We start from the raw sequence: 55,599 nt of genomic DNA on the forward strand, positions 1-55,599 counted from the left end.
AAAAATAGGATGATTAAAATCCTGAATTTCATAGGGATAAATCGTTTTTATATTCCGGCAGGATTCTATTGAATTGTACTACCGTATCATTAAGGGAGCAATCACTTTTTCCTCCCGCGGCATTAATATGCCCACCGCCATTAAAATGTTTTCTGGCAAAATCGTTTACTGAGAAATCACCTTTGGACCGGAACGATATTTTTATAATATTCTCTGCCTTATTTTCTATAAAAATTGTAGCAAAAATTATTCCAGCCAGCGAAAGGCCATAGTTTACGAAACCTTCAGTATCTCCTTTTTTAAAGTTATGGCGGTCCAGTTCCTCCTGGGAGAGGGTGATATAAGCAGTTCTATATTGCTGGATTACTCTTAGATTCTGAAGTGCGGTTCCTAAAAGTTGCAGCCCATTTTCAGAATTAGTATCAAAGACCTTATTATGAATAGTAGAATTATCGGCTCCTTTTTCTATGAGATCTGCCACAACCCGGTGAGTTTCACTGGTGGTGGAAGTAAAGCGGAAGGATCCTGTATCTGTCATTATACCGGTGTAAAGACAGGTGGCAATTTCAGGAGTTATTTTTTTTACTGCCCTTAGTTTTTCAATAAAATGATAAACCATCTGGCATGTGGAGCTCATTTCCGCATCGCTATAGGTATAATCGGCATAAGTGGCAGGTTCCTGATGATGGTCAATCATGATGAAAACTGCTTCAGATTTCTCCAAAGGTTCCTCCATTAGGCCCGATCTTGATAGGGTATTAAAATCTAAGGTGAAAATTATTTCAGCCTCATCTATAAGTTCATCGGCAATCTGCTTATTGTTTTCATAAATAAGAACTTCTTCATTTCCCGGAAGCCATTTCAAAAAGTGTGGATAATCATTGGGCGCGATCACTTTTACATTATGTTCTTTTTCTTTCAAAAAATGCCATAGCGCAAGCGTGGAACCCATTGCATCGCCATCGGGGCCTTTATGCGGAACTATTACAATGTTTTTGGCCCGTGAAAGTTCTGCGGTGATTTCTAAAATATTTTTTTCTATCATACTACGGGTAAAGATACAATTTATTAGGTTTTTGCTAATAAACGAGCTTCCATTTTTAGTTTGCCGCAAAGCAACAAAAAATGTAATAGTAATTCTCCTTTTTTCTGACTTTTTCTGTGTTAGGAATGAGGTGTTTAGCGGTAATTTTTAACTTTTTATCTATAATTAAGATTCAAAATCATATAAAATTCCAATCCACTTGTAATTGGGGCGGAATTCTTTATTTTTGCACAAAATTTAAAAAATATATAATGGCAGGAAATAAAACATTCACCATGCTAAAACCAGATGCTGTTGAAAACGGTTACACTGGGGCAATTTTGGAACAAATTACCGCTTCAGGTTTTAGAATAGTGGCGATGAAGCTTACACAGATGACCAAGGCTGATGCCGAAAAGTTTTATGATATCCATAAGGAGCGTCCCTTCTTTGGAGAACTGGTAGAATTTATGACCCGCGGACCTATTGTTGCGGCTATTCTTGAAAAGGAAAATGCTGTTGAAGATTTCAGGACGCTTATAGGAGCTACAAATCCTGAAGAAGCTGCTGAAGGAACCATCAGAAAGAAATATGCAACTTCTATTGGTGAGAATGCTGTGCATGGAAGTGATAGTGATGAAAATGCCGGGATTGAAGGTTCATTTCATTTTGCCGGAAGGGAAATATTTTAATCTCAGTAAGGTTTAATTTTCCAAGGCTCACCTTGAAAGTTTGAAGTCGTTTTTCGATTTATACCTCATGAGCTTCTTCGGGATTTTTGATATAACCGCCGAAAGTTACACGTAGAGGCTGTTTAAGAAGTTCTATTTTGTCAGGCTGAATATTGATCTCAGGATTGGAATTCAGACGAAGCTGAAAAAATTTCGGCTGGACATTATAACATTAACTTTTTAAACAGCTTCTTTTTTATCCCGATTTTAAAAGTTGTCTTTCTTTCAGTTATTTTTGAGCATCACCGGTCATTGGTACAAAATTTACGAGCAAAAGAGTTTTTTCTCTAAAGGTGTTTTTTCCCTCCCGGGTTATTATTACCAGTTCCTGAGACTTTCGGCCTACGGGAGCCAGAAGCCGCCCACCAATTTTTAGCTGTTCTTTTAAGGTCTCCGGTACTTCAGGTGGGGCTGCGGTAAGAACAATGGCATCAAAAGGGGCTTTTTCAGGCCAGCCTGTATAACCATCAGCATTTCGGGTGTGGACATTTTTTATGCCGGTATTATTGAGATTTTCAACGGCATACTCATGCAGCCAGTCAACAATTTCTATACTGTAGACTTCTTTTGCAAGTTGGGAAAGCACAGCGGCATTGTAACCACAGCCTGTGCCAATTTCCAGGACAGTTTCCTCAGGTTGCAGTTGCAGGTGCTGCGCCATGTAACCAACAATGTACGGCTGACTAATAGTTTGTCCTTTCCCAATAGGCAGTGGACTATCATCATATGCCTTATGTTTCATGTCGTCAGGAATATAATGGACCCTGTCTACTTCCTGCATGGCACGGAGGACCCTGTGGTTATTTATTCCTCTTTTCTCCAGTTGAAGGCTAATCATTTCCTCTTTTGATGTATTCATCTCTTTCGGGTTTTAGAAAAGGGAGTACTAAATATAAAAAATATAAACTGCTCAACCTGAATAGTACAGTGAACTTCTGATAAAAAGAAGCAGGCTATCCTAATGATAATATTTTTATTTTTGTCTACAGTCTACCTCAGTACCAACTTTTTTACCAATTCCCGTCCAAGTTCCTCATTTAGCATTTTAATTATTTTATCTTTTCCATAGCTTAATTCCTCGCGAAGAACAGAAGAGCTTAGTTGCACATATAGCGTGGAACCTTCAAGTTTAATAGCAGTAGTATATTTTTGAATAGCGGGACCCATTTGCTCATTCCATACCTCTCTTACCGTAACCTTATCCAGGCCTTTTTGTAATTTATTATGGTCTACAAACTCCTTCAGTACATCTCCTATACTCATATTTTCACTATTCCTCTTTTTCATCTGCTGTTACGTCTATGGGTTCATATTTGTTATAATGGTAAATCACCCCATTGGCATTTATAAGGCTTAGTTTACCGGCTTCTGCAGTTATTACTGTTTCTTTCCAGGAAGAATATGGTGTTTTATAATACAACCTTAAGCTGTCATTTTCTGTTTTAGCTGTAATTTCTTCTGTTTGTCCGGCATTGGTAAAAGAGCCGTCAAAATGTGGTTGCACCTTTTTTCTGAAACCTCTCTTATCCTTCAGGTGAAGGAAATCCACATAAGGGCTCATGCTATAATCTTTAACGGAGTCTTCTGAAAATTCCACCCGGTCAATTTCCCAATATCCATTAAGGTGCTTAAGCTGCGCTCCAGGATTGGGTTTTTCACAGCTTAATAAGATAATAGCCGGAAGAAATATTAAAAGAAAATTTTTCACAATTTAAAGATTTTATAGGACTGATTACTTTCCTTCACCACCTTTTCAGTTCTCTCTGCATGGGTATCACTTATGAAAATTTGCCCCAATTCGTTAGTGGCCACCAGTGCTACAATATGTCCTACACGCTGTTCATCGAGCTTGTCAAAAATATCGTCCAGTAACAAAACAGGGGTGACCTTGCTAATTTCTTTTATAAAATCGAACTGGGCCAGTTTTAGAGCAACTAAAAATGATTTTTGCTGTCCCTGGGAGCCAAATTTTTTGATGGGATGGCCTTCAATTTCAAAGTTGAGGTCATCTTTATGAATGCCCACACCGGTATATTGCAGTGCCATATCTTTTTGCAGGTTTTCTTCCAGCAGGTCCTTCAGGTCATTATCAAATAACTGACTTTTATAGGAAATATTAACCGGCTCCTTATTATTAGTAATATCGCCGTAGCGTTTGTTGAATATCGGAATAAATTCCGCTAGAAATTTTTTGCGTTTTTCAAATAACTCCTGCCCGAGTTCAGCTAATTGCATGTTATAAACTTCCAGCGTATCACGGTCAAAAGAATTATTAGCAGCAAAATATTTCAGTAAAGAATTACGCTGCGAAACAAGCTTACCATATTGCAGAAGGTAATTAAGGTAAACATTATCACTCTGCGAAATTACGCCATCAATAAATTTACGCCGTGTTTCACTTCCTTCCACAATTAAATCACGGTCTGCAGGAGAAATAATAACGGTAGGGATAAAGCCTATATGTTCGCTGAATTTCTCGTAAGGTTTATTATTCCTTTTAATAACTTTTTTCTGGCCGCGTTTGGCACTTACCAGTATATGTTCTTCTTTTTGGTTCTTTTCAAACTCCCCTTCAACAACAAAAAAATCAGAATCGTGATTAATATTCTGGCTGGTAATAGGGTTAAAATAGCTTTTTCCGAAGGATAAATGATATATACTGTCCAGAACGTTAGTCTTCCCAACTCCGTTATGTCCCACAAGGCAATTGATTTTTGAATCAAACTGAAATGTTTCTGATTCCAGGTTTTTATAATTGAGCAAGGAGAGTTGTTTTAAAAACATAAATTACTGATAATCAACATATAAAAAGTTACTAATTTGGTGTATTCTTCTACTGCGAATGACCCCAAATTATCTAAAAAATACAAATAAATTCTCTTTTAATTTTGAATAAAAATCATATTTTTGCCACGCATAAAATGATTATATGGCAACGTACAAGAAAAAAGGCTATAAACCTTCCAATAAAGAAGAAGAACAAAAACATGTAGAGGAAGAATCTACAACTGCAGAAGTTTTTAACTCTCTTGATGAAGGAGCCGGCAAAACTGAAACATGGGTGGCCGAGAACCAAAAGTACATTTATATTATTGTGGGTTTGGCAGTTATAATAGCTCTGGGTTATCTTGCTTACGAAAACTGGATTCAGGAGCCAAAAGAAGCCGAGGCTGCTAATGAAATGGCTCAGGCACAGGATTATTTTGCAGGAGCTCTTAATACCACCGGTACTCAAAGTGATTCCTTGTACACCATGTCCCTTAACGGAGGTGAAGGAAAATATGGTTTTGTTGATATAATTAATAATTACGGTGGAACCGACGCAGCCAATATTGCCAGTTATCATGCTGGTTTTGCAAGTTTGCGTATAGGAAACTACCAGGACGCTATAAATTATCTGGAAGACTACGACGCTGATGATGAAATAACTTCGGTACTTGCCGTTGGTGGAATAGGAGATGCTTTTATGCAACTGGATCAGCCGGAGGAGGCTTTAGGTTATTATGCTGAAGCTGCAAATATGAAGTCTAATTCTTTTACCACTCCTAAATTTTTACTTAAAGCAGCAATTACGGCCTTGGAATTAGGGCAGGCGGGCCAGGCAGAGGAGTATCTTACTAAACTGAAAGAAGAATATCCTGATACTCCTGAAGCTGAAAGAGTTGCAGTTTATATGGGCCAGGCTCAGGCAATGAAATAAAAAATTATGGCTACTGAAGGAAATAACCTGTCAGAATACGATAAAAATACAATCCCAAACGCGAAAGATTTTCGGTTTGGGATTGTTGTTTCAGAATGGAACGAAGAAATTACCGAAGGACTTTTTAATGGTGCTTTTAGCGCGCTGAAGGAAAACGGGGTGCTGGAAGAAAGAATTGTAAGGTGGGATGTGCCGGGTAGTTTTGAGCTTATCTACGGCTGTAAAAAAATGCAGCAAAGTTATGATATGCTTGATGCTGTTATTGCTATTGGAAGTGTAATTGAAGGAGAAACCAAACATTTTGATTTCGTGTGCCAGGGAGTAACCCAGGGTATTAAAGATTTGAATATTCAAAGTGATATTCCTGTGATTTTTTGTGTATTGACAGACCAAAATAAGCAGCAGGCTATAGACCGCTCCGGTGGGAAGCATGGCAATAAAGGAACTGAAGCTGCCATTGCCGCCATTAAAATGGCTCAGCTGCGTAAAGATGCACGGTTCTGAAAAGTGAAAAAAAGTAAGAGCCAGAAGTACAAAGTTGGAAATTCTGAAAAAGTGGAAAGTGGAGTGTTAAAAAAGTGATGGGTTGTGGGTTGTTACGTTTTAACAGACAACAGACAAACCTTAAACTTTAAAACCTGAACCCTTCAGGAAGCGGCATCATTATTGTTATTTATAAATTGCTCATTCAGGCTTCGGAAAATAGAAGCTTTTTGAGTAAATTTGAAGTACCACTAAAAATCTACATTTTGAGAGTCAACTTCCTAAAAAGTAAAAAAAATGCACGTTATAATTACACACCCAGGTATTATAAGGGGAAAGATACGGGCAATATTTACAGTTTTGATTCCAAATTCAATAAATATAAAGAAGCTACCAATGCAATAGATTTTGGATCACATTGGTCTGAAGCGCGTAAATCCAGCAGGACCCGCGGTAACCGGGAAATCAATAAAAGAGTGGTTTATATTATTTTGATACTTCTGTTTATTTTCCTTTGGATTATAGATTTTGATTTATCCATCTTCTCGAATGCTCAATAAATGAGTGATTTTATTCAACTTTTACCAGATCACGTAGCAAACCAGATCGCCGCGGGAGAAGTGGTGCAACGGCCTGCTTCCGTTATTAAAGAATTACTTGAAAATGCTATAGATGCAGGAGCAGAGCAAATCCAGGTGGTGATAAAAGATGCCGGAAAAACACTTATTCAGGTGGTAGATAACGGCAAGGGAATGAGCCTTACCGATGCAAGAATGAGTTTTGAGCGCCATGCCACCTCTAAAATTAAATCTGCTGAAGATCTCTTCAGTTTAAAAACAAAAGGTTTCAGGGGAGAAGCTCTGGCTTCTATTGCAGCCATTGCACACGTAGAGCTTAAAACAAAACCGGAAGATGAAGAAGTGGGAACCTGCATTAAAATTGAGGGTAGTTCCATTAGTTCCCAGGAACCTTGTGTGACTCCCAAAGGTACTTCCTTATGTGTTAAAAATCTTTTTTATAATATTCCTGCAAGACGTAATTTCCTGAAGTCTGACAATGTGGAAACCCGCCATATCATAGATGAATTTCAGCGTGTTGCTTTGGCACATCCGCATATCAATTTTACACTGCATCATAACGGCAGTGAACTTTTTCAGTTGAATTCCACAAATTACCGACAGCGGATCACTAATATTTTTGGTGGAAAAACCAATGAAAAACTGGTGCCGGTAAATGAGGATACCGAAATTTTAAAAATTTCAGGCTTCGTAGGAAAACCTGAATTTGCCAAACGCAGCAGGGGAGAACAGTTCTTTTTTGTGAATGACAGGTTTATTAAAAGTCCGTATTTAAATCATGCGGTAGTGGCGGCTTTTGAAGGTTTATTAAAGGAGAAAACCTACCCCAGCTATTTTCTTTACCTGGAAGTGGATCCAAAAAGTATTGATATTAATATTCATCCTACCAAAACCGAAATAAAATTTGATGATGAACATGCGCTTTACGCCATGTTGCGAAGTGCCATAAAGCATAGTTTGGGGCAATTTAATGTAGCACCGGTACTGGATTTTGAACGTGATTCTGGCTTGGATACACCGTATGCTTATAAAGATAAAGGTGCTGACATCCCGAAGGTGGAAGTGGACCGTGGTTTTAATCCCTTTAAAAATGAAGGTGTTGATGCCGATTACAGGCCGGGAAGTTCTTTAAAAAAAGAAACAACGGCCGGTTGGGAAAGTCTTTATACAGGAACATCTTCTGAAGAAATAGAGTCTGCTGCGGGATCACACATGGAATTTGAAAGTGAGGAGGTAACAGGAAGTTTATTTGAGAATTCTGAAGGAAAATCTGAAAATACCACATTTCAGCTACATAAAAAATTTATTGTAAGTACCCTGAAAAGTGGAATTTTGGTCATTGATCAAAATCGGGCCCACAGCAGGATACTTTATGAAGAATTACTGAAAAATATAACAATTTCAGCAGCGGTGAGTCAGCAATTATTATTTCCTTTGAAACTTCAGTTCAATGCGCACGAGGTGGAAATGCTAAAGCAGATAAGGGAATCGCTGGAACAAACCGGGTTTATTTTTTCAGAAATATCAAAAGATGCCGTAGAAATTACCGGTATTCCCACTCTTATTTCCGAAAGTGAAGTGGAAATGCTACTGGAGCAATTATTATCTGATCTTGAGAATGATGTTCCAGATAATGGGTTTTCGCAAACTGATTTGCTTTCCAGATCCCTGGCAAAAAGCATGTCGGTAAAGTCGGGAACGGTTTTGAACGGCAGTGAACAACAACATATTGTTAACCGGCTTTTTGCCTGTAAAGAACCTGGTCTTACACCATTTAATAAATCTATTTTTATTACGTTAACGGTGGAAGAACTTGAGAAAAAATTTACTTAAATGGGAAGAATTACCGAAACGGTAAAAGTTTTACTGATAGCTAATATTTTGTTTTTTGTTGGCAGTCAGTTTTTGGGAGAATATGCTTATCAGCTATTTGCCCTTTGGTTTCCGGAAAATGAAAATTTTTATTTCTGGCAATTAATTACGCACATGTTTATGCACGGCGGATTTTCACATATTCTCTTTAATATGTTCGCGCTGTACATTTTTGGAAGCCTCCTGGAGCAGTCTATAGGGCAGCAAAGATTTTTGTTCCTTTATTTTTCAGCAGGGCTTGGAGCTGCGGGATTGCAGATTTTATTTAGTTATTTCAGTTTTAATTCGGCTTACCAGGCTTATTTGGATGCAGGATTCAGCCCAAATGAAATTCAGGGATTTTTAAATGAAGTTGTGGCTTCCGGCCGGTATAACTTCTATAATAATGTGCCTCAGGATGCAACAGAAACCTTAATTAACAGCTATGTAACTCCTATGGTAGGAGCTTCAGGGGCTGTATTTGGAGTGATGGCGGCCATAGCACTAATTTATCCAAATTTGCCGCTTTACCTCATGTTTATTCCTATCCCAATTAAAGCTAAATATTTTATTGGAGGGTATTTCCTTCTTAACGTATATTCGGCAATAACAGGGGCAAATATCCTGGGTCCTTCAAATACGGCTTACTGGGCCCATATTGGGGGAGCAATAATTGGTTTTTTAATGATGTGGTACTGGAAAAAGAATCAGTTTAACCAAAACAGGTGGTATTAAATGCGAACATCTGACAGATTAAGATATAAAATTCAAACAGCTACGGTTACAGAAAAGCTTATTGCTATAAATGTACTCGTATTTGTGCTGTTTTTTCTGTTTCGTACCATAGCTTATTTATTTCAACTGCCTTCTGATTTTTTATTGCAGTGGTTTGTCTTTCCGAAGGAACTGAGCGAATTTATAATTAAGCCATGGTCAATTATTACCTATTCCTTTCTGCATGGCGGTATTTGGCATATTCTGGGCAATATGCTTATTCTCTATTATGCCGGAATCTATTTTCTGAATTATTTTTCCCAAAAGCGCCTGTTAAATTATTATTTTCTCGGGGTTATTGTTGGAGCACTGGTATACATGCTTAGTTACAACCTATTTCCCGCTTTTCAGGGAATGGGTAGTTCTTATCTAATTGGTGCTTCAGCTGGCGTCATGGCGGTGTTAATTGGTATCGCCACACATATTCCAGATATGAAGGTGCGTTTGCTTATTCTGGGTAGTATAAAATTCTGGTGGATTGCAGCTTTCCTTGTGGCTGTTGATGTAATCCAGATCCCTATGGGAAATGCCGGCGGCCATCTGGCGCATATAGGGGGCGCAGCACTCGGATATATTTATACCAAACAACTGCAACAGGGCAATGATATTGGAAGCTGGTTTGAAAAAATTATGGACGGCATTGCTACTATTTTTAAACCGAGGGAAAGAAAGGCAAAAATGAAAACTGTGCACCGTGACAGTAAGAAGAAAACTGCACGCCCTTCTTCTAATTCCGGAAATATGCGCGGGAGCATGAATAAAGATGAAAAACAGAAAAAGGTTGATGCTATTCTGGATAAAATAAGCAAAAGCGGATATGATAGTTTGAATAAAGCAGAAAAGGATTTTCTTTTTCAGGCAGGTAAAGATGATTAAATGAAGAATTTAAACTGGTTTGATAAATTCTTTTTTTTTCTGAATTCGCTCTTCGCAGCAGCGCTCCTGTTTTCCTATTTATTACCTTATATCCCGCCGCTTAAGTTTTCCCTGCTTTCAGTTTTAAGCCTCGGGGTTCCACTGCTTATCCTTATTAATATAGCTTTTTTAATTTACTGGCTAATAAGGTTCAAAAAACAATTCTTACTGCCCTTTATTGTATTGCTGCTTGGTTATAATCATGTAACTTCAGTATATGAAATTAATCCTTTAGAAGAAGGGGAACAGCCTTCTGATGATAACCTTAAGGTGCTAAGCTATAATGTTAAACATTTCAGTCAGTACTTGAGCAGCACCGAGGAAAGGGAGAATATTCCCAGGCAGATCACCACTTTTATTGAGGAGCAGAATCCCGATATTGTGTCTATGCAGGAATATTACAACGGAGAAGTGGAGGTGGCCAGCCAGTTTCCTTACAAATATATTAAGCTGAAAACTCAAAGTGCCGAATTTGGCCTGGCCATACTTTCAAAATATCCAATCATAAATACCTATTCCATGGATTTTGATTCCAAAAGTAACAATAACGGCGTCTATGCAGATATTGTAGTGGGAAAGGATACTCTTCGGGTTATAAATATACACCTGCAATCCTTTAGTGAAAAGCCTGATCTGGGCAATATTGAGCGGGAGAGCTCTAAACGGGTCTGGCTGGGCATGGGCCAAACTTTTGCCATACAGCAGGTGCAGGTTGAAAAGGTTTTGGAAGTAATTAAAAATACTCCCTACAAAGTGGTTGTAATGGGCGATTTTAATAATACAGCCTATTCTTATATTTATAGGGAATTAAAGTCTGAAGGCTTTGGCTTAAATGATGCTTATAAGGAAGCCGGTAATGGTTTTGGAAGAACTTTTGACTTCGATTACTTTCCGCTGCGGATAGATTTTATTCTTCCCGATGAAAGTATTGAAGTGGAATCTTTTGGGACTATGGAAGTTTTTTATTCAGATCACTTTCCCATTAAAGCCACCCTGAATCTTTCTCCTGAAAGTAGTGAATAGTGAAGAGTTGAAAAAATTATCTATTATCATTTTCATTACTGCCTTATTAAAATTCAGAATTGATAATTTAAAATAACTGCTAAAACCTCCGGAAAGAACTTACTTACGGTTTAAAACTTACGGCAAAAACTGAGATTTAAGATATTCCAGACTGTTTGGCCCTTCATTAAACAGTAAATCCAGAATAGACAAATTCGGGATGAAACCATGTTTTGGCTCAAACACCTGTGCATATCTCCTGTTGCTGAATTGTTCTTTTGATTTTGCATCAACAAGATGTCGGTAATCTTCTATATCCTTCGGTTTCAGAATATATTCTGAAGTTTTGCTGAAAGGAATATCAATCTGCAGGCAATCCGTTACAAATTGCATGCAGGAGTAATTGAATTCCATTAAATATTTGTACTTCTTATGATAAAGCGGATGGAGTTCATCTTCATAAAATTCAAAGAAAGGCGAGGTCTGGTATGAAGCTTTTAAAGCACGCCAATGCTGTTTTTGCCATTCGAATTCATTCTCTATTAAAACATCCTTATATTTCTGATGGCCATTTGTGGAAATGCCTAAAGCTGAAGCATGTTTTATGGGAATATTAAGCAGTAACTTTCCATTTGCATCATAAATGTACATCCTGTTTCTGTACGTCTGCTTTTGATAATTATCTTCATTTTCAAAAATAATTTTTTCCGCATGAAGCATTTGAACATAATGGGAAACCGGCCCAAAATATAAAGGATGTAAAAGAATTTTACTCATGCAGCGTTAAGAATTTCTTCTTTTTTTGAAATAATTGAAAGCGATAAGCACCACCACGATCATCAATGCATATGGAAGATAAGAAACAGGAGTACCCTGGCCGCGCACAGTGGTAAATAGCCTGTCCCACCGGATCTTGTTCATAATTCCGTTTGCATTGGAATCCCAGCTAAACCAGATAAATACAGGTTTTCCCACCACATGGTTTTCAGGAACAAAGCCCCAGAAGCGGCTGTCTTCACTGTTGTTTCGGTTGTCACCCATCATCCAGTAATAATTCTGCTTAAAGGTATATGAATTAATTTCTTCCCCATTTAACAACACGCGATTTCCGTTGAGTGTAAATACATTATCCACTCCTAATTCACTGCCTTCGTAGGTTTCAATTATTCTCCGGTAAAATGGCAGAGATTGCTGGTCTATAGGTACGGTAACTCCTTCCCTTGGTATATATACCGCTCCAAAATTGTCAGCATTCCAGTTTACTTTATTGTTATTGGGAAAAATATTAGAGAGTTTTACTCCTGCGGAATCAATCCTGCGCTGAATGGATGCTACATTTGGATGATTCTGTAAGCGCTGATAGGCTTCATCTGTAAGTGACTGGATAAAGAATTCGTTTGTATTGGGATTATAGCCGTAGCCATCGGTAATCCCCAATTCCTGTATCATATATTGGGAACTAAAGCCCTGTCCTTTGGTGTATCCGGAATAAGAATGCTGGACTTTAGCGCGCATGGGTAATGCCAGTGGTTCTCCATTAATATGAACTTTGCCATCTATAATACTTAAAGAATCCCCGGGAATTCCAACCGCACGCTTTACATAATTGGATTTTTTATCTATAGGCTTGTAATAATATTTCCCATCTCCCCATTGCTGAAAAGCATTTACAGTATCTACCGGCCAGTTAAAAACAACAATATCATTCCGATCAATTTTTTCAAATCCAGGAAAGCGGGTATATGGGATTTGCGGTTCACTTAGGTAAGATTTTACTCCCAAAACCGGAATAGTATCGTGAACCATTGGGAAAGCCACTGCAGTCATTGGCAGACGTGCACCATAATGGAATTTACTTACAAAGAGAAAATCCCCCACCAGCAACGTCTTTTCCAAAGAAGAAGTGGGAATGGTAAAGGGTTGCATAATGTAAGTATGAACAATGGTGGCCGCAATTACCGCAAATAAAATAGAACTAACCCATTCTCCAACTTCTGTACGTGGTTTCAGGCTCCTGTCTTCAATATAATTAACGTCTAACGCATAATTTACATAATAGATATAAAAGCCAAGAGTAAGAATTGCCAGCCAGGTATCGGCAGTGGAATGTCTTCCAAAACTCCTGATGGTTTCCACCCAAATTACCGGAAACATGATAAGATTTACAATGGGGATAAAAAGAAGAATAACCCACCACCACGGGCGGTTGATTATCTTCATCAGGATAACCGCATTATATATAGGAATTGCTGCTTCCCAGGTTTGTCTTCCTGCTTTTTTATAAAGTTTCCAGGTGCCAAGGAAATGAATTACCTGTATTACCAGGAAAAACAGAAACCATTCTGTAAATGTCATAATAAATATTGTTTGCTGTTATAGGTAACGCAAAATGCTGAATTGTTACTATAAATCATTCAAAAAGACTTGCGAGCACATCTTTCATGCTATACACACCTTTTTTATCTTTTAGCCATTCTGCGGCAATTACTGCGCCAAGGGCAAATCCCTGCCGCGAATGTGCCATATGCATAATTTCAATTGTATCAATGGTAGATTTATAAGAGACGGTATGCGTTCCGTGAACATCGGTAATTCGCTTCGCATATACAGGGATTTCATCTTTATCGGCGTGATCCAGCTGCCAGTTCTTTTTATTCGGGTTTTCAGAAATAATCTGTTGCGCCAGGCTTATGGCAGTACCACTGGGGGCGTCCAGTTTTTGAGTGTGATGTATTTCTTCAATTTCCACCGAATAATCTTGCAATCCTTTCATCATTTGAGCAAGCTTTTTATTCAGCTCAAAAAAAACATTTACTCCAATGCTGAAATTTGAAGCATAAATAAAAGCGGCGTCCTCTGTTTTGCAGATTTTTGTTGCTTTGTCATAATCATCCAGCCAACCGGTAGTACCCGAAACAACAGGAATATGCTGTTTAAATGCTGTGGTTATATTTTTAAAAGCTGCCTTTGGAATGCTGAAATCAATGGCAACATCTATCTCAACATCATTCAGGTTGTAGCTTTCTATGTCTTCAGAAACACGAAGTACTATCTCGTGGCCCCGGTTTACTGCGATTTCTTCAATCGCTTTCCCCATTTTTCCGTATCCTAAAAGTGCAATTTTCATCAAAAATTATAATTTAAAGACATTCCGTAATTAGGTTTGCCTGTTAAAACATCATAGTTCATTTTTGGCTTAAAGCTAAGGTCTTCATTTACATTAAATTGCTGCAGGTGTGCAGTGACATTAGCATCTATAATGTTTAAAATATAAATCCCTGCAGTAACCAGTATGGAAATTTCCTTGTTTCGCTGATAAAATTCCTGAGCATTGATAAGCCTGTCCGTAGAAATTCTACCTAAAAATTCATCTTCCCTGCCGGCAAGCCGGTCTTTATATGCGTCCCGATACCTATTATATTGATCGTCATTATTAATATAAAAATATACACCAATTCCCAACCCTATATAAGCTATGGGGATTTTCCAGTATTGCCCGTTATAGGCCTGGCCCAATCCCGGAAGAATAGCAGAATAGAAGGCTGCCTTGGCTGGAGCAAGTGCATTATAAGGCTCATAATCTTCATCTAAATTAATGGAATCCCGGACTTCTCCCAATTGTTCTACAGCAAGAGAATCTTCCTGGGCAATACTAATTGCAGAAAAAAATAAAAGGAAAAGACCTGTTGAAATGAGCGTTTTAATCTTCACCCTGGATAAGTTTTTTGATGCGGTTAAAATCTTCTTCGGAATTAAAAGGAATAGTCAGTTTTCCTTTACCTTTTTTAGAGACTTTTACATCAACTTTAGTTCCAAGGTATTCTGTAAACTCCTTTACTCCTTTTTTATATACCGGAGCAACTGAAGACGTTTTGGTAGCAGTCTTTGTCCTGCCCATTTTTTCTTCCTGCATTTCCCGCACCACTTTTTCAGTATCTCTTACTGAAAGAGATTTTTGCAGAATTTTTTCGTAAATATCCAGTTGCAGTTGCGGATCATCTACATTTATGAGTGCACGGCCATGCCCCATAGACATAAAACCATCCCGCATGCCGGTTTGAATAATCGGGTCCAGTTTTAGCAACCTTAGATAATTGGCAATCGTAGACCTGTTTTTCCCCACACGTTCGCTCAACTGTTCCTGGGTGAGGCTTATCTCGTCCATAAGCCGTTGGTAAGAAAGGGCAATTTCAATAGGGTCCAGGTCCTGGCGTTGGATATTTTCAACAAGCGCCATTTCCAGCGATTCCTGGTCGTTGGCAATACGAATGTAAGAAGGAATTGTTTCCAGTCCTACCAGCTTAGAAGCCCGGTAACGCCTTTCTCCGGAAACAAGCTGATATTTATTGAAATCCAGTTTCCTAACGGTAATTGGCTGGATTACACCTAATTCCCTGATGGAAGAAGCGAGCTCCTTCAGTGATTCTTCATTAAAACTGGTCCTGGGCTGGAAAGGGTTCACTTCAATAGAAGCCAGATCGAGTTCCACAATATGGCCTACCAATTTATCGGCATTTTCATCTTCTGCAGATTTTATATCATTCTGGGGATCTTTCAGCAGTGCTGAAAGTCCGCGTCCAAGCGCCTGTTTCTTCGTTGCCTTCGCCATCTTCTAGGAATTTTTCTTTATAATTTCGTGCGCCAAACTCAGGTAATTGGTAGCGCCTCTACTGCCGGCATCGTAATTAATAATACTTTCGCCATAACTGGGGGCTTCACTTAAACGTACATTTCGCTGAATGATTGTTTCAAAAACCATTTCATCAAAATGTTTCTGTACTTCTTCCACCACCTGGTTGGAAAGTCGTAACCGCGAATCGTACATAGTAAGCAGCAGGCCTTCAATATCCAGTTTGTTATTGTGAATTTTCTGAACACTTTTAATCGTATTCAGCAGTTTCCCCAGACCTTCCAGGGCAAAATATTCACATTGAATTGGAATGATAACCGAATCTGAAGCAGTAAGTGCATTGAGGGTAAGCAGTCCAAGGGAAGGAGCACAATCAATTAAAATATAATCGTATTGCTCTTTTAAGGGAGTAATTGCCTTTTTTAGCATAGATTCCCTGGATTCCTGGTCTACCAGTTCAATTTCTATTGCCACCAGGTCTATATGTGCAGGAATAATGTCAAGATTTGGAGAACCGGTGTCCATTATGGTTTTAGCAGCATCTGTTGAATGTTCCAGGAGTTGATAAGTACCCAGCTCCACAGTTTCAACATCAATTCCCAATCCCGATGTTGCATTCGCCTGGGGATCGGCATCAATAAGCAGCACTTTTTTCTCCAGTACCCCCAGTGAAGCCGCCAGGTTTACTGAAGTTGTAGTCTTTCCGACACCACCTTTCTGGTTGGCAATAGCAATGATTTTACCCATTAATTGTACTCGATTTTTGAAGCGTAAAAATACAATTAATTATAGGTATATAAAATGATTTTGTTAACAGCTTATAAAGGAAATATCTGTTGTCGGTTATCTGTTATCACTTTTTTGTTTGAGGTTTTCAGTTTACAGCCGGGAGAGGAGAGTGAAAAGTGAAAAGAAGTACGAGGTTAGAAGTGAAAGATAAAGAGCGAAAAAAGTTGTCGGTTAGGACTGTGATTTTGTACGTTCTTAAACAGACAACAGACAACAGACAACAGACAACAGACAACAGACAACAGACAACAGACAACAGACAACAGACAACAATAACCTTAAAACCGAAACCTGAATTTTTAAATCCTGAACCTAACTTTGTTTCTTTGCTTTGATCATCGCCTCCAGCTGGTCCCACATTTCTTCCGGAATGGCTTCCAGTAAGTTAAATTGGCCGGCTCCTTTAAGCCATTCGCCCCCGTCTATGGTAATAACTTCACCATTTACGTAAGCTGAAAAATCAGATACCAGATAGGCTGCCAAATTTGCCAATTCCTGATGTTTGCCCACACGTTTAAGCGGAACTTTTTTAGCCAGGTCAAATTTATCCTTTAAATCACCCGGAAGGAGCCTGTCCCACGCACCTTTGGTTGGAAATGGTCCGGGAGCAATGGCGTTAAACCGGATGCCGTATTTTGCCCATTCTACCGCAAGAGAACGTGTCATTGCTAAAACTCCTGCCTTGGCAGTCGCACTCGGCACAACATAAGCAGAGCCTGTCCACGCGTAGGTAGTTACAATATTAAGTACAACCTTGTCCTTTTCAGCTTTATCTATCCAGTTTTTTCCAAAAGCAAGTGTGCAATTTTTACTTCCTTTAAGCACAATGTCTATAATGGTGTCAAAGGCATTTGCGCTCAATCGTTCGGTAGGCGAGATGAAGTTTCCCGCAGCATTGTTTAGCAACACATCTATTCCTTCAAATTCTTTAATTACCTTATCCCGCATTTGCTCTACCTGCTCATAATGCCGTACATCACACTGAACTGGCAAACATATCCCACCGGTCTCTTTTTCTAATTCTGAAGCAGTATTTTCAAGTTTTTCCAGGTTTCTTGAAGTAATGGCAACTTTTGCACCTAGTTCCAGGAAAGATCTTGTCATCGCCATTCCAAGTCCGCTGCCACCGCCGGTAACTACAATGGTTTTTCCATTCAGGGCATCATCTCTAAGCATTTTTTTGGTGTAGTCCATATTTTAGGCTATAAGCGAAAAGCTATTGGTTTTTTTCAAAAATCTATTCTAAATGCTAAATTTTGTGGTAACAAATTTGTTTTCCGCCTCGTTTCTCTTCTATTTTTATAGTTTTCCACGCTGTACTATAAACTCTGAATGGAAAAACTCTTCACTCTTCAACCAAAATTTCCAAAAGCTGAATAGCAGCATCACTAATTTTAGTTCCCGGGCCGAAGATTGCCACTGCGCCAGCATTGAATAAAAACTGGTAATCCTGGGACGGAATTACACCACCTACAATTACCATTATATCTTCACGATCATGTTTTTTTAGTTCTTCTATCACCTGCGGCACAAGTGTTTTATGGCCTGCGGCCAGGGAAGAAACTCCTAAAATATGTACATCGTTTTCCACAGCCTGCTTGGCAGCTTCTTTTGGGTTTTGAAAAAGTGGACCAATATCTACGTCAAAACCAAGGTCGGCGTAACCCGTTGCGACTACTTTTGCACCACGGTCATGGCCGTCCTGGCCCATTTTTGCTACCATTATACGTGGGCGCCGGCCTTCCTGTTCGGCAAATTTGTCCGCAAGACTTCTTGCTTTTTGAAAAGAGGTGTTGTCTTTCATTTCTTTTGAATAAACGCCGCTAAAGGATTGTACCTTGGCTTTGTACCTGCCATAAACTTCCTCCAGGGCATCGCTTATTTCCCCCAGGGTCGCTCGGTATTTGGCTGCCTCTACAGCAAGTGCCAACAAATTAGCATTTTTATTTTTTGCGGCGGAAGACAAATCGGCCAAAGCTTTTTTAACTTTTTCAGTATTTCTTTCTCCTTTTATTTTTTTTAGCCTTTCAATTTGTTGTCTTCTTACAGTTTGATTATCCACTTCCAGCGTCACCAGGGGATCTTCTTTCTCCAGCCGGTATTTATTTGTGCCAACAATAATATCTGTTTCGCTGTCTATCCTGGCCTGTTTCTTCGCCGCGGCTTCTTCAATTCTCATCTTCGGGATTCCGGCTTCAATCGCTTTGGTCATTCCGCCTAAATCCTCCACTTCCTGAATTAAACTCCAGGCACGCTGTGTAATTTCATCAGTAAGGCTTTCTACATAATAGCTCCCCGCCCAGGGATCTACAGTTTTGGTAATTTTTGTTTCCTGCTGAAGGTAAAGCTGAGTATTTCTGGCTATTCTTGCGGAAAAGTCTGTGGGCAGGGCAATGGCTTCATCCAGCGCATTGGTATGTAAGCTTTGTGTTCCGCCAAAAGCAGCAGCAGCAGCTTCAATGCAGGTCCTGGCGACATTGTTGAAGGGATCCTGCTCGGTTAAACTCCATCCGCTGGTTTGGGAATGAGTTCTCAGGGCAAGAGATTTTGGATTCTTCGGGTTAAACTGCTTTACCAGTTTTGCCCAGAGCATACGCGCCGCCCTCATTTTGGCAATTTCCATAAAATGGTTCATTCCAATGGCCCAGAAAAAGGAAAGGCGGGGGGCAAAGCTGTCAATATCCATCCCGGCATCCAGGCCCTTGCGAATATATTCCAATCCATCAGCTAAAGTATAGGCGAGTTCAATATCACAGGTGGCACCGGCTTCCTGCATATGGTAGCCGGAAATACTAATGCTGTTAAACCTTGGCATCTTTTGAGAGGTGTATTCAAAAATATCGGAAATAATCCTCATGGATGGAGTAGGAGGGTAGATGTAAGTGTTACGCACCATAAACTCCTTTAAAATATCATTTTGAATGGTGCCGGAAAGCTCTTCCGGCTTTACGCCCTGTTCTTCTGCGGCAACAATATAAAAGGCCATAATTGGAAGCACCGCACCGTTCATGGTCATGGAAACCGACATTTTGTTAAGCGGAATCTGGTCAAAAAGGATTTTCATGTCCTCAACGGAATCTATGGCGACTCCCGCTTTTCCAACATCGCCCACCACACGCTCATGATCACTGTCGTACCCCCGATGCGTGGGAAGATCAAACGCTACGGAAAGTCCTTTTTGCCCGGCGGCAAGATTTCTCCTGTAGAAGGCGTTGCTCTCTTCGGCAGTAGAAAAACCAGCATATTGCCTGATGGTCCAGGGTCGGCTGACATACATCGTGCTGTAGGGACCACGTAAATAAGGAGGAATTCCGGCGGCGAATTTTAAATGTTCTGCATCCCGAATATCTTCTTTAGAATAGGAAGATTTTAGCAGGATTTCTTCAGGAGTTTCAAATTTTGAAGTGTCCTGAACTTTTGATTCCAATTGAGGTTCGCTTAATTTTATATGTTGAAGATCTTTCCTCTGCATACTTATTCGGCTTTTTCTTTTTCCAGTCTTTCCTGCTCCAATTCTTCACTTAGACGTCTTTCCAGGATAGGCTGAATTAATGTTTTTCTTGGGTTTTTCTTCAGAAATGGAAATAATTGCAATTCATTTTGCATTTTATCTTCAGGATTCGGGAATTTATTGGTGCCGATTAGCACCACTTCTCCGTGGTTAAATTTTTCCTGTTCTGCGCCGGCACTTTCCTGTATTTTCTTCTGAATGATCCCTTCTTTCAGTTGTTTTAAAAAACCACCACCTTTTTCGATATCTTTAAAAATATCCAATGCCATCTCGGCGAATTGTCGGGTAAGATTTTCAATGTAATAAGAACCTTCTGAAGCGTTGGAAACCTTATCCAGATATGCTTCGTTCTTCATTACCAGTAATTGATTACGGGCAATGCGGTCTCCAAATTCGTTATTTTTATGAAAAACAGCATCATAAGGCAAGTTATAAACTGTATCGGCACCACCCAGAACCGCACTCATACTTTCGGTAGTGGTACGTAGTAAATTAACATTATAGTCATACAAAGTTTTATTTCGTTTTGAGGGCATGGCCAGAATATGGCAGTTTTCAGGAATGCTATATTCTTTTGCCAAAGTTGAAAACAGCCAGCGCAAGGCTTTGATTTTGGCAATTTCGAAGAAGTAATGAGAGCCGGAAGCGTTTATAAACTGAATATCTAAGTTTTTCTTTTTTCCGAAGAAATCATTTTGGTTAAAATGGTTCAGGTATTCATTGGCATGTGCCACAGCATAAGCCAATTGCTGCGGAATGGTGGCGCCGGCATTTTGATATAAAGTAATATCTACTGAAATTACTGATTTAAAACCTTCAGATTTGCTGAAAATTTCATCCAGTACCTGATGATCTTCTGTAAGATTGGAAAACCAGTTTCCGGTTCTTGCCAAATTTCCTATAATATCATGCTGAAGAAAAATTTTATAATCTTTCTCCTTCAGCATGGATTTAATTTTTCCGAAAAAGTCTAAAGAAAAAAACGGAGTGCTAATATAAACAGGTGTTTTTTCACTGATATTTTTCAGAAGAAGGTTAAGATCGGTTTCTTCCGAAGGAATAATAAACCACAGGCTTTCTGCTCCTTTTTCAAGTGCATGCAAAGCTTTTTTATTGCTGATTTTTACTGAAGCAACATAAATGCGTTCACAAATATTCCAGTTTTTTGGGGAAGGAGTGGAGATTGTTTGCTGAACATCTTCGGTACTATAAAATGGTTTAACATCAACTCCGTCCAGACTTTTAAAAATGAGTTTTTCATTGTAATCTTCACCTTTAAGGTCATATTGAATTTTTTGTTTCCATTGTTGGGCAGAAACTTCCTCAAATTCCTGAAATAGTGATTCCTTCATGTATAGTTTTTTAAACAGCTAAAGAATGCCGTTACTCAATCGTGTCGTACTCGATGATGTAAATATCCTCATCTGCACGTTTCATGTAGTATTTTTGCCTTGCGAATTGCTCCAGCTGTACTGAATCCTGCAGTTGCCTGATTATAGCTTTGTCATGAGCGATCTGGTTTTGATAATACTCCCTGTTTTCCTGAAGCTCATCAATTTCCTGATTTAGTTCATGATGAATAAACCAGGAATTACTATCCAGGAAAAACATCCAGCCTGCAAAAATAAGGCTTAGCAGGATATATCTGTTGCTTATAAATCTAAACCAGGGTTTGTTACGTAACTTTTTCCACTTCATTTGCGTTAAATATACAAAATTAGCTTAAGCGATCCTTAATGATTGTTTGAACAATATCAACAGCTACAGTGTTGTACCTGTTGGTGGGTATAATAATATCGGCAAATTCTTTAGTGGGATCTATAAACTGCTGGTGCATAGGCTTCAGAGTGGTTTGATAGCGCCACAGCACCTCGTCCAGATTACGCCCGCGTTCATTAATATCCCTTTTTAACCTTCGGATAAGCCGTTCATCGCTGTCAGCATGCACATAAATTTTTATGTCAAACATATCCCTTACTTCTGGATGGGTGAGTATTAAAATTCCTTCCACGATAAGAACTTTTCGTGGTTCAATAGTTCGTGTTTCTCCGGTACGGTTATGCTCTTTAAAAGAATATAATGGTTCTTCTATAGAATTACCTGCTTTTAATGCCTTTAGATGAGAAACCAAAAGTGTAAAATCTATAGATTTTGGGTGGTCAAAATTTATTTTAACCCTTTCTTCATAGCTAAGGTGGGAAGTATCCTGATAATAGGAATCCTGAGAAATTACATCAACTTCCTCATTTTTCAATTCATCTATAATTTGATTAACAACAGTGGTTTTCCCGCTTCCGGTACCACCGGCGATTCCAATAATGAGCATAGCATAATTTTTGGCAAATTTAATTATTCATTTTAAAAAGCAAACAGAAGGCAGCACTTTTAAAATCTTTGCGGTTTGTGAATCTTGATGTTATATATGCTTTTGGCTGATGCTAAATAGAAAAAGATCTCCGGCATAGCTGCAACAAAGATCTTTTTTATATTATTCCTGATATGATGAGCAATAAGGAGCTCTCTTTCTGCTTATTCTTGAATTTCCGCTACTTCTTCTGTAGTGATTCTTTCCTGAACATTATTACTCCATGAATTCATTGCATAATTTAATACATCAGCCACTTCCTGATCACTCAGTCCCATTGGAGGCATCATATTATCATATTGCTCTCCATTCACTGTAATCTCACCCTGTAATCCATATTTTACGGCATAGATGCTTGCTTCCCTTTTTTCGGTAAGCCAGTTTGAACCGTCAAGAGGAGGATAAGTACCGGGAATTCCTTTCCCGGTTGGTAAATGACAGGTTACACAAATATCTGCGTAAACTTGTTTTCCCCGGGTTATACTTTCCTGAAGGGGTGATTGAGAAACAGATTTTTCGGAAGCCGGAATCACATACGACTCTTCTTCATTTTGTGATTCTTTTTTATCAGATTTGCAGGCAAAAATCGCTAATGCAAGGGCTACAGGCAGTAATTTTTTCATTTTATTGCTGATCTTGTTTGGTTAATTTTGCAATTCCTTTTCCTTCTACTGAAACATAAATGTTTCCATCTGGCCCTTGTCTAACATCTCTAACTCTTCCAATATCTTCCAATATTTTTTCTCTTTTTGTTACCTTTTTTCCATCTAATATAAGATGTTCCAGATATTGAAATTTTAATGAACCAACCAGAAGATTCCCTCTCAAATCCGGAAATTTTTCCGAAGTCACATATGCCATCCCACTAGGGGCTATAGAAGGTAACCAGTAAAAAATAGGGTCTTCCATTTCTGGTCTTGATTGCTCCTCAGTGATAGGAGTGCCGTCATAATTTTGACCATAGGTCAATATCGGCCATCCGTAATTTTCTCCTGCTTTTACTACATTTATTTCATCACCTCCCTGTGGTCCATGTTCGTGAACCCATACTTCTCCGGTTTCGGGGTGCAAAATTATTCCCTGAGGATTACGATGCCCATATGAATATATAGATTCTTTAGCATTTTCTTTATCCATAAATGGGTTGCTGGAAGGAATACTTCCATCGTCATTTAATCTGTACACCTTACCATTATCCCTGGTAATATCTTGTGGGTTTACTTCTCGCGCTCCACGTTCCCCTGCAGAAAAATATAAATAACCATCCCTGTCAAAAACAATTCTTGAACCAAAATGCTGTCCTTTGGTGGTATTTGGAGCTGCCTTATATAAAACTTCTTTCTTTGTAAAACTGCCATTTTCCAGTTTCCCACGCATTAAAGCAGTATTACCGCCTTCTTCAGTTCCTTCGGGAGAGGAATAGGTAATATATATCCACCCGTTATTCTCATAATCGGGATGAAGTACGATATCCAAGAGGCCGCCTTGTCCACGCTGATAAACTTCGGGTACTCCGGAAATCTGTTCTTTTTGGCCATCTTTATAATGGATTATTTCCCCGCTTTTTTCAGTGATGAGCATGCTTCCGTCTGGAAGAAAAGTGAAACCCCATGGAATTTGCAGGTCTGATACCACCATTTCATAAGAGTATTTATCTGAAGCGGATTCGGCCGGAATAGGATCGGGCACTCCTTTTTGTTGAATTTCGGTAGAATCTGTTTCAGCACCTACAGAAGCAGTTTCCTGCGATTTTCCGTTATCGCCACAGGCATAGAAGGAAAATATAATGGCTGCGCTTAAAATTATTTTTTTCATAGCTCAAATTAAATAAAGCCTAAAAGCTCTTGTTAATCGACTAAGATATAAAAAATAAAAACTTCTATTGCAGACCAAAAAGAATTATTATATTTGCAGCCACAATGGGATGAAATTGCAAAGTCAGGAGTGTAAATTCTGGTATTTTCTGGATAAATTCCACCGGTTAGAGTTCTGCTTTAAAAGTGAAGCTTAACCTGAAACTTTGAAATCTATTAGTTACGGGGTGTAGCGTAGCCCGGTTATCGCGCCTGCTTTGGGAGCAGGAGGCCGCAGGTTCGAATCCTGCCACCCCGACAATTACGGTGTCAATAGACACCAAAATATAGCTAATCTTATGAAAATCAAGGATTTTCATTTTTCTTGAAATCATAAGATTGGCTATAATATCAATTCAAAGGTTACCTATTCGGTTACCTAAATTGTTACCAGAATTTTCACTACATTGGTAATTCAATAGATTTGACTTTCGCAGCGATTTGACTTTCGTAAACAAATCGATTATTCACTTAAAGCGAGAGTTTATGCAGACTTCAAAGACTTTTAGTATTCATTTTTGGCTGAGTATGGCCAAGAAAAAAGATGATTTGGCACCCATTTATGGCCGTATTACGGTAGATGGGAAACGTGCCGAGATCAGTTTAAAACGATCCACATCGGTTACCTATTGGGATACCCGTTCCAAGAGGGCAAATTCGAGAACTTCTGAGGGGAAAGCCCTCAATGTCTATTTAGACCAGGTCTATTCCGATTTACTGGAATGCCACAAACAGCTTCTGGGCGAATCCAAATACGTTACCGCCCAAGCTATCAAAGCCCGTTATCTCGGGGAAGATGAACAGCACAAAACGCTGCTTCAACTGGTTACCTACCATAATGAGAATATGGTTTCAGTACTCAAGCCCGGCACGTTGAAAAATTATTTCACAACGGAACGCTATATTAAACGGTATTTGAAGCGCAAACTAAAGACCAATGACGTTTTTCTGAAACAGCTGTCGTACAAATTCATCATTGACTTTGAACAGTTCCTACGCACCGGAAAATCCATAAACCGTTCCCAGCCCTTAAAGAACAACGGGGTTATGAAACATTTGGAACGTTTGAAAAAGATGATGAACCTTGCCCTTCGGTTGGAATGGGTCGAGAAAGACCCTTTTGTCAGGTTCTCACTTAAGTTCACAAAACACCAACGGGCATTTTTATCACAATCGGAACTTGAAGTCTTGGAATCCGGTCAGCTTTCAAAAGGGATGCACCGAAAAACGAGGGACGTTTTTGTTTTTGCCTGTTACACGGGATTATCTTATATCGACGTGAAATTGCTCTGCGACGACCATATCGTAAGAGGCATCGATGGGGATTACTGGATATTTACAAAAAGGGAAAAGAACGATGAAGCGGTTAAAATCCCGCTTTTGGATAAAGCCCTTGATATATTAAAAAGGTATGACCAAGATACCGAAAACAAACAGGAACAACTGCTGCCGGTATTTTCCAATCAAAAGATCAATAAATATTTGAAGGAAATAGCGACAATCCTAAAAATCAATAAAAAGCTTACGTTCCACGCGGCCAGACATACGTTTGCCACTACCGTTACCCTTTCCAATGGCGTGCCCATTGAGACCGTATCAAAACTGTTGGGGCATACCAAGCTTTCTACAACACAGATATATGCTAGGGTCATCGAACAAAAAGTGTCATCGGATATGCGTTCGTTACGGAGTAAATTAAACACCACGGACAAGGCCGAAACAAGGGTACTTTATCAATAATCCGGTTTGGAAAACACCTTTTAGGTTCTAATCCAGTCGGCGCTCTTATTTTTTCTGGTCTAATCCTTTGCTGATTTTGGTTTTTTATTGAGCCATAATTTTCTGTGTTAAGTCATTTTATATCCTTAAAATAGGAAAGCTTACTACGCAAATGTAAATTTTCGTTTATGGTTTTAAATCTAAATAAAAATATAAGTGGTAAAGTTTGCTTATAATCAATGGTAAACTCGTAAAATACCATTGATAAAAGTGAATGACTATTTGTAATTATCAAGATAATTTTGAAGAAAAGAATTGATTTTCCGTAATATTAATATCTTTAACAAAATTTTTTATTTATGACTATAAAATATGCTTCCCTTAACCATATAAATCATAGAGACTCTTCAATAAGAGATATTAACATTACACATAGCGACTCCTTAAAGGAATATACAGACAAACTATTTAAGGAAATAACGGATAGCCCCAGAAAAAGACAGTATATATTTTCTAGTTCAAAATCAGAGGTAAGAAATGTTTTAGATGATATCGTTACAGATAACAACCGGAAAAAATCAATTAATTTGGCTGCCCAGCGCCTCTTAAATAAAGAAAAAGATGCCCAACAACAGCTTGACAATAAGAAATTAAAAGTAGATATTTTAAAGGGCAGTTTGTTCCAAGCATATATTGAAATAGATGGAAAGGAAAATATTATTATTTGTAAGGCCGATCATAATGAATTTCTTGATGAAAATTCTCTTACGATTCGTAGTGGATTGCCTTGGGATAAAAAGATTTTTAAAGCAGCGTTGATACATTTGAAAGATGGAATTGTTGCAGATGAAGTCGATGTCTTGGATGCTAACTTATCTAAATATTGGTGGAGAGAATTTTTAGAGCTTGAAGCTAAACATACAGATGCTTTTAATACAGAAAAATCTATGGATTTTTTTGACACCCGTGTTTTTAGCGGAATTAAGAAGAAACATCCAGCTGATTATCGTATTCTCAGAAACAGCTTCGTTGGCTACTATCGCAGGAAGGATATATTTGAAATAGAAGATTTTATAGAAACTCTTTTCTCAAATTATGAACCTGAGGATGAAAATTTAAAAATTGATCCCTTGGTTGCTAAAATTAGATCTTTACCATCCAGTTTAGGTTTTGATAAAGCATTTGATATTTCAAAAAAACACATTAAAAAAAGAATGTCCACTAGGGTCAAAGTATCTGATGCAATTGATCTGTACTTAAAAACAGACGTGCCTCATTTCAGAAAAACATTACGCTCGGGTAAAACTAGCAGTGGACAAATGTATTTACAGATTTTAACAGAAAATGAAGATGTTTATAAAGAGTTTTTGAGAAATGAAGATGAATAACATTTCAGAAATAGTAGGTTTTATTTTTTCCAATGGAGACAATCTTGTTTGTGATGATCGCTATGAAAAGACTATCATTTCAGGAATTGTCAAGAAAAAAACATCATTAAGAAATGAAGGAAAATTAAATAACTTTTTTAATGATATTTCTGATGAATGGAGCTTGACAATTACTCTAAATGAGGATGAAAATTTATTGACCTGTTCGAATTCTATAGATCATAGTTTTGTTAGTGAGTATAATGGGCTTCAACTTCTTCCAGATGATAAATTATCAATAAAATTAGAAATTTACAAAAATACAAGGAAGGCTAATAGAAATGTATATTGCGAAAAAGCTTTTAACGAGTGGGTTCAATCTAGATCGGCCATTGAACTGTTAAAGACAACTTCTAGTGATATAAAAAGGAATGGTTTTGTCAATTTCAATATAATTGAAAACAAACAAGCTTATTTGTATTCAAAGCGTATTAGAGTAAATGATTCAACCTCTGTAAACAAAAATTTAAAAGCATATCCTGAATATTCGAACTTTGATCAAAATAACGAATATCCATACATAGGGAGTGATTTTAGAGTTTCAGAGAAAAAAGTGAGTTGTCCTTTTTTACAGTCCCGTCTTACGAATTTAAGTAATCTATTTTCAATTACGAGCCTATTTGATGTTACCTATTTGCAGGGGGAGAATTTATTCTACCAGTTAAAAGGTTATAAATTTTTTCAAGGAAAGATACCTGCGAAGGATCTAACAGAGAAATACGACATATATTCAAAAATTAACAATTGGATTTTTGATGATAGTGCCAATATTGCAGATAAACTAGGCATATCGAAAAACATTATTTCCCTACATATTACCGCAAACAACATAATTTTAAATGATTCAGTATTTAGCTCTATTCTCTCAGGACACAAAATTTACCTCAAAGAAAATGTTTCACAATATCTCAAAGTTAGATCAAAAATCAATGATGAATTAGCTGATATTTTAAAAGAAATAAGGAGTAGCCTTCAAGAATTAAGAACAAACTATCAAAAAAGTAATTTTCTCTACATATCCTTTTTTATGTCTGTTTACGTAATTAGAACCCTAATTAAAAAAGATTTTGAACAGATTTTCACCAAAGATACTACTGTGCTTTTCTTCGCTTTTATAGGAATATCCGTAATATATCTTATTTACACAATTTGGTCGGTTATCACGATGAGGGATAGAATAAAAAAACACTATCAAAATGTTAAGTCAAAAAACCTAGATATAATGGAAAAATCGGACATTGAGCGAATTTTGAAAAATGACTCTGAATTTGATGATGAAATATCATATTTTAATACAAGAATAAGCGTCTATGTAATCCTATGGATTTTAACTATGGTTGTTCTTACGTTTGCTGTACTTTATTTATCTGAAGCTATTTAATTTTTAAATATCAGGTTGTGTCTACTCATTGGTACACAAATTACACTTAATTCCTCTCTTACGTTGTTGGAAAAGCTGTATTCAAAAAAAGTGTTTCATTTCAAGGTCTTGATTTAACCAACAAGCCCGCAACAGAAGCTGCGGGCTATAATACTTACGTATTTGCGGATAGAGGAAGATTCGAACTCCCGGTACAGTTTCCCGTACGCCTGATCTTCAATCAGGTGCCTTAGACCACTCGACCACCTATATTTTAAAAGATTATCCTTTTTTAGAAATTACAGGTTTTAAGAAACTTTTCAAAAAACCGTTTGTCGTTAAATTGTGTATGCCCAATAAGTTAGCTATTTCTTTAGTACTAGTTGCCGTGAAACCTGAATTATTGATTCCATCAACAAATCTTCTAAGATTATCTTTTAATAAATTTAATGATTCTTCATCAATCACTCGTGTATTTTCACTTGTATTTACATTCCATCCTTTTATATTTGGAGGTTGAATGGTAACCAAATTAAAATTTGCAGCACCCCCATAGAGTTTTTTGAACCATTCACCTGAACCTAACAATTGATTAATATTATCTCTGGTGATTTCATCGTGTATGGCTCTAGACTTGGCTTCTAAAACGAGGTAATGATTTCCAGTCATCACCCATAGTACATCAGGGCCATTTCCAAATTCCGCTTCAGGTTCCTGAGTGTAAAAACCTATAAGCCTACCTATTTCAGCAAAAGCATTCTCAAATTTCGTATGAGGTATATCTTGACTAAATTGAAGATTTTCCAATAAGGTTTCAAAATACATTTTAAAGTCTTGGGAAGTCTCAAATTGCTTGATAAAATTTAAAACTTGAGATGCCTGCTCTTCACTAGCCATAATTTTCGTATAACTATGTCCATTTTTTGATTGCAGCATATGGGAAGTTGTTTGTGCTGCTTTAATTTGAAGGTCATTTGATTTTGGTGCATTATCTAAGTGAAGATAATTAGCTGCTTTTTCAAAATACCAGCCCTTCTGCTTGTCGGTCAATTCAACCGTATCAACTATTTTATCTAATATTAGCTTCGATGCACCTTCAAAATCCCTTCTTCTGTAATTTTCGATTGCTTGTGATTCAGAATCTGCAACCTCTAGATTTTTTATGATTCGTTCGTCAGTTTTTTCAACATCCACTTTTGACAGTATTTCTGAATGATATTCCCTCCAGCTCATATCTTGAACTAAGCATAAGTTTGCGGTATCCCTAATAGTCTGAAGAGAGTTATCAGTAGATTCATCATCTAGAAGTGATAGTCCAAGTTTCAGTTGTTTTCGGGTTACTGGTGTGAAATATTGCAAGTTTGATTTGTTACCCACAAATTGCAGTAAATCTTTACCCATTAAATAAACCGTACAATAATCGCTGCCTGATCTTACAGCTCTACCAAGTCCTTGTTCTATTATCTGCGCTTTCAAAGAAGCCTTGACAGATTCCAAGCGTAATTCCGCATAAAGTTGTTCATAAGAACTGAATGATGGGTAACCATCTAATATTAAAACTCGGCACATATCTCCATTCAAGTCAACCCCATCGTAGCGATTAACTAAAACATAGAATAATCCTTTCTCAGTTCTTAATTTGGCGATGTCTTCATTTATATTATCATTATTAATTATTTCTGCACCAAAATCTTCCCATTTAGTCGCCCTATTAGAGGAAGGTGTTAGTACCATTACATTTATACCAGATTCAGAATATTCTTTGGCCAATGTCATAATCTGCTTATCTGTTATTCTTGAATCAAATCTTTGAGGAGCAAGGATCAATCTTTGCCCAACGTCTTTACGATCTTTAGGGATCAAGGCATTCTTTATACTATTAATATTAATACCTAAATCTTTAATTAAATCAATCTGATCTTCAAATGTAGCAGATAAAATATATCTATGTTTGGCCTCATTAAAAGCTCTAATATTATGAAATGGCACATAGGATGGTGCTATCTCAATTCCTTTGGGCCCGACATAACAATCGTAAGATTTCAAGTCGTCAGCTATTAAACCCCATTTGAACATAAGTTCTCTGTCTTCACTAAAACTGCCTATTAGTTTTATTAACTCGTTAATACGAGTTAACCAAGCCCAATAAGGGACTTTGAGTATTTTCGCATACGGATCACCTTGAATTAGTCTGTGATAAGTTCCTGGGGCTTGGTATTTCAGTTCTTCTTCGAATAACTTCAGTAACCTATCTGCCAAGTCGTGTTTGAAGGGTATATTTAATGTAGTTGCTTCTCTAGCTTTGTCAAGACAGACGTGGGCATCATCAAGGACGATTGAACCAACGTCAATATTATCCCTTTCAAAAATGGAACGTGAATTGAACAATTTTTGGAATGTGCATAATAAGATGGCTTTTGAGTTTAAAAAATCATCCGGAAAAACACTTCTTTGCCCGTGATATTCAATTTCACAGACAGATATCCCATATAAATCCGCTTGCAACTTTGCCTGTTCTAATAATTGTTTGTCTGGACATAGATACAAACTTGGACCAACTCCTTCAATCATTTTTGAGTACAGCATCAATAGGCTTACCAGAGTTTTTCCAGACCCTGTATTCATTTTGCACAAAACATCTCGTTGACCCCTTATGCTATGCCAAGAATTTAATACCTCTTCCTGTATTCCTCTTAAATACGCGTATCCCTCCTTATGAAACAAATCTTGAAATAATTCTATCGGTTCAAAATTTAATTCCTTTGGAGATGTGTCTTCTAATTTTTTCTTAAATATATTCATATATAGTTTTGATTTTTATTATATTTTGATTAACAAATATCTTAAAAATCTATTAACTGATAGACCTTAAATCTTCATTAGTTAATGAATTGGAATGAATGCTATGTTTCTTACCTTATTCAGCCATTCCCCTGCATTCCGCAGAAAAAGCTTCATTTCGGGAAAAGCGCTTCATTAAAAAGGTCTTGGACACAACTCCAAAGCTTTCGATTTCCATTCCACTTGCCCGCCCATTCCCGAGAAAGGTCGGGAAGCGGCCAAACTCCATTCCCATCTACATCTTTGAAGTCAAGTCCGCTTTAAATCCTACTTCAAAGGATAAACTGTTTTCATAAGCCGGTCAGCACATTGCCGCTCCATTCCGCGAAAAGCTACATTCCGGGCAAAGCGCTTCCCTACAAAGGTCTTGGACACCGTCCCCGATTGCTACTTTCCGTTCCGTTTGCCCTTCCCGCGCTGCCGGGAAGCGCACTCCATTCCAATACGAAACCGTGAACGGAGTCCGCTTTTCATCGGAATTCCATTTATAATTTAGTCCCGCCTCCTATGTTTTTGTACTTCACAAAAGGCATTTAGACCTACTCCCGCACCGCCGCTGTCCCAACCGTTTTTTTGTAAGCAAAATACCAACATTTGGAAGTTAAACGGACTGCATAACCGGTCGTACCTCCCTTTTATAAGTCCTTATTAATTCCAAATATTGAAAATGTATCAGCAACAAAAAAAGGTAACAGCGGACGGCTCTATGGGAAGTAAATCTAAACTGAATAGTATGAAATCTTACAAAAACATCAAAAAGGAAGCGGGACTAAAAAAACAAAAAAAGGAAAACGCTCTGGATATAATAAGTAAATCACTTCAAAAAAACATAAACGTAAACTATCCGAATGGGTCTCGGGTAGCATTTCAATTAATCTTTAAATCTTTTATTATGAGTACTTTAAAAAATCACGTACAGTTGATCGGAAACGTTGGACAGGAGCCAACCATTACGAACCTTGAAAGCGGTAAAAAGGTAGCCCGTCTTTCACTCGCCACAAATGAGTATTACAAAAACAGCGAGGGCGAAAAAATCCAAAATACCGAATGGCACACGATAGTAGCCTGGGGCAAAACTGCCGAAATCATCGAGAAATATGCCGGAAAGGGCAAAGAAATCGGGGTAACGGGAAAACTGAAATCCCGAAGCTACGAGGACAAGGACGGTATCAAAAGATATGTTACCGAAGTGGAAGCCAATGAAATTCTTTTGTTAGGTACTAAGGACGGCAATAGTTAAGCCGATTAATTTAAAAATAAAGAGGGCGTTTCCGTCTAAAGTTTCGCCCTCTTTTTCATTATCCATTAATTAAAATTAGATAACAATGAAAGCACAAGTTAACGAAATCAAAGAGGGATTACAACATTTTCACGGTTCAGAAACCGTGTTTCAAATCCCATTATTAAGAACCCGATACACCAACGGACTGAAATATTTGGCGGAAGCTGCGGAATGCTTTTGGCTGATAACCGATACCTCCGCATTTGCCAAAACCTTGATGGGCAAAAGCTATTTTGTAACCATCGACTTTAAAAGGTTGCCCAAGGAAAAACAGGATTATTCAGGCTATGAAGCCGAGATAATTTATAGTGATGGCAATGGAAATATTTTTGAAACCCACCGATACAATGTAACGGATTTTCCACTTGATGAATTAAGGTTATTTTTTGTGGATAATACGTTGATGTTACCGAGCGAATACTAACCCTTCAAAACCTAAAAATTATGATCTATCTAAATTTTTCAGACCTGAACGGGGAAGCCCAAGAGCGCCTTTTAAAAAGTTCAAAAAAGGACGTTGAGCATAAATTTGGAGATGATATCCGAAAATATGCCAAAGAACATTGCACCAATTTTGATGTGATGATCGAAGAGGAAGCACTACGGAATCTGTACAGTTATACCTATGTGTTTAATATTTGAAATTGTCTAAATAGGAATGGAAAAACCTTTGAAATTTCAGGGGTACATATAATAACTAAAAAGGGAAAATTCGCTGTTACCTGAATTTTCCCTTTGTTCTTTAGACCTTGAAAGGTCTACTGTTTAAATTTAATACTTTTTCTAAAAAAAGAAGCTATTTTTTAAGAAAATTATATCCCATAAGTTGAAAAATACCTATCTTTATTTCGCTGAAATTCAGCATTCAATTTTACGCAGGGGTATCCATTTTTTGACTTTCGCCGATAACCCTGCCCATCGAAAAATCACATAACGGGAAATTTTTTCCCTGAAATTGGCAATTGGCTTTTAGCCAGATTGTACGAAATTTTTGTTCGCCCGTGGCGAACGAAAAGGAGTAGCAAGAGGGTAACACGCGATGCGATGTTAAGTACTCCTTTTCCTTGTTAATAATCTGATTTTTAAATACTTAAAAATTATTCGATTATTTAGATTTCTACAATTTGCGACAAACGCCCTGTGAGCGCCCATTTTTAGGGAAGGATTTGCGACAAATCGGCGAATTATGGACTCATTTATAGGCATTAGATTCAAAAAGGAAACCGCCAAGCGTTTCCAGCAATTTTCAAGAGCACACTTCAAATCACACACCGAGGCAATGGCTGTGATGCTCGATTTTTTCTTCTACAACGAAATATCCCCACGGGAAAAACTGGGCCCGACCGGAAGGACGATCGAGGCAAATTTAAAGAAACGGATCAATGCGGTAATCGCCATAATGAGGGATATGGAAAAGACCCAAACCAAACCCACCGTGGCGATGATCGAATCCCTTTTTCAGACCGAAGTACCCAAAAAGAAACCCTTGATCTTAGAGAAGAAATTTGTGGAAGAAAAGAAGGAAGTACGTTTCCGAGAAAAGCAAAACCAAAGTAAAGAACTATAAATTTTTGAGCTATGTATATCACGATCACACCCCAAAAATTAGGAGGAAATTATTCACAAAGTTCAGGCGATTTTGTGGGCTATTTGGAAAAGGAAAATCAAGGTCTGGAACAGGAAGAGATGGAACACTTTTTCAATCAATATGGCGATGAGTTTTCAGCGGAAGAAGTGGTAAAAGATATTGATGGAAACGGTGCAAAATTAAAAAAGAAAGAACCTAAATTTTATTCAATTACGGTCAGTCCGTCGAAGTATGAATTAAACAGATTGCAGAACAGCAGCGAAGATTTAAAAAAGTACACCCGTGAGCTGATGAAAGATTATGTAGCATCATTCAACCGGAAAATCAATGGGCGGCCAGTCAATATCGATGATATAAAATATTATGCAAAAATTGAACACCAACGAACCTTTAAGGGAACCGACAAACAGATCAAGGAAAACCAACCCTTTGCCACCAAAATACTTCAGCTGAAAAACGAGATCCGAAGTATTGAAAGCGGCTCGATGGAAGGAAGTGTTAGGAAACGAGAAAAAGAAATCGCAAAACTGGAACGCCAAGCGCCACACCAACAGGATGGCAAACGGATCGTCCAGGGAATGCCCAAGGCCGGAAACCAAAGTCATATCCACATCGTCGTGAGCCGGAAAGACGCTTCCAATTCGTTCAGTCTTTCGCCCGGGAGCAAATACAAAGCCTCCGATGTCGAGATGAACGGTAAGAAAGTCAAACGGGGTTTCGACCGGGACAAGTTTTTTGAAAATGCCGAAAAGACCTTTGACAGGACGTTTGGCTACCAAAGAAACTTCGCAGAAACCTACAAGGCGAGGAAGGATTTTATTAAAAACCCAAAAATCTATTTTGCCTCGTTGATGAAACTGCCCACCAATGAAAAAGCGATTGCTTTTAAGTTGATGCGGGAAACGGGTATCCCGATAATGCCAAGTATCCCGACCAATCAAGCACAGCTTGCCCTAAAGGTTTTCAATAAGCTGCGCAAGGGTTTGGATGTGGCCATCAAATCAAGTTCCATCGGAATCTAAATCTTAGTTATGCAACTGGACAACCTTACAACGGTACTCGCAATCATTGGTTTAACAAGTACGCTATTTTATATGCTGTACAGGTTGACGCGTTATGCCTTTATTTTAAACGTGATTTTACTTGGGGTTCTGGTGTTTTACCAATCGAGCAACAATGAACTGATTTTGATTTCATTGATTCTGGTTTGCCCGCTGATGCTAATTAATACGGGACTGTACGTTTTTTTGCACAAAACGGACGAGCCAAAAAGTGCCGAGAGCAAGTATCGTGTAAGCTTTGCAACGAGCAAGGAAAGTTTTACATTGGAAAATGTAAAACGTGGAGCATCCATCATAGGATCTGCCGGAAGTGGCAAGACCGAGAGCGTAGTTTATGGTTTCCTGAAACATTTCCAAAAAGAGGGCTTTTGCGGGATCATTCACGACTACAAAGATTTTGAGTTGACGGAAATGGCTTATCCGCTTTTCAAGGATAGTGACATCCCTTTTAAAGTGATTTCCTTTGATAAAATTATACATAGGGTCAATCCTATTGCCCCACGGTATTTAGAGAACGAGGAAAGCGTAAACGAGGTTTCCCGGGTGCTGATCGAGAACTTGTTGGAGCAAAGGGAGTCCGGAACTTCGGGAACGACCAAATTTTTCAATGATGCTGCGGAAGGATTGATTGGTGGACTGATCTGGAAGCTAAAAACCTCTTATCCAAAATTCTGTACCCTGCCGCATCTGATCGCCATTTATCAGTATCTGGACACGGACAGTCTCATCCAGTTTTTGGAAACCAACACAACAGTACGGGCAATGGCGGACGCTTTTATAAGCGGAAAGGATTCCGAACGGCAGACCGCCGGTGTAAAAAGCACCTTGGCCAATGCACTAAAACGGATAAGCACCCAACGTATCTTTATGGCATTATCCGCAGACGAAGTGCCGCTCAACATCAATAATGAAGATAACCCTGCGGTAATTTCGATTGTGAACAATCCAAAATTTGAAACCTCCTATTCGCCCGTCATTGCAACAATAATCCATACGATCACCAAACAAATGAGTGTGCGCAATTCCAAACCATCGTTTCTGTTGATGGAAGAAGCCCCGACCATACGGCTATTGAATATGCACCGGATTCCGGCAACTTTGCGGAGTTATGACATTGCCACCATCTACGTGATGCAGGACAAGATACAGAACGATATGATGTACGGCGATAAGGCAAGCAAGGCGATCTTGAGCAACCTTTCCTACCAGTTTTTCGGTAAGGTAAATGACCCGGACACCGCCAAATATTACGAACGCTTTTTTGAGATTATAAAGGATCCTACCAAAAGCGTGAGCCGTGGGCATAACCTTGATTTTGATACCCGCATAACCACAGGGGAAAAGGAAATCCCTAAAATCCGGGCAGATGTATTCTTTCGCTTGAAACAGGGCGAGTTTATAACCTATGCCGATGGGAAGGATAAAAAAGTGCAGTTTAAATTGCAGCAGATTCAGCGAGAGCTTCCCGAGGAATCAAAGCAATTTACCCAAGTTGATTTAGAAACTAATTTTGAGCGGGTTTATGAGGAGGCGAGGTCGATATTTGAAAAATGAAGTTATGCATCATTTCTACTCCGTCATCCGTTCCCATTCCATTGTTTTATAGAAAAAGCCAATGTAGCCCCGAACGTTCAAAATATTGGGGTCATTTTCATCGAGCCATATTTTTGACCGGTAAACTTTTCCGTCATTCGGATTGGTAATTGTCCCATCAACATATTCTTCTCCGTCCTTCTCATAATTTTTCATTAAAACAAGGCCTTCTATTTTCTTGTTTTTGTCGTCTCCTTCACATTCGGTGCAAAGGTTATCGCGGTCTTCTTTATCCATAATCCGTAAAACCTTGCCATATACTTTTCCGTTTTTTTGAAAGACCTCTACTATAGAGCGAACTTCGCCGGTGTGACGATTGTATGTTTCCCACTTTCCAAAAATATCCTGGGCATTTGAGTAAAAACAAGAAAGCAAACCAAAACTTATACTTAATAACCAATTTTTCATACGTAAGATAACCGAGTTTTTTATAAATTATTTTGAAGATTCTAAAAAAACCTTAAATGTAATATATTTCTTACACTTGTCTTCTGTGATTATTATTTGATGGTTCTATAAATTCATCAATCAATTATCAATATTGATAAGCATTTGAACGATATTTTAGTAACTTTGAAAAACTAAAAATTCAAAAAAGATGAAAAAATTAATTTTAACCGCACTATTCGGCTGCCTATTTTTATTGAATTCCTGCGGAGAAAACAAGAAAACCGACATAGTGGATTCAGGTACTTATCAAGGTGTTGCCGAAACAGTAGAGCCGGGAGAGAAAGAAATTTATGTTAGGACTTCAGATGATAAATTGTTGGAACTCTATTTTACCGATGAAACGACCCTAACCAAAGATGGTAGCACCACTACCTTCGACAGTTTAAAAGAAGATGGCAAAGTAGAGGTTACCGTTGAAAAAAAGGGTAATAAGCTCGTGCCTATTTCTGTTAAAGTCTTAAACTGATTTTAATGGCAGAAATTCCTTCAATATGGAGGGAAGAATTATGGCATTCTTTTCTCGTCCATTTGCCTATTGTTACCCTATTATTGGCTTCAATAGCAGCACTATTGAAGCCTTTTTTCTCAAATGATGGTCATAAACTTTTTTTAGGTCAAACGACCATTGTAATGTTGTTTATTGGAGTGTTGAGTGGCTGGATTACCATTTATACCGGGGAATTGGCGTACGACATTGAAGTAAGGAAAATATGTGATCCCGAGGTGCTTCAAGAACACCAATGGTGGGGTTATGCTAGCCTTATCACGTATTCCGTTGCATTGGCATTGATAATAGGCTTTCGATTTATGCCCAAGAGATTTTTATCCTTGGCAAGGCCTTTTTCCCTTCTTTTATTGGCTGCCGGACTTTTCGGACTTTGCTACACTGGGCATTTAGGTGCCTCCCTCGTTTATCAGCAAGGCGCAGGAACCTATCAGCCTTCCCCCGATTGTTCTGAATTTGTTAAATAAAACGGGCGGTCAATGGGTGTTACAAACGAGGAAACGGCAATAAAATCAAGCTACTTTAGCATAGTGGGCAATATTTTATTGGCCTTGATCAAGGGAAGTGCCGGTATTTTAGGAAATTCTTACGCTTTAATAGCTGATGCCATTGAATCTACCGCTGATATTTTTTCTTCAACATTTGTTCTTTTAGGTTTAAAATACGCACAGAGGCCACCAGATAAAAACCATCCCTATGGTCATACCCGAATAGAACCTTTGATTACCTTTTTGGTGGTTGCCTTTTTGGTGACCTCTGCTACCATTATCGCTTATGAAAGTATCATCAATATACAAACTCCGCATAAAGTCCCTAAAGCTTGGACACTCATTGTTCTTGGTGTAATCATCATTTGGAAAGAAGGGTCTTATCGCTATGTTTCCAAAAAAGCGGCGGTAACGAACAGTTCGTCGCTCAAAGCCGATGCGTGGCACCACCGAAGCGATGCCATTACATCAGTTACCGCTTTTATTGGTATCAGTATTGCATTGATCTTTGGAAAGGGTTATGAAACTGCCGATGATTGGGCGGCACTTTTTGCATCTGCTTTTATTTTGTACAATTCCTACCTTATTTTCAGGCCGGCACTTGGCGAAATAATGGACGAACACGTTTATGATGATCTGGTAGAGAAAATCTGTGACGTATCACTAAAAGTAGATGGAATATTGGGAACGGAGAAATGCTTTGTCCGTAAAGCAGGGATGAAGTACCATTTGGATCTACACGCCACCGTCAATGGAAAAATAAGTGTTGAAGAAGGCCACGACCTTGCGCATAAACTGAAAGATAGATTGCATAATGAACTCCCCCAATTAATGAATATTTTGATTCATATTGAGCCAGATACCCTTTCTGATGATGCCTAGTTGTGATGCGTTTTACCAAACCTGATCGAAAAATGGAATTTTTAAGTATATAAATATGACTGTTAAGATAATCAAGCTCTTTTTGCGATTGGCAATTTCATTCGGATTTTTATCGGCAGTGGCCGACAGGTTCGGAATATGGAGCAAAAATGTTTCTGTTTGGGGCAATTGGGATAATTTTCTGGGCTATACCCAACTGATAAATCCTTGGATCCCGAATTCACTCGTCCCCACCATCGGAATTTTGGCCACAGGAGCTGAAATTATTTTTGCGGTTTTTTTGATAATCGGATTTAAGACGGAACTGTTTGCAAAATTGAGCGGATTGCTACTTTTACTGTTTGCTTTGTCAATGACCTTTTCAACCGGAATAAAAGGAGCTTTTGATTTTTCTGTTTTTACTGCTTCTGCCGGAGCTTTTGCTTTAAGTCTTATGAAACGGAAATATTTGGAAGTGGACAATTTGATCTTTAAATCGAAAACCTGAACGAAAGATAAAAGCGTCAGCACAACTTTTGCTATAAGCAACTGTGTGGGTTAGTGCACAACTACGCATTATCTTGAGCTTTTAATAGTATTTATTTTAGTTTTATGTCTAAAAACTATATATTGCTCTAATAATTACTAAAGTTATGGTAACGGAATATATTGATAAATTGCTGTCTGTGGAAGAATATTCTTTTTCCCTTGATGAACTATTGGAAAAGACCACGAAGAGCAAAAATGCAATTTGGCTGGAATTGGCTCATTTAATTGAAAAGAACAAAGTCATTAATTTAAGAAAAGGTTTTTACCTAATACTCACTCCCAGATATTCCAATTTCGGAAAACTACCCATAAGTCTCTATATCGATAAACTTTTTGATTATTTAGACCGTAGTTATTATTTGGGTTTTTATAGTGCCGCAAAAGCTTATGGTGCAAGCCATCAACAAGCCCAGCACGATTATGTAATGACAGTAACTCCCAAACTATTGAATATTCAAAAGTCGGCCATTAATATCCGGTTTTTGACCACTTCCGCTTGGCCGGAAAAAAATATACTTTCCAAAAAATCAGATGCCGGTATTTATCATATTTCCAGTCCGGCGTTGACCTTGGCAGACTTGGTGCATTATCAAAATAAATTGGGGGGGCTGAACCGGATGCTATCCACCATCGAAGAATTGTTGGAAGAAGTTACCCATAATGATCTTGATGATTTATTGAGTTGGTATGGCAATAAGGCAACACTCCAACGACTGGGTTTTTTATTGGATGAAATAGATCAAGAGAATAGTTTGTCCAATTTAATTTTTCAACATTTGGAAAATCAAAAAATACATCCGGTTTTATTGAAGCCGACCAACCAACAACGACCTGGTTCGGTGGATAATAAATGGAAGGTAGATACCAACCTACAGTTAGAAAGCGACTTATGATTTCAAAACCTTATATAGCCCAATGGCGGGAAAACGCACCTTGGAAAGAATTTGCACAGGTTGAACAGGATTTAGTCATTAGCCGAGCATTGGTGGCAATTTTTGACGATGATTTTTTGAGGGAGAACCTCGCTTTCCGTGGTGGTACAGCCTTACATAAACTTTATCTCAACCCCGCTCCAAGGTATTCCGAGGATATTGACCTTGTACAGGTTAAGGAAGGCCCTATCAAACCCATTATGAAGCGCATAGGCGAGGTCATTACTTTTTTTGAGGAAGATAGGCGTACACAGGTAAAAGGGGGCACGGAGCAAAAGCGCTGTACCGTTTTACATCGGAATATGAAAATGAGCGTCGCCGGCTCAAGATAGAGATCAACTGCAAAGAACATTTTAAGGTACTGAAGTGAATGGAATTCTCGTTTGATATAGATAACCCCTGGTTTTCGGGAAGAGCGGATATTAAAACATATAAAATCAATGAACTTTTGGGCACGAAGTTAAGGGCACTCTATCAACGAAGTAAAGGAAGGGATTTGTTTGATCTGGATTATTCCAGACAAAATGTAGATATCGACATTGATGAAATTATCAAGTGCTTTAAGGCTTATATGGAATTTTCCGTTGGCAAAGTCCCTTCACAAAAAGAGTTCCTCCTAAATATGGAAGCCAAAGAAAACGATGCAGCTTTTGAAGGTGATATGGAAGGCTTGTTACGGCCGGAAATCCAATACGATCAAAAAGCTGCGTTCCATTGGTTGAAGGAAACGGTAATTCCACAAATGTAACTATTTCAAAACGGCCCTTTCTCCCTTGGCCCTTGCTGCGTAACCTTCCATTGACCATCTACCTTAAGCAGTTTGAATAATTCAGGATTTTCTTCATAAGAGGTTGTAAACCTTACCCAAGCGGTCTTATCATCGGAAGTTTCTTCCAAAACTTTAAAATTGGAATCCCCTGATTTGCCTGCGGTCATCAAATCCTGTATCATTTTTAGACCTTCAAAACCTTCGGGGGTGGTATGTTTCTTTAGGGTTGTATTATCTTTATTGTAGAAACTTTCCACCACGATTTTTGAAGTTTCGCTCGGCGAAAGATCTTGTTTCCCAGCACAGGACAGAAAAAGTGCTACTAACGAAAAAATGGCTATTCTTTTCATATCTAAGTTAATTTGGGTTATTGATAAATCTATGCGATATTTTTAATTTTAAGTGCCTTTCCCCGTTCTTTTCGTTGATCTCTAAAACCGCCCTGCGGTCATTGCTTATCGAAAATTTTGGCAGCACGTAAACCAGTCTAACGGTTTCATTTTCAACTACTTTGGTAGGCAGATTATATTTAAAAATAGGCTCTTGATAAAGACTTTGCAATGATTTCTTTTTACCCTTTTGTCTCGTCTCTACCGATAATTTTAAGAAATTCAGATCGTAATCCAAGGTAGATTTATTTTCAATCTGGATTACGAAGTAAAGCTCTTCCTTATCAAAAACAATGTTTTCAATACTTAAAACGATGCCCTCATTTCGCTTTTTTATACGACCAATCCGTTGCTTTCGATCAATTAAATAGGAACAAAATTTTTGGTAATAATAGACCTCATTTCCCAACTCCTTCTTAAACACAACTACTTTTGTCGAATCAGCAACAATAGGCTTTTCATTGCCGATGCTTTTAGACTTCGGTATAAAATAATTCAGTCTATCAAGCTGTTTCTTATACCTTACAATATACGAAAAAACTGAACCATTTCTATTGACCACCAACAGATTACTTTCCATTCCCGGCTTTGCTTGGAGCAATCCAAAATACTGTTCTTTCTCGCGATTGTAGGTGAATACAAAATTGTCTGATCCCGTAATTCCCTGACGTATGGGTTCTGGGAAGAACAAGGCCACGTTCTTTTGGTCATTGGCATAAATGGTATCGAGTGTGATAGGTGTTTGCGCTTTTGCGAAGGCTGTACCGCACAGAAATATTGAGATAAAAATATAATTTTTCATAAGAGTGAGTTTTTAAATGCCCTACTTGTCCCGAATTCAGTTCGGGATTATGGGGTCATAATTTAGGCTTTAGGATTAGTCTGTAATTGTTGAGTACGGTAACCTTTACGTTCCGGTGGTTGCGCTGAAATATCTTTTTGAAACCGCTTACTTGTGGTACACCCGTAATGTTTATGTCATCCACCATATCGCCTACAACTTCGCTGGTTACCTCTGCACGAAAGTTGTTTTCCACATAAATGCCATCGCTACCATCCTGTAGATCGAATGCTTTCAGTTTTGTGGGTTGATGTTGAATGTTCTCGATCTCAATCAAAACCCGATTGGGCTGAAAACTGATAAAACCGTAAATTGGAGTGTTTTTTGGAATCCGTTTGCTATTGATGGTGGCGGTTTTGGTCAGGCGCATCCGCAAACGCGAATTTGCCTTGACTACTTGGTCACCATCTACAACGGCATAGATTACAGCATCCGTTGAACCGGACACGGAAACAGTGCTTTCCTTGGGATCGGAAGCAAAAAACAACTGGTGTTCCAGCCCCATTTCCTTTGCAGCAATTTTTTCTTCCGCTTTTATTGCAGCGGAGTCAACCACTTTTGCGACCTTGACAACAGTTTTCTTAACCCCAATATTCCGATAATTTTTTTCGGAATACTTGATTTTCCCTGCGGAGTAGATACTATCCACAATGCGTTCCTTTTCCTGTTCGGGCAAATCTGGATCGTAAAAGCCGAGGGAATCGATCAGCTTTTCATCGTAGATGCTTGGTGCGTTGGTTTCCCGCACTTCCTTAAGATCATTGATGGCATCCAGTTTGGAATCGTACTCCTTTTGATCTTCTTCCAATGCGGGAACCGACGTCTCTTTAAGGTTTTCGTTTTCACTTTCATCATTGCCCATAACCATAATGGAATAGGAAATCAGGAAAATGAATACTACGGCAAGCACCGCTGCAAAGACTATTTTGTTCTTTTCTATCTTCATAATCATTGGTTTTTAAATGCCCATTATGGGCTTTCAATTTTCATTGTTCAGTTTTTTAAGGGATTTTTCAAAATAGTTCGTAATCAACAATCCGTGTGGATTGTTGGGGAAGTTTCGGTCGACCGTAATCAGGTTTCCGGTGGAAACCAGTTCATAAGTATCGATAATCGAACCCCGATTGATTTCAAATACGGTAACCGTCTTGAAGGTGTAAACTCCATTTTTTTCCTCGACTTGGGAATCGATACTGACCACCTTTTGGACTAATGAATATTGCAGTAACCGATTATAGACACCATCGGCCTTCTTTTGGCGATAGAGATTGTCCACGGAACTGTTACCCAACCAAAGTGCCTTTTCCAAGTTCTTTTCATAATTGCTTGCATCAATGTTGTAGAAGTAATTGTGGAACAGTTCCAAATGGGCCAAGGCTTCCACCTTAAAGTTTTCCTTTTGGGTAACGAGTTTTAGGGGAATAATACTTCCATCGGTATTGATCGCAAAGGCATTGTTCAGGACTTTTTTATTGATGTTGAATACCATCCAAACGGCAAAGAAACTGGACAAAACGGAGCAAATGACAACGGCCAAGACGATGAACCGATTAATTCTAAGGACTGCGTAAATATTTTTATAAGGTGTTTTCATTTGTATGGGTTTTAGGCAGTAAATAATTTTAGGGTAAATGAGGTCGCGCGCCGGTAAAGTTTGAATTTTAGAAAGACGATAAATCCTACCGAACCAAGCTGTACGACCGGGGCAAAAAAGCCGCTACCAACGTCAGTTCCAAATAAGTTCGTCCAGAAATTGGTATTTATCTCGGTATAAAGCGCATTGACGAATACATTGACCAGAAAGAACGCAGGTACCAGCATATAAACAGCAGCGTACAATTTGAAAAAGTTATAGGCGAGCGAACGGAACTTTTCAAAAACGGCAAGGCTTATGACCAATGGGAAGAATGCCTGCATTATTCCCAACAAGAAGAAACGTTCCGCAAGGAATAATGGGTAAATGAACAAATCGAGAATCCATAATATTGTACTCACGACGAAGGCAAATATCTTAAAACCGAAAAGTGGTGTTACCAAAGCTTCATAAAGCAAAGACATTGCGGCCTGGGCTGCTTTTATAATATTTACCTCTTCCTCAATGGGAATATCCTGCATCTGCAAGGGCAACAAAGCCGGAGCAGTTCCCCGATATTGTACTTCGATGGCCACCAGAATACCGTCAAAAAAGCCCAATACCTGTGTTGAAAATATGACCAGAAGAACGACCGCGAAATTTTTGATCAGTTCCGCTGGACTTAATCCCCAAGTATAACTACCCTGATCTGTAACGCCCTCATTATATTTTTTGAGGATGTTGATCAGAAAGAACAGTACGGCAAGCGTTTTCATTCCCGCAATGGTATATTGTGAGAAGCTGCTGTTCTGTATGGTCTGGAAAACGGTATCAACGTATTCCAAGCCTATCCCTAAAATGATTGCCGCGGTCATAATTAATATCCTGTTTCCCTATTATTGATTTTATCCTGCATCTTGCGGAAAGAAATTATATCTCGGTATCGTTTAGTTTTCAATGTGATTTCCGAAACCATTTCTTTCGATTCCAGTTCTTTTTCTTTCAAGATTTCTGCACGTTCGGCATCGCTCATTTTTAGATAATCACTTGATAAAACTTGATCAATAAAGTCAACCGTTTCCAAGGAGTTTTGAACTATGGCATCGAACGATTCCACAACTCTGCTAACTTCATCTGGTTTGATGTAAGGCGAGTTCAGGATATCCTGTAGGTCATTTTGCATTACATTGATAAGGCGCTGATTATTCTGACCAATTTCTTGAACAGCTCTTAACTGTTGTACCACGTTTGATACTTTCTCAATGCTTTCCTTCGCATCTTTTAGGAACTTTACAGACTTTATCATTTGAGCCGTCTGTTTCCCAGATTCTATAAGTTGCTTTACCAAGCTGATAAAATTGGTATTGTCATAAGTAGGCATTCCTTGCGCTTTCATATTGAAGCTGAACAGTAATGCCATTGCGAGAATTAAGAGTTTTGTTTTCATTGTTTATATATTTTAAGATGAATATTCCGTGATTGCTTTTTCCATATCCTGATGTTTTTCGAAAAGCTTCATTATTTCTTCATTTTCCTTTCCATCCGTGAGATAAGCGGCATATACTTCCTTGGGAACTTCAAGCCTAAAAATGTTACTCTCCTTACCAATCTTGATGAACATTTCAGTGTACTTTCGTTTTCCGGAAAGATTGTTCTTGATGGATTTTAATTGGTTTAAATCGTGGCTTGATAGGTTAAGCCGCTTGACAAGTTCCGCATAGCCTTTCTCGTTGTTCAGGCTGTAGATAACCTGTGTATTTTCTAGGATGCTTGCCGAAGTTGAATTATTTGGAAGTTGATTGATGGATTGCAGAATAATCCCAATCGCTCCGTTCTGTTTACGGATGGCCTGATAGTAGAATTCAACACTTTCCAGTACGTTTTCAAACTTCAACTGCTTGGCAAACTCATCGAAAAGGATGATCCCCTTTTCCGCACGGTTCTTCCAAATGGTTCGTTGGATGGCGGACTTAATGAGCTTCAACATTACGGACAGGATTTCCTTATTGTCCTTTACTTCGTCCAGCTCAAAAACGATCAAACGTTTATCCTCGATTTTATAGGTCTGGTCTTCTCTGACTTCAAAGAGGAAGCTATATAGCCCATCGCCAACATACTCCGACATCACGTGCAAGAAGCCCGTAACATTGAAGTAGTCCCGATGGATTTTAAGTTTACCCAAAAGGTCTTTTTGGTTGCGCTCGATAAAATGATAAAAACCATCCAAGGAGTGGTTTTCTAAAGTGCTATCATAATAATGGCGCAATATTTTCTTGACGGAAACAGATTGTGCCTTGGTTACTTTTAAATCGGAAGCGAACAGCTCAAATAGGAACACCGATAAATCTTCCAAGCGTTCCGGTGTTAGGTCATTGATATCGCTGATGTAAAATGGGTTGATTCCCAGGTTCTTTCCACTTTCATAGCGCAAGACGGTGTACTGTTCTGGATAGAGTTTGGCGAATTTGGTATAAGAACCACCCAGGTCGATGATGACCAGGCGAACACCACTTTCAAAATATTGTCGAAGGATATTGTTTGCTAAAAAGGATTTGCCTTCACCGGTGGGCGCGAAAATGGCAAAATTCCGTGCCTTGATTCGCTTTTTTTGTTCGTCCCAGACATCTTTGAGAACAGGAATATTATGTTCCCGGTCGTTAAAGATGATTCCGGTAGCATCCGATTTGTAGTTGGTGTTATTGATGAACAGGCAAAGCGCGTGTTTCAGATCGGTTACGTACAGATCATTATTCGAGAAATTGGAAGAAAAACAGCAGTAGCTGTTCAGAATGTAATTCTTACGTTCCTCGCCCCGTGGATAATAGGGAATAATATCCAATTCCTTAAACTCGGTTTTTATTTTAGAAGAAATTCTATCAAGGCTCCGGGCCTCCCGGTCCCAATAGACAATATTCAAATGACCACGAATAATCCGGGCATTATCATCGGCATTGATCTGGTCAAGAATGTGCTGGATTTTTCCAAGTACCACTTTGTTTTGCGAACCAAAGTTGGAACTTTTGTTCAGTTCCTCGACTTTCTTATCGAGCAGCTTGCGCCACTTTTGTTTATCGTCCAGATAAAGAATTTGGTTGACGATGTGGTTTTCGTTTAGCGTAAGCCCTAAACCATCAATAAACCCTTGATGAAATACAAAATCGTCAGAAGTGAATTTCTCATTGGGCTTGCTGCTCTGTACACTTTCGCCAAAGCACAGTTCGCTGTTGATGGCCAGGGCATCAAAATAATTTTCGCCTATATTGACGTTTTTCTTTTCAAGTAAAATATCCGTATCAAAACCTTCATTGAAGCCATTGAAATACCCATTGGTCAGTTGCTCAATCCCTTTCGCTTCAAGCGGAAGAAATTCCATTTTACGGCTATTGTTGATAAAGGAAACCGAATCACTTACCGAGCCGATAAAACGTTGCACGGTATCATCGAGTTCCCTAATAATACTCTTTGAAACCTTTCGGAAAGGGTTGACATATTTTGGATTGTTGAGCGCTTTATTCTTGGTCAGGATAAAGAACAGGAAGCAGCGGTGCTCCATATACTCACGCCCTTTAAAATGGTCGTGAGTCGCCTTTTCCAGAAAGGTTTTACTGGGCAGTTGTTCCGAAGAGTAGGATTTTTTCAAATAAATGTCCTGTTTATGGATTACCGTACCCACGGGTAATGACTTCAAAGCCTGAAACCAAGCCCCGTGCATATCCTCAAAATCTTTTTCGGACAAGGAATAAATCTCGGGCAAATTGCCTTCGTAACATAAGACTACGTTGCCATTGTTGGCAAAAATGATATTGTCCTGAATATCTGCGATGGGTCGGTATGCCGAAAGGTTAATCTTATTCATAATCGATGTCGGAGTTTCTTTTGTTACTGATGATTTTAGGGAATGCTTTCGCTATCTGGAAAAGCTGTGGATTGCCGGTTATCCGGGTCAAAGCGATATACAAAGCTGAATTGAAAAGCAATACGCCAATGATAATCCCGAAGCTGAACGAGAAGATGATGACCAATAGTGAAGCGAGAATGGAAACCATCATTATTGCAAACAGGGAAATCGGCAGTCCGAAAATGACCGCCCGTTTCCTGATGTTTTTATAGACCTCGAACTTTTTCATAGGTACAGTTGATTTAAAATCACTCTTAAGGGTTTAGACCACGATACCGATTAGGTAGGTAAAGATGCCGACCACAGCTCCTGCAATCAATACAAAAACGAGAACACGGGTAATCCCTTTTTTAAGGTCTGCATTTTCCCCAAAGAAATGTCCTGCGTTGAACAGGAAACCAATCAGGAAGATTACACCAAGGATTATTGGAAAAATTGTCCTGATGGTGTTGGAAACATCGTCAACTGAATCTTCGATTCCTCCAATTTGTGCAAAAAGTGATGTTGATAGCAACGAGAGAAAAGTTGCCAAGTAGATTGATTTTTTCATAACGGAACAGTTTAAGTTTTCGATTCGTTTTCGTTAAGGGAAAAGTACATATATTTGTATTCAAATACTTGAAAATCAAATATTTGTGAATAAAATATTATTTGATACTAATTGAATTCCGTTGCCATTATTTGACATCAAATTCTATGGATTTTGGAAGGTAGATTGTTGATAACCCAAAGATTGAAAATGAAAAAAGTGCTCAAAAACGTCAGTTTTGTCTTTTTGCTCCTAAAAATGTGCATCGTTTTTGGGCAGAAACCAGCAACTCAAAAACGAATTGTTATTGATGTTGGTCACGGCGGAAAAGATTCCGGTGCGGTAGGAATTAATTTCGTACAGGAAAAGGATGTCGTACTGAACATCGCTCTGGAAGTTTTAAGGCTTAACAAAAAGTCAAAAACACCGTTGGATATTTTTTTGACCCGGTATAACGATACGCTTATTTCATTATCTGATAGAACCAAGTTGGCAAAGGCTCTTAAAGCTGATTTGTTTATTTCCTTGCATTGCAATCATTCAGATAATGCTAACGCAAGAGGCATTGAAGTTTATGTGACTAATACTAAATCTCAGTTTTCAGGCCTCTCAACCTTGCTTGCTTATCTGTTGCAGGCTTGTTTTAAAAAAGAATTGGGTTTTGAGAGTAGAGGCGTGAAGTTTGCGAATTTTCAGGTGCTTCGAGAAAGTGTTGATTACCGCCCTGCTGTTTTAGTAGAAGTTGGATTTCTTTCCAACGAAGATGAAGGGTTCTATTTTTTGCAGCCTTCTAAAGTCAAGGCCGTGGCGATGGCTATTTTAAAAGGAATCTATAACTACTCAAATAAACGATTATGAAAGACATATTCATCGAAACAATTAAAAGCATCCGAGAAGTATTGAAAGTTTTTTTGTCAGAAGTTCTAAGGCAGATTTATGACCTGAAAAATAAGAAATGAGTATTTTTATACAACAAGTTCATCACCAGATAAAAAAGCATAATGGAAACTCAAATGTACGGAACAAAGGAAGAACAGGAAAACGCTATTCGTTACTACGATAAGCTTTCCGTCATTTACGATTACATCTCAAATTGGTATTATAAAAAAGCCAGGAACTATGCCATCAAAGAGCTTCAACTCAAAAATGGACAGACCGTATTAAACGTGCCCTGCGGAACAGGGGTCAACTTTAAATATTTCAACGAATATTTGAACAATACAGGACTTATCATTGGCATTGACCTGTCGAGTGGAATGCTTGATAAGGCCAAACAAAAAATAGAAAAAAACGGTTGGACAAATGTCAAAATAGAATTAAACAACGCCACAAAAATTGATCAGAATTGGCTTGATTATCGGGATGAACAAATTATCATCGACTCCGTTTTTTGCGACCTTGGTTTGTCTGGGCTGCCCGAATGGCGAAACATAATCGACAATATGATTTCAATTTTAAAACCAAACGGTAGAATTGTTATTCTCGACTGGTATCTTGAAAAACCAAGTTTAAAGGGCGATTTTGTAAAATGGATTGGGAAAGGCGAAGTGGACAGACCAATATACCAATATTTAGAGACGAAGGTTTCCAATTTTAAAGTGGATGATAGTTTTAATTATGGAGGTGTATTTGTCGCTTCCGGTAGTAAGCCCGAATAAACCTTATACACTGTTTATGAAAAAGCATTCAATTTAAATTTACTTTTTGTATCACCAGCCTACTCAAAAGCTATCAAATTAAAAAATCTAAGTTTTTTTGCACTTCATTAATTTAGTATTTGCTTAAATAAGAAATAAATGTAACTTTGTGCTATGGAAAATAATTCTTGCATAAGACAACAAGCCGATATTGAACAAATAAATCGTTGCAAAAACACAGTTTCAGAATTAAATGAATCGTTCGACTATTTAGCGAATGGACTTTCTTTAGTTGGAAACAGCGTAAGACTTAAAATACTTTACTTACTCTTTGAGGAAAAAAAACTTTGTGTTTGTGATTTAAGCGATATTCTTGGAATGAACATTTCTGCTATTTCCCAACACTTAAGGAAAATGAAAGACCGAAATCTATTAGAAACCGATAGAGAAGCTCAAACGATTTTTTACTCACTCACGGCTGAATACGAAAAATTACTAAATCCATTCTTTGAGATACTTGATAAAAACAAAATTTTAGAGGCGATATGAAAAGTGAAAACAAATTAATTGGTGCAGGTTTGTTAACTGCAATTACAGCTTCATTATGTTGTATTACACCCGTTTTGGCTCTAATCGCAGGAACAAGTGGAATTGCTTCAACATTTTCTTGGATAGAACCTTTTAGACCTTATTTAATTGGACTGACAATTTTAGTTCTTGGTTTTGCTTGGTATCAAAAACTAAAACCTCGAAAAGAAATGGACTGTGAATGTGAGACGGACGAAAAACCAAAATTTATACAGTCAAGAACCTTTTTGGGAATTGTAACTGTATTTGCAATTATAATGATGGCTTTTCCATACTATTCAGGAATTTTTTACTCAAACACAGAAAAGCAAATAATCGTAGTTGATAAATCGGACATTAAAACAACGGAATTTACAATCAGCGGAATGACCTGTGCGAGTTGTGAAGAACACGTCAACCACGAAGTGAATAAACTAATCGGAATAGTAAGCTCAAAAACGTCCTACGAAAATGGAAACGCAATCATTGAATTTGACAGAACCAAATCTAATGAGGCGGAAATTGAGAAAGCAATTAACTCAACAGGCTATAAAGTAACTGACAAAAAAGAAATCAATTAGTATGAAAGAATATGATGTATTTATAATTGGTTCGGGAATGGCAGGAATGACCATCGCCAATAAATGCGCCTCAAAAGGCCTGAAAGTCGGGATAACGGATGAATTACCTTACGGTGGCACTTGTGCATTGAGAGGTTGTGACCCCAAAAAAGTAATTATAGGCGCTACGGAAGTACGAGACTTTGCCAAACGGCTTAAAGGTAATGGCATTGACACCATACCTAAAGTCAATTGGAAGGACATAATGGCCTTTAAACAATCCTTTATGGATGAAATGCCACTAAAAATTGAAAACGGATATAAAAAAAATGGAATAGACACCTTTCATAGTTCAGCAAAATTTCTGTCAGAAAACACATTGGAAGTTGGAAAGGACAAAGTAAAGGCTAGCAAAATTGTAATCGCATCGGGTTCCAAGCCAAGGGTTTTAGAATTTGAAGGTGGTCATTTTGCCAAATCCAGTACCGATTTCTTGAATTTAGCAGAATTGCCAAAATCTTTATTATTTATCGGTGGTGGATATATTGCTTTTGAGTTTGCACATATAGCGGCTCGATGTGGAGCAGAAGTAACTATTGTTCATCGTGGAGAAAGCCCTTTGGAAAATTTTGAACAGGATATTGTGAAACATCTTGTTTCTGCTTCAAAAAAATTAGGTATAAAGCTCGTATTAGAAACAGAAGTTACTTCTATTGAAAAAATGAATAACAAGTATCGAGTGAAAGGTCAATCCGCAGAGAAAACTGCATATTTTGAAGCTGAAGCTGTTTTTAATTCTGCCGGCAGACCACCAGCAATTTTTGATTTGAATTTAGAGAAAGCAAAGATAGCCTTTACAAAAAAAGGTATTACGATGGACAAATACCTTCAAAGTACTTCAAATCCATACATTTATACAGCGGGCGATGCCGCATATTCAGAAGGTTTGCCCTTAACGCCAGTTGCAGTTTTGGAAGGTCATACTGTTGCTTCAAATATAATTAAAGGCAATTCTAAAGAAATAAGTTATCCACCAATGCCAACGGTAGTTTTTACTTTGCCTACTATGGCTTCTGTTGGCTTTACTGAATTGAAAGCGAAAGAGCTGAATTACAACATTAGGATAAACTATAAAGGGGTTGGCAATTGGTTCAATGCTAAACGCTTGAATGTAGAAGAATATGCGTTCAAAACTATAATTGACAATGAAACCCAAACAATTTTGGGAGCGCATTTAATCGGACCACATACAGAAGAAACCATAAATCTCTTCGCAATGGCCATAAAAACAAAGATGAAGGTTAATGATATTAGAACAATGATTTTCTCATATCCAACATTGGCTTCGGACATAACACATATGCTTTAACAAAAAATCGAATGGAAACTATATTAAAATCAGAAATTACCTGTCCAACCTGCGGACATAAAAAAGTAGAGGAAATGCCAACAAACGCTTGTCAATTCTTTTATGAGTGTGAGAATTGTAAAACGGTTCTAAAACCAAACGAAGGAGATTGTTGTGTTTATTGCTCTTATGGAACTGTACCTTGTCCACCAATTCAAGAAAATAAAAATTGTTGCTAATGCAGATTATTAAATCAATTCCCATATTCATTTTAGCAGGACTTTGCGAAATCGGTGGAGGTTATCTTATTTGGCTATGGTTGAAGGAAGATAAGCCTATTTGGTATGGTTTAATAGGAGGCCTACTTCTTGCATTTTACGGTGTGGTTGCAACTTTGCAAACCGCAAGCTTTGCGAGAGTTTATGCAACTTATGGCGGAGTTTTTATTGTAATGTCACTACTATGGTCGATGAAGTTTGACAATTATTCGCCCGACAAATACGATATAATAGGAGCATTGATTGCATTATTGGGTGTTTGCATTATTTATTACGCACCGAGAAATTGAAAAAAAAAACAGAAGCAAGTATACTTTGAATAGTGTCAGTTTTTTTCAAATCTATTTCCGCTTGTCCCCAGCCCCTTTATCAAAGGCAATTAAATTAAACAATTCCCGCATCCGGCTGCGAACACGGTTTCCGTAACGTTCCTCCAATTCTTCTGCATTCAGGTTCGTTGTCGCGTGAGTCTTGATTTTGTGTTTGGTCTGTAGGAACAGCTCGTATCTGGATAGTAGAACTTCACCCATCACATTGAGATCCTTGCCATAAAACCTTCCGGCCGGTTCAACGCCCAGATCGTCAAAACAGAAAAACTTCGTATTTCCATAGTCTTCAATGGTTTTAAAACCAAGATGGTTAAAACTGAATGCTACATTCCGGCAAGGGATCATTTCATAAGGGCGTTGCAACGGTACTAAATGCCGTAAAAGTTTCAATAAACTGGTTTTACCGCACCCAACGGGCCCAGAAAGCAAAATGCCTTTTTCAACATCGATATCAAATTTTTGGCAGTTTTCCTTGTCCTTGATGAAGTAGGAACAGAGCTTTAGCAAAATATCCTTGTCCTCTTCATAAATTTTAAATTTCTTTCCAAAAAGCAGCTTTCCCTTGGCATTCAAGTAAATTAGGATTTTCGGGAAATCGTAAAGCACGCATTTCCCGTCAAATTTGCCCAGCGAATATTCCACGCCGCCTTCGGTTATTTTAGAGGGGTTGTCCATAATCCTTGGTTTTAGTGGTTTTGAGGTTGTCCCGATTTAGGGAGGCTCCCTTTTTGTTTGGTTTGTTTTCTTCGGCAAACAATTCGGTTCTATCCATCCAATTTGTGGCCAATGCACGCCAATCCCTGATTGTTTTCCCATCGCTTGTTTTCCAATCATTGGCTTCATAATGCGCAAAGAATTTTTTTCCTTCATCAGCATTAAAATCTTTTTCAATAAAAAAATCTAAAACGGCCTGCCTGCCCTTTGGCTGTTTATTAATGTTTACCTGTTTGGTATTGTTTATATTAGATACCAATGCTTGTCCACTCACGGGACGGTGCTGGTACACAGCTTGTCCGTTGCTGGGACGGTGCTGGTACACTACCGGTTCACGTATGGGACGGTACCGTTCCGCAAGCTGTTCCAATTCGGGATTGTACCGTCCCATATCCGGTTCATCACTTGTCCCGATAATGGCCATCTTGATCTTACTCCCTTTGTATGGATTATTGGATGGGAAATAGGATAGGTATTCCCACAAGTTTAGGTCGGTAACGCAGCGATGATAGGTAGATTTAGAGCCTATTTTGGCCACGCGCATCAGTTCCCTGCGGTTCACAAAAAACTCATCAGCAAATCGGCTGCTGTTCCATTCTTGGAACAGAGCCATATAAAGGCTGATATGCGTTGGGTTCAAGCGGTCATCGAAGAAGAATTTTTCAAAAGCCGCATTGAGTAGCTTTATATAGTTCATCGCCTAAGAATTTAATCCGTGCTGCACACGGTTGGCCGTCATCACGTTCTGGATTTCCTCGGCATCGTAGTAGATGATGCCACCCACTTTGGTGTAGGGCAACGTGCCATTAATGCGTAGGTTTTGTAAAGTTCCTGGGCTTACTTGTAGTAAATCCATTACTTCAGAGGATTTTAGGTACTTTTTTAGCTTTCCTTTAGACTGATTGGTAAGCAGTTTTTTAATATCATCGAGTAATTCCATTTTGAATTCACGAAGATCGTCTGTGGTAATAATACTTGTAGGCATAATAGAACGGTTTTAAAAGAAAGGGACTACCAAAAGGTTAAACATTTTAATTGATAGCCCCTCGCAGGATTTGACTTTCGTTCTACAAATTTGGCCTGGTTTAGTGGATTTTATTCCCCATAACGACCGTAGTACGGACAAAATTTAACATTTTGAAATTCGACTGATTATGATAGGTTTTGGGTCTTTTCTTACGGAAACTATGAGATTAAAAGAATCAGATTAAATGGAGAATCTTAAAAAGCAGGATTTCGATAGGTCAACCGTAGTACGGACTTTTTTTAACAGTTTTTAGAATTATTCTTCACTCTTGTTCATCT

General features: G+C 38.3%; 66 protein-coding genes and 2 tRNA genes (2 of these 68 cut by a window edge). 33 read left to right on the plus strand and 35 right to left on the minus strand.

Features of this window, described 5'->3' with window-relative positions:
• Both gldI and RM539_RS05850 read right to left on the minus strand, forming a co-directional pair.
• Window positions 1–32, minus strand: the 5' portion of a protein-coding gene (gene gldI, locus RM539_RS05845; protein ID WP_311502493.1) for a gliding motility-associated peptidyl-prolyl isomerase GldI. 529 nt of this gene lie to the left of the window's left edge; 32 of the gene's 561 nt are visible here — the first part of the coding sequence; the start codon lies at window positions 30–32; the stop codon falls past the left edge of the window.
• On the minus strand, window positions 29–1,045 hold the full coding sequence (locus tag RM539_RS05850) for a DHH family phosphoesterase (protein WP_311502494.1): 1,017 nt from the start codon (window positions 1,043–1,045) through the stop codon (window positions 29–31). Before RM539_RS05850 ends, gldI begins: the two co-directional genes overlap by 4 nt.
• Before the next feature lie 251 nt (window positions 1,046–1,296).
• On the opposite strand from RM539_RS05850, the gene RM539_RS05855 reads away from it, so the two are divergent.
• Window positions 1,297–1,716 (plus strand): nucleoside-diphosphate kinase, encoded by a 420-nt coding sequence (locus tag RM539_RS05855; RefSeq protein WP_311502495.1) that lies wholly within the window; start codon window positions 1,297–1,299, stop codon window positions 1,714–1,716.
• Between the two features lie 268 nt (window positions 1,717–1,984).
• Here the strand turns inward: RM539_RS05855 and RM539_RS05860 are convergent, their stop codons facing one another.
• The 4 genes from RM539_RS05860 to recF form a co-directional block, all read right to left on the minus strand.
• On the minus strand, window positions 1,985–2,614 hold the full coding sequence (locus RM539_RS05860; RefSeq protein WP_311502496.1) for a protein-L-isoaspartate(D-aspartate) O-methyltransferase: 630 nt from the start codon (window positions 2,612–2,614) through the stop codon (window positions 1,985–1,987).
• A 131-nt stretch (window positions 2,615–2,745) separates the two neighbouring features.
• Entirely contained in the window at window positions 2,746–3,042 is a 297-nt protein-coding gene (locus RM539_RS05865; protein WP_311502497.1) for a DciA family protein, read from the minus strand.
• The gene (locus tag RM539_RS05870) at window positions 3,026–3,463 is read right to left on the minus strand and encodes a lipocalin family protein (RefSeq protein WP_311502498.1); all 438 of its coding nucleotides are present in this window, start codon (window positions 3,461–3,463) and stop codon (window positions 3,026–3,028) included. The genes RM539_RS05865 and RM539_RS05870 overlap by 17 nt, the downstream gene beginning before the upstream one ends.
• Window positions 3,460–4,539 carry a DNA replication/repair protein RecF gene (gene recF, locus RM539_RS05875; RefSeq protein WP_311502499.1) on the minus strand — a complete coding sequence of 360 codons (1,080 nt, stop codon included), beginning with the start codon at window positions 4,537–4,539 and terminating at the stop codon, window positions 3,460–3,462. Before recF ends, RM539_RS05870 begins: the two co-directional genes overlap by 4 nt.
• Before the next feature lie 145 nt (window positions 4,540–4,684).
• Here recF and RM539_RS05880 point away from each other — a divergent pair, with 145 nt between their 5' ends.
• The 7 genes from RM539_RS05880 to RM539_RS05910 all read left to right on the plus strand — a co-directional run bounded on the left by RM539_RS05880 (window position 4,685) and on the right by RM539_RS05910 (window position 11,079).
• Window positions 4,685–5,455, plus strand: a complete 771-nt coding sequence (locus RM539_RS05880; RefSeq protein ID WP_311502500.1) for a tetratricopeptide repeat protein — start codon at window positions 4,685–4,687, stop codon at window positions 5,453–5,455.
• A 6-nt stretch (window positions 5,456–5,461) separates the two neighbouring features.
• On the plus strand, window positions 5,462–5,959 hold the full coding sequence (gene ribH / locus RM539_RS05885; protein ID WP_311502501.1) for a 6,7-dimethyl-8-ribityllumazine synthase: 498 nt from the start codon (window positions 5,462–5,464) through the stop codon (window positions 5,957–5,959).
• Between the two features lie 245 nt (window positions 5,960–6,204).
• Window positions 6,205–6,498: a hypothetical protein gene (locus RM539_RS05890; protein ID WP_432264611.1), complete on the plus strand. Its 294-nt coding sequence runs from the start codon at window positions 6,205–6,207 to the stop codon at window positions 6,496–6,498.
• Window positions 6,499–8,349: a DNA mismatch repair endonuclease MutL gene (mutL, locus tag RM539_RS05895; protein ID WP_311502502.1), complete on the plus strand. Its 1,851-nt coding sequence runs from the start codon at window positions 6,499–6,501 to the stop codon at window positions 8,347–8,349.
• On the plus strand, window positions 8,350–9,102 hold the full coding sequence (locus RM539_RS05900) for a rhomboid family intramembrane serine protease (protein WP_311502503.1): 753 nt from the start codon (window positions 8,350–8,352) through the stop codon (window positions 9,100–9,102).
• Window positions 9,103–10,017, plus strand: a complete 915-nt coding sequence (locus RM539_RS05905) for a rhomboid family intramembrane serine protease (RefSeq protein ID WP_311502504.1) — start codon at window positions 9,103–9,105, stop codon at window positions 10,015–10,017.
• On the plus strand, window positions 10,018–11,079 hold the full coding sequence (locus tag RM539_RS05910; RefSeq protein ID WP_311502505.1) for an endonuclease/exonuclease/phosphatase family protein: 1,062 nt from the start codon (window positions 10,018–10,020) through the stop codon (window positions 11,077–11,079).
• A gap of 117 nt (window positions 11,080–11,196) precedes the next feature.
• Here RM539_RS05910 and RM539_RS05915 read toward each other — a convergent pair whose 3' ends face one another.
• The 13 genes from RM539_RS05915 to RM539_RS05975 form a co-directional block, all read right to left on the minus strand.
• Window positions 11,197–11,835 (minus strand): WbqC family protein, encoded by a 639-nt coding sequence (locus RM539_RS05915; protein ID WP_311502506.1) that lies wholly within the window; start codon window positions 11,833–11,835, stop codon window positions 11,197–11,199.
• 6 nt (window positions 11,836–11,841) lie between these two features.
• Window positions 11,842–13,413, minus strand: coding sequence for a signal peptidase I (gene lepB, locus RM539_RS05920; RefSeq protein ID WP_311502507.1), 1,572 nt, complete (start codon window positions 13,411–13,413; stop codon window positions 11,842–11,844).
• Window positions 13,414–13,468: 55 nt separating this feature from the next.
• Window positions 13,469–14,185 carry a 4-hydroxy-tetrahydrodipicolinate reductase gene (gene dapB, locus RM539_RS05925; protein ID WP_311502673.1) on the minus strand — a complete coding sequence of 239 codons (717 nt, stop codon included), beginning with the start codon at window positions 14,183–14,185 and terminating at the stop codon, window positions 13,469–13,471.
• A complete protein-coding gene (locus RM539_RS05930) occupies window positions 14,185–14,769 on the minus strand; it encodes a DUF5683 domain-containing protein (RefSeq protein WP_311502508.1) in 585 nt (194 codons plus the stop codon). Before RM539_RS05930 ends, dapB begins: the two co-directional genes overlap by 1 nt.
• Window positions 14,759–15,667, minus strand: a complete 909-nt coding sequence (locus RM539_RS05935; RefSeq protein ID WP_311502509.1) for a ParB/RepB/Spo0J family partition protein — start codon at window positions 15,665–15,667, stop codon at window positions 14,759–14,761. The genes RM539_RS05930 and RM539_RS05935 overlap by 11 nt, the downstream gene beginning before the upstream one ends.
• Window positions 15,668–15,670: 3 nt before the next feature.
• Window positions 15,671–16,435, minus strand: coding sequence for a ParA family protein (locus tag RM539_RS05940; protein WP_311502510.1), 765 nt, complete (start codon window positions 16,433–16,435; stop codon window positions 15,671–15,673).
• Window positions 16,436–16,789: 354 nt separating this feature from the next.
• Window positions 16,790–17,671, minus strand: a complete 882-nt coding sequence (locus tag RM539_RS05945) for an SDR family oxidoreductase (protein WP_311502511.1) — start codon at window positions 17,669–17,671, stop codon at window positions 16,790–16,792.
• Window positions 17,672–17,822: 151 nt separating this feature from the next.
• The gene (scpA, locus tag RM539_RS05950) at window positions 17,823–19,949 is read right to left on the minus strand and encodes a methylmalonyl-CoA mutase (RefSeq protein ID WP_311502512.1); all 2,127 of its coding nucleotides are present in this window, start codon (window positions 19,947–19,949) and stop codon (window positions 17,823–17,825) included.
• A gap of 2 nt (window positions 19,950–19,951) precedes the next feature.
• Window positions 19,952–21,340, minus strand: coding sequence for a methylmalonyl-CoA mutase subunit beta (locus RM539_RS05955; RefSeq protein WP_311502513.1), 1,389 nt, complete (start codon window positions 21,338–21,340; stop codon window positions 19,952–19,954).
• Window positions 21,341–21,371: 31 nt separating this feature from the next.
• Window positions 21,372–21,686, minus strand: coding sequence for an FtsB family cell division protein (locus tag RM539_RS05960; protein ID WP_311502514.1), 315 nt, complete (start codon window positions 21,684–21,686; stop codon window positions 21,372–21,374).
• Between the two features lie 19 nt (window positions 21,687–21,705).
• Window positions 21,706–22,314, minus strand: coding sequence for a uridine kinase (gene udk / locus RM539_RS05965; RefSeq protein WP_311502515.1), 609 nt, complete (start codon window positions 22,312–22,314; stop codon window positions 21,706–21,708).
• Between the two features lie 203 nt (window positions 22,315–22,517).
• Window positions 22,518–22,976 (minus strand): c-type cytochrome, encoded by a 459-nt coding sequence (locus RM539_RS05970; protein WP_311502516.1) that lies wholly within the window; start codon window positions 22,974–22,976, stop codon window positions 22,518–22,520.
• Between the two features lies 1 nt (window position 22,977).
• A complete protein-coding gene (locus tag RM539_RS05975) occupies window positions 22,978–24,168 on the minus strand; it encodes a PQQ-dependent sugar dehydrogenase (RefSeq protein ID WP_311502517.1) in 1,191 nt (396 codons plus the stop codon).
• A 222-nt stretch (window positions 24,169–24,390) separates the two neighbouring features.
• Here RM539_RS05975 and RM539_RS05980 point away from each other — a divergent pair.
• From RM539_RS05980 to RM539_RS05995, 4 genes are all read left to right on the plus strand, one after another.
• A tRNA-Pro gene (locus RM539_RS05980) sits at window positions 24,391–24,465 on the plus strand.
• Window positions 24,466–24,692: 227 nt separating this feature from the next.
• Window positions 24,693–25,946 (plus strand): site-specific integrase, encoded by a 1,254-nt coding sequence (locus tag RM539_RS05985; protein ID WP_121665226.1) that lies wholly within the window; start codon window positions 24,693–24,695, stop codon window positions 25,944–25,946.
• A 338-nt stretch (window positions 25,947–26,284) separates the two neighbouring features.
• The gene (locus RM539_RS05990; protein WP_091266139.1) at window positions 26,285–27,313 is read left to right on the plus strand and encodes a nucleoid-associated protein; all 1,029 of its coding nucleotides are present in this window, start codon (window positions 26,285–26,287) and stop codon (window positions 27,311–27,313) included.
• On the plus strand, window positions 27,300–28,733 hold the full coding sequence (locus RM539_RS05995) for a hypothetical protein (protein ID WP_121665225.1): 1,434 nt from the start codon (window positions 27,300–27,302) through the stop codon (window positions 28,731–28,733). Before RM539_RS05990 ends, RM539_RS05995 begins: the two co-directional genes overlap by 14 nt.
• 165 nt (window positions 28,734–28,898) lie before the next feature.
• On the opposite strand, the gene RM539_RS06000 is transcribed toward RM539_RS05995, so the two are convergent.
• The 3 genes from RM539_RS06000 to RM539_RS06010 form a co-directional block, all read right to left on the minus strand.
• Window positions 28,899–28,983, minus strand: a tRNA-Phe gene (locus tag RM539_RS06000).
• An 11-nt stretch (window positions 28,984–28,994) separates the two neighbouring features.
• Window positions 28,995–31,514, minus strand: a complete 2,520-nt coding sequence (locus RM539_RS06005) for a DEAD/DEAH box helicase (protein WP_121665224.1) — start codon at window positions 31,512–31,514, stop codon at window positions 28,995–28,997.
• 115 nt (window positions 31,515–31,629) lie between these two features.
• Window positions 31,630–31,788 carry a hypothetical protein gene (locus RM539_RS06010; RefSeq protein WP_311502518.1) on the minus strand — a complete coding sequence of 53 codons (159 nt, stop codon included), beginning with the start codon at window positions 31,786–31,788 and terminating at the stop codon, window positions 31,630–31,632.
• A gap of 657 nt (window positions 31,789–32,445) precedes the next feature.
• Here RM539_RS06010 and RM539_RS06015 point away from each other — a divergent pair.
• The 6 genes from RM539_RS06015 (at window position 32,446) to RM539_RS06040 (ending at window position 37,038) form a co-directional block, all read left to right on the plus strand.
• Entirely contained in the window at window positions 32,446–32,793 is a 348-nt protein-coding gene (locus RM539_RS06015) for a single-stranded DNA-binding protein (protein WP_121665803.1), read from the plus strand.
• Window positions 32,794–32,878: 85 nt separating this feature from the next.
• A complete protein-coding gene (locus RM539_RS06020) occupies window positions 32,879–33,259 on the plus strand; it encodes a DUF6876 family protein (RefSeq protein WP_121665223.1) in 381 nt (126 codons plus the stop codon).
• Between the two features lie 20 nt (window positions 33,260–33,279).
• Window positions 33,280–33,477, plus strand: a complete 198-nt coding sequence (locus tag RM539_RS06025) for a hypothetical protein (protein WP_121665222.1) — start codon at window positions 33,280–33,282, stop codon at window positions 33,475–33,477.
• 544 nt (window positions 33,478–34,021) lie between these two features.
• Complete coding sequence (locus RM539_RS06030; RefSeq protein WP_121665221.1) at window positions 34,022–34,402, plus strand: BfmA/BtgA family mobilization protein; 381 nt, start codon at window positions 34,022–34,024, stop codon at window positions 34,400–34,402.
• Window positions 34,403–34,413: 11 nt separating this feature from the next.
• The gene (gene mobB, locus RM539_RS06035; RefSeq protein ID WP_121665220.1) at window positions 34,414–35,445 is read left to right on the plus strand and encodes a MobB family relaxase; all 1,032 of its coding nucleotides are present in this window, start codon (window positions 34,414–34,416) and stop codon (window positions 35,443–35,445) included.
• A 9-nt stretch (window positions 35,446–35,454) separates the two neighbouring features.
• On the plus strand, window positions 35,455–37,038 hold the full coding sequence (locus RM539_RS06040) for a type IV secretory system conjugative DNA transfer family protein (protein ID WP_121665219.1): 1,584 nt from the start codon (window positions 35,455–35,457) through the stop codon (window positions 37,036–37,038).
• A gap of 15 nt (window positions 37,039–37,053) precedes the next feature.
• Here RM539_RS06040 and RM539_RS06045 read toward each other — a convergent pair whose 3' ends face one another.
• Window positions 37,054–37,485, minus strand: a complete 432-nt coding sequence (locus RM539_RS06045; RefSeq protein WP_121665218.1) for a DUF2147 domain-containing protein — start codon at window positions 37,483–37,485, stop codon at window positions 37,054–37,056.
• A gap of 190 nt (window positions 37,486–37,675) precedes the next feature.
• Here RM539_RS06045 and RM539_RS06050 point away from each other — a divergent pair, with 190 nt between their 5' ends.
• The 7 genes from RM539_RS06050 (at window position 37,676) to RM539_RS06080 (ending at window position 41,610) form a co-directional block, all read left to right on the plus strand.
• Window positions 37,676–37,993, plus strand: a complete 318-nt coding sequence (locus RM539_RS06050; protein WP_121665217.1) for a hypothetical protein — start codon at window positions 37,676–37,678, stop codon at window positions 37,991–37,993.
• Window positions 37,994–37,998: 5 nt separating this feature from the next.
• The gene (locus RM539_RS06055) at window positions 37,999–38,499 is read left to right on the plus strand and encodes a DUF2231 domain-containing protein (RefSeq protein ID WP_008612784.1); all 501 of its coding nucleotides are present in this window, start codon (window positions 37,999–38,001) and stop codon (window positions 38,497–38,499) included.
• Between the two features lie 12 nt (window positions 38,500–38,511).
• Complete coding sequence (locus RM539_RS06060) at window positions 38,512–39,402, plus strand: cation diffusion facilitator family transporter (RefSeq protein WP_008612781.1); 891 nt, start codon at window positions 38,512–38,514, stop codon at window positions 39,400–39,402.
• A gap of 55 nt (window positions 39,403–39,457) precedes the next feature.
• The gene (locus RM539_RS06065) at window positions 39,458–39,889 is read left to right on the plus strand and encodes a hypothetical protein (protein ID WP_040879652.1); all 432 of its coding nucleotides are present in this window, start codon (window positions 39,458–39,460) and stop codon (window positions 39,887–39,889) included.
• 145 nt (window positions 39,890–40,034) lie between these two features.
• Window positions 40,035–40,823, plus strand: coding sequence for a type IV toxin-antitoxin system AbiEi family antitoxin domain-containing protein (locus RM539_RS06070; RefSeq protein ID WP_121665216.1), 789 nt, complete (start codon window positions 40,035–40,037; stop codon window positions 40,821–40,823).
• The gene (locus tag RM539_RS06075) at window positions 40,781–41,194 is read left to right on the plus strand and encodes a nucleotidyl transferase AbiEii/AbiGii toxin family protein (RefSeq protein ID WP_311502519.1); all 414 of its coding nucleotides are present in this window, start codon (window positions 40,781–40,783) and stop codon (window positions 41,192–41,194) included. Before RM539_RS06070 ends, RM539_RS06075 begins: the two co-directional genes overlap by 43 nt.
• A 38-nt stretch (window positions 41,195–41,232) precedes the next feature.
• Window positions 41,233–41,610 carry a nucleotidyl transferase AbiEii/AbiGii toxin family protein gene (locus RM539_RS06080; RefSeq protein WP_262696551.1) on the plus strand — a complete coding sequence of 126 codons (378 nt, stop codon included), beginning with the start codon at window positions 41,233–41,235 and terminating at the stop codon, window positions 41,608–41,610.
• 5 nt (window positions 41,611–41,615) lie between these two features.
• Here the strand turns inward: RM539_RS06080 and RM539_RS06085 are convergent, their stop codons facing one another.
• Genes RM539_RS06085 through RM539_RS06115 form a run of 7 tightly spaced genes read right to left on the minus strand, consistent with a single transcriptional unit; the run spans window position 41,616 to window position 48,290 of the window.
• Window positions 41,616–41,981 (minus strand): hypothetical protein, encoded by a 366-nt coding sequence (locus tag RM539_RS06085; protein ID WP_008612778.1) that lies wholly within the window; start codon window positions 41,979–41,981, stop codon window positions 41,616–41,618.
• Window positions 41,982–41,988: 7 nt separating this feature from the next.
• Window positions 41,989–42,822: a DUF4138 domain-containing protein gene (locus RM539_RS06090; protein WP_121665215.1), complete on the minus strand. Its 834-nt coding sequence runs from the start codon at window positions 42,820–42,822 to the stop codon at window positions 41,989–41,991.
• A gap of 55 nt (window positions 42,823–42,877) precedes the next feature.
• The gene (gene traM, locus RM539_RS06095; protein ID WP_008615579.1) at window positions 42,878–43,807 is read right to left on the minus strand and encodes a conjugative transposon protein TraM; all 930 of its coding nucleotides are present in this window, start codon (window positions 43,805–43,807) and stop codon (window positions 42,878–42,880) included.
• A 33-nt stretch (window positions 43,808–43,840) separates the two neighbouring features.
• Window positions 43,841–44,455 (minus strand): conjugal transfer protein TraK, encoded by a 615-nt coding sequence (locus RM539_RS06100; protein WP_008615580.1) that lies wholly within the window; start codon window positions 44,453–44,455, stop codon window positions 43,841–43,843.
• Window positions 44,456–44,466: 11 nt separating this feature from the next.
• Window positions 44,467–45,309: a hypothetical protein gene (locus RM539_RS06105; RefSeq protein ID WP_121665214.1), complete on the minus strand. Its 843-nt coding sequence runs from the start codon at window positions 45,307–45,309 to the stop codon at window positions 44,467–44,469.
• 2 nt (window positions 45,310–45,311) lie between these two features.
• Window positions 45,312–45,881, minus strand: coding sequence for a conjugal transfer protein (locus RM539_RS06110; RefSeq protein WP_121665213.1), 570 nt, complete (start codon window positions 45,879–45,881; stop codon window positions 45,312–45,314).
• Between the two features lie 12 nt (window positions 45,882–45,893).
• Window positions 45,894–48,290 carry a TraG family conjugative transposon ATPase gene (locus RM539_RS06115; RefSeq protein WP_121665212.1) on the minus strand — a complete coding sequence of 799 codons (2,397 nt, stop codon included), beginning with the start codon at window positions 48,288–48,290 and terminating at the stop codon, window positions 45,894–45,896.
• A gap of 5 nt (window positions 48,291–48,295) precedes the next feature.
• On the opposite strand from RM539_RS06115, the gene RM539_RS20070 reads away from it, so the two are divergent.
• The gene (locus RM539_RS20070; protein ID WP_432264612.1) at window positions 48,296–48,544 is read left to right on the plus strand and encodes a hypothetical protein; all 249 of its coding nucleotides are present in this window, start codon (window positions 48,296–48,298) and stop codon (window positions 48,542–48,544) included.
• Between the two features lie 50 nt (window positions 48,545–48,594).
• Here RM539_RS20070 and RM539_RS06125 read toward each other — a convergent pair whose 3' ends face one another.
• Window positions 48,595–48,882 carry a hypothetical protein gene (locus tag RM539_RS06125; protein ID WP_031428457.1) on the minus strand — a complete coding sequence of 96 codons (288 nt, stop codon included), beginning with the start codon at window positions 48,880–48,882 and terminating at the stop codon, window positions 48,595–48,597.
• A 189-nt stretch (window positions 48,883–49,071) separates the two neighbouring features.
• Here RM539_RS06125 and RM539_RS06130 point away from each other — a divergent pair, with 189 nt between their 5' ends.
• The 7 genes from RM539_RS06130 (at window position 49,072) to RM539_RS06160 (ending at window position 53,541) form a co-directional block, all read left to right on the plus strand.
• On the plus strand, window positions 49,072–49,719 hold the full coding sequence (locus tag RM539_RS06130) for an N-acetylmuramoyl-L-alanine amidase family protein (protein WP_311502520.1): 648 nt from the start codon (window positions 49,072–49,074) through the stop codon (window positions 49,717–49,719).
• A 143-nt stretch (window positions 49,720–49,862) separates the two neighbouring features.
• Window positions 49,863–50,519 (plus strand): class I SAM-dependent methyltransferase, encoded by a 657-nt coding sequence (locus RM539_RS06135; protein WP_311502521.1) that lies wholly within the window; start codon window positions 49,863–49,865, stop codon window positions 50,517–50,519.
• A 153-nt stretch (window positions 50,520–50,672) separates the two neighbouring features.
• Window positions 50,673–51,047 carry an ArsR/SmtB family transcription factor gene (locus tag RM539_RS06140; protein WP_311502522.1) on the plus strand — a complete coding sequence of 125 codons (375 nt, stop codon included), beginning with the start codon at window positions 50,673–50,675 and terminating at the stop codon, window positions 51,045–51,047.
• Window positions 51,044–51,646 carry a mercuric transport protein MerTP gene (merTP, locus tag RM539_RS06145; protein WP_311502523.1) on the plus strand — a complete coding sequence of 201 codons (603 nt, stop codon included), beginning with the start codon at window positions 51,044–51,046 and terminating at the stop codon, window positions 51,644–51,646. Before RM539_RS06140 ends, merTP begins: the two co-directional genes overlap by 4 nt.
• Before the next feature lies 1 nt (window position 51,647).
• The gene (locus tag RM539_RS06150; protein ID WP_311502524.1) at window positions 51,648–52,994 is read left to right on the plus strand and encodes a dihydrolipoyl dehydrogenase family protein; all 1,347 of its coding nucleotides are present in this window, start codon (window positions 51,648–51,650) and stop codon (window positions 52,992–52,994) included.
• A gap of 11 nt (window positions 52,995–53,005) precedes the next feature.
• The gene (locus RM539_RS06155; protein WP_121665204.1) at window positions 53,006–53,212 is read left to right on the plus strand and encodes a GDCCVxC domain-containing (seleno)protein; all 207 of its coding nucleotides are present in this window, start codon (window positions 53,006–53,008) and stop codon (window positions 53,210–53,212) included.
• Window positions 53,212–53,541, plus strand: coding sequence for a YnfA family protein (locus RM539_RS06160; RefSeq protein WP_121665203.1), 330 nt, complete (start codon window positions 53,212–53,214; stop codon window positions 53,539–53,541). The genes RM539_RS06155 and RM539_RS06160 overlap by 1 nt, the downstream gene beginning before the upstream one ends.
• 51 nt (window positions 53,542–53,592) lie before the next feature.
• Here the strand turns inward: RM539_RS06160 and RM539_RS06165 are convergent, their stop codons facing one another.
• The 4 genes from RM539_RS06165 to RM539_RS06180 form a co-directional block, all read right to left on the minus strand.
• On the minus strand, window positions 53,593–54,255 hold the full coding sequence (locus RM539_RS06165; protein ID WP_121665202.1) for a P-loop NTPase family protein: 663 nt from the start codon (window positions 54,253–54,255) through the stop codon (window positions 53,593–53,595).
• Window positions 54,239–54,991, minus strand: a complete 753-nt coding sequence (locus RM539_RS06170) for a hypothetical protein (protein WP_121665201.1) — start codon at window positions 54,989–54,991, stop codon at window positions 54,239–54,241. The genes RM539_RS06165 and RM539_RS06170 overlap by 17 nt, the downstream gene beginning before the upstream one ends.
• A 3-nt stretch (window positions 54,992–54,994) precedes the next feature.
• Window positions 54,995–55,279, minus strand: coding sequence for a helix-turn-helix domain-containing protein (locus RM539_RS06175; protein ID WP_008615594.1), 285 nt, complete (start codon window positions 55,277–55,279; stop codon window positions 54,995–54,997).
• 297 nt (window positions 55,280–55,576) lie between these two features.
• A protein-coding gene (locus RM539_RS06180; protein WP_121665200.1) for an RteC domain-containing protein crosses the window boundary here: on the minus strand, window positions 55,577–55,599 show its 3' portion. It continues 814 nt past the right edge of the window; the window shows 23 of its 837 coding nt (coding positions 815–837); its start codon lies beyond the right edge, outside the window; its stop codon occupies window positions 55,577–55,579.

The organism is Autumnicola musiva (assembly GCF_031846585.1).
Taxonomy (GTDB): Bacteria; Bacteroidota; Bacteroidia; order Flavobacteriales; family Flavobacteriaceae; genus Autumnicola; species Autumnicola musiva.

Excerpts from the sequence above, each read along its gene's own strand:
- RM539_RS20070 (WP_432264612.1), top strand. The coding sequence starts at position 48,296 with ATGTCGGAGTTTCTTTTGTTACTGATGATTTTAGGGAATGCTTTCGCT.
- RM539_RS06090 (WP_121665215.1), bottom strand. The coding sequence starts at position 42,822 with ATGAAAAATTATATTTTTATCTCAATATTTCTGTGCGGTACAGCCTTC.
- RM539_RS05960 (WP_311502514.1), bottom strand. The coding sequence starts at position 21,686 with ATGAAGTGGAAAAAGTTACGTAACAAACCCTGGTTTAGATTTATAAGC.
- RM539_RS05970 (WP_311502516.1), bottom strand. The coding sequence starts at position 22,976 with ATGAAAAAATTACTGCCTGTAGCCCTTGCATTAGCGATTTTTGCCTGC.
- RM539_RS06020 (WP_121665223.1), top strand. The coding sequence starts at position 32,879 with ATGAAAGCACAAGTTAACGAAATCAAAGAGGGATTACAACATTTTCAC.
- udk (WP_311502515.1), bottom strand. The coding sequence starts at position 22,314 with ATGCTCATTATTGGAATCGCCGGTGGTACCGGAAGCGGGAAAACCACT.
- RM539_RS05905 (WP_311502504.1), top strand. The coding sequence starts at position 9,103 with ATGCGAACATCTGACAGATTAAGATATAAAATTCAAACAGCTACGGTT.
- RM539_RS06030 (WP_121665221.1), top strand. The coding sequence starts at position 34,022 with ATGGACTCATTTATAGGCATTAGATTCAAAAAGGAAACCGCCAAGCGT.
- RM539_RS05880 (WP_311502500.1), top strand. The coding sequence starts at position 4,685 with ATGGCAACGTACAAGAAAAAAGGCTATAAACCTTCCAATAAAGAAGAA.
- mobB (WP_121665220.1), top strand. The coding sequence starts at position 34,414 with ATGTATATCACGATCACACCCCAAAAATTAGGAGGAAATTATTCACAA.
- RM539_RS06140 (WP_311502522.1), top strand. The coding sequence starts at position 50,673 with ATGGAAAATAATTCTTGCATAAGACAACAAGCCGATATTGAACAAATA.
- RM539_RS06135 (WP_311502521.1), top strand. The coding sequence starts at position 49,863 with ATGGAAACTCAAATGTACGGAACAAAGGAAGAACAGGAAAACGCTATT.
- RM539_RS05945 (WP_311502511.1), bottom strand. The coding sequence starts at position 17,671 with ATGGACTACACCAAAAAAATGCTTAGAGATGATGCCCTGAATGGAAAA.
- RM539_RS06165 (WP_121665202.1), bottom strand. The coding sequence starts at position 54,255 with ATGGACAACCCCTCTAAAATAACCGAAGGCGGCGTGGAATATTCGCTG.
- RM539_RS05995 (WP_121665225.1), top strand. The coding sequence starts at position 27,300 with ATGAAGATGAATAACATTTCAGAAATAGTAGGTTTTATTTTTTCCAAT.
- RM539_RS05860 (WP_311502496.1), bottom strand. The coding sequence starts at position 2,614 with ATGAATACATCAAAAGAGGAAATGATTAGCCTTCAACTGGAGAAAAGA.
- traM (WP_008615579.1), bottom strand. The coding sequence starts at position 43,807 with ATGAAGATAGAAAAGAACAAAATAGTCTTTGCAGCGGTGCTTGCCGTA.
- RM539_RS05850 (WP_311502494.1), bottom strand. The coding sequence starts at position 1,045 with ATGATAGAAAAAAATATTTTAGAAATCACCGCAGAACTTTCACGGGCC.
- RM539_RS05910 (WP_311502505.1), top strand. The coding sequence starts at position 10,018 with ATGAAGAATTTAAACTGGTTTGATAAATTCTTTTTTTTTCTGAATTCG.
- RM539_RS06150 (WP_311502524.1), top strand. The coding sequence starts at position 51,648 with ATGAAAGAATATGATGTATTTATAATTGGTTCGGGAATGGCAGGAATG.
- RM539_RS06085 (WP_008612778.1), bottom strand. The coding sequence starts at position 41,981 with ATGAAAAGAATAGCCATTTTTTCGTTAGTAGCACTTTTTCTGTCCTGT.
- RM539_RS06105 (WP_121665214.1), bottom strand. The coding sequence starts at position 45,309 with ATGACCGCGGCAATCATTTTAGGGATAGGCTTGGAATACGTTGATACC.
- RM539_RS05955 (WP_311502513.1), bottom strand. The coding sequence starts at position 21,340 with ATGAAGGAATCACTATTTCAGGAATTTGAGGAAGTTTCTGCCCAACAA.
- RM539_RS05975 (WP_311502517.1), bottom strand. The coding sequence starts at position 24,168 with ATGAAAAAAATAATTTTAAGCGCAGCCATTATATTTTCCTTCTATGCC.
- RM539_RS06050 (WP_121665217.1), top strand. The coding sequence starts at position 37,676 with ATGAAAAAATTAATTTTAACCGCACTATTCGGCTGCCTATTTTTATTG.
- mutL (WP_311502502.1), top strand. The coding sequence starts at position 6,499 with ATGAGTGATTTTATTCAACTTTTACCAGATCACGTAGCAAACCAGATC.
- RM539_RS06070 (WP_121665216.1), top strand. The coding sequence starts at position 40,035 with ATGGTAACGGAATATATTGATAAATTGCTGTCTGTGGAAGAATATTCT.
- ribH (WP_311502501.1), top strand. The coding sequence starts at position 5,462 with ATGGCTACTGAAGGAAATAACCTGTCAGAATACGATAAAAATACAATC.
- lepB (WP_311502507.1), bottom strand. The coding sequence starts at position 13,413 with ATGACATTTACAGAATGGTTTCTGTTTTTCCTGGTAATACAGGTAATT.
- RM539_RS05940 (WP_311502510.1), bottom strand. The coding sequence starts at position 16,435 with ATGGGTAAAATCATTGCTATTGCCAACCAGAAAGGTGGTGTCGGAAAG.
- RM539_RS06015 (WP_121665803.1), top strand. The coding sequence starts at position 32,446 with ATGAGTACTTTAAAAAATCACGTACAGTTGATCGGAAACGTTGGACAG.
- RM539_RS06100 (WP_008615580.1), bottom strand. The coding sequence starts at position 44,455 with ATGAAAACACCTTATAAAAATATTTACGCAGTCCTTAGAATTAATCGG.
- RM539_RS05900 (WP_311502503.1), top strand. The coding sequence starts at position 8,350 with ATGGGAAGAATTACCGAAACGGTAAAAGTTTTACTGATAGCTAATATT.
- RM539_RS06170 (WP_121665201.1), bottom strand. The coding sequence starts at position 54,991 with ATGAACTATATAAAGCTACTCAATGCGGCTTTTGAAAAATTCTTCTTC.
- RM539_RS06080 (WP_262696551.1), top strand. The coding sequence starts at position 41,233 with ATGGAATTCTCGTTTGATATAGATAACCCCTGGTTTTCGGGAAGAGCG.
- RM539_RS05855 (WP_311502495.1), top strand. The coding sequence starts at position 1,297 with ATGGCAGGAAATAAAACATTCACCATGCTAAAACCAGATGCTGTTGAA.
- RM539_RS06110 (WP_121665213.1), bottom strand. The coding sequence starts at position 45,881 with ATGAAAACAAAACTCTTAATTCTCGCAATGGCATTACTGTTCAGCTTC.
- RM539_RS05985 (WP_121665226.1), top strand. The coding sequence starts at position 24,693 with ATGCAGACTTCAAAGACTTTTAGTATTCATTTTTGGCTGAGTATGGCC.
- recF (WP_311502499.1), bottom strand. The coding sequence starts at position 4,539 with ATGTTTTTAAAACAACTCTCCTTGCTCAATTATAAAAACCTGGAATCA.
- RM539_RS06160 (WP_121665203.1), top strand. The coding sequence starts at position 53,212 with ATGCAGATTATTAAATCAATTCCCATATTCATTTTAGCAGGACTTTGC.
- dapB (WP_311502673.1), bottom strand. The coding sequence starts at position 14,185 with ATGAAAATTGCACTTTTAGGATACGGAAAAATGGGGAAAGCGATTGAA.
- RM539_RS06065 (WP_040879652.1), top strand. The coding sequence starts at position 39,458 with ATGACTGTTAAGATAATCAAGCTCTTTTTGCGATTGGCAATTTCATTC.
- RM539_RS06010 (WP_311502518.1), bottom strand. The coding sequence starts at position 31,788 with ATGGGAATGGAGTTTGGCCGCTTCCCGACCTTTCTCGGGAATGGGCGG.
- RM539_RS06155 (WP_121665204.1), top strand. The coding sequence starts at position 53,006 with ATGGAAACTATATTAAAATCAGAAATTACCTGTCCAACCTGCGGACAT.
- RM539_RS06005 (WP_121665224.1), bottom strand. The coding sequence starts at position 31,514 with ATGAATATATTTAAGAAAAAATTAGAAGACACATCTCCAAAGGAATTA.
- RM539_RS05915 (WP_311502506.1), bottom strand. The coding sequence starts at position 11,835 with ATGAGTAAAATTCTTTTACATCCTTTATATTTTGGGCCGGTTTCCCAT.
- scpA (WP_311502512.1), bottom strand. The coding sequence starts at position 19,949 with ATGCAGAGGAAAGATCTTCAACATATAAAATTAAGCGAACCTCAATTG.
- RM539_RS05935 (WP_311502509.1), bottom strand. The coding sequence starts at position 15,667 with ATGGCGAAGGCAACGAAGAAACAGGCGCTTGGACGCGGACTTTCAGCA.
- RM539_RS06055 (WP_008612784.1), top strand. The coding sequence starts at position 37,999 with ATGGCAGAAATTCCTTCAATATGGAGGGAAGAATTATGGCATTCTTTT.
- RM539_RS06125 (WP_031428457.1), bottom strand. The coding sequence starts at position 48,882 with ATGAAAAAATCAATCTACTTGGCAACTTTTCTCTCGTTGCTATCAACA.
- RM539_RS06040 (WP_121665219.1), top strand. The coding sequence starts at position 35,455 with ATGCAACTGGACAACCTTACAACGGTACTCGCAATCATTGGTTTAACA.
- RM539_RS06075 (WP_311502519.1), top strand. The coding sequence starts at position 40,781 with ATGGAAGGTAGATACCAACCTACAGTTAGAAAGCGACTTATGATTTCA.
- RM539_RS06175 (WP_008615594.1), bottom strand. The coding sequence starts at position 55,279 with ATGCCTACAAGTATTATTACCACAGACGATCTTCGTGAATTCAAAATG.
- RM539_RS06025 (WP_121665222.1), top strand. The coding sequence starts at position 33,280 with ATGATCTATCTAAATTTTTCAGACCTGAACGGGGAAGCCCAAGAGCGC.
- RM539_RS05990 (WP_091266139.1), top strand. The coding sequence starts at position 26,285 with ATGACTATAAAATATGCTTCCCTTAACCATATAAATCATAGAGACTCT.
- RM539_RS05865 (WP_311502497.1), bottom strand. The coding sequence starts at position 3,042 with ATGAAAAAGAGGAATAGTGAAAATATGAGTATAGGAGATGTACTGAAG.
- RM539_RS06130 (WP_311502520.1), top strand. The coding sequence starts at position 49,072 with ATGAAAAAAGTGCTCAAAAACGTCAGTTTTGTCTTTTTGCTCCTAAAA.
- merTP (WP_311502523.1), top strand. The coding sequence starts at position 51,044 with ATGAAAAGTGAAAACAAATTAATTGGTGCAGGTTTGTTAACTGCAATT.
- RM539_RS06045 (WP_121665218.1), bottom strand. The coding sequence starts at position 37,485 with ATGAAAAATTGGTTATTAAGTATAAGTTTTGGTTTGCTTTCTTGTTTT.
- RM539_RS06115 (WP_121665212.1), bottom strand. The coding sequence starts at position 48,290 with ATGAATAAGATTAACCTTTCGGCATACCGACCCATCGCAGATATTCAG.
- RM539_RS06060 (WP_008612781.1), top strand. The coding sequence starts at position 38,512 with ATGGGTGTTACAAACGAGGAAACGGCAATAAAATCAAGCTACTTTAGC.